Annotated in this window: 52 protein-coding genes (1 of these 52 cut by a window edge); 29 read left to right on the top strand and 23 right to left on the bottom strand. The window is 59.1% G+C overall.

All coding sequences use genetic code 11. From position 1 onward, the window contains the following. The 3 genes from AC2VNM_RS09280 to AC2VNM_RS09290 all read left to right on the top strand — a co-directional run. A protein-coding gene (locus AC2VNM_RS09280; RefSeq protein WP_483164839.1) for a glycine zipper domain-containing protein crosses the window boundary here: on the top strand, positions 1–362 show its 3' portion. Its footprint begins 19 nt before the window's first position; the window shows 362 of its 381 coding nt (coding positions 20–381); the start codon falls outside the window, past its left edge; it ends in the stop codon at positions 360–362. A 14-nt stretch (positions 363–376) separates the two neighbouring features. After that, positions 377–898, top strand: coding sequence for a hypothetical protein (locus AC2VNM_RS09285; RefSeq protein WP_486913201.1), 522 nt, complete (start codon positions 377–379; stop codon positions 896–898). Between the two features lie 149 nt (positions 899–1047). After that, complete coding sequence (locus AC2VNM_RS09290; RefSeq protein ID WP_483164837.1) at positions 1048–2067, top strand: septal ring lytic transglycosylase RlpA family protein; 1020 nt, start codon at positions 1048–1050, stop codon at positions 2065–2067. Here AC2VNM_RS09290 and kch read toward each other — a convergent pair whose 3' ends face one another. Further along, positions 2068–3306 (bottom strand): voltage-gated potassium channel protein, encoded by a 1239-nt coding sequence (gene kch, locus AC2VNM_RS09295; RefSeq protein WP_483164836.1) that lies wholly within the window; start codon positions 3304–3306, stop codon positions 2068–2070. It lies immediately after the preceding gene. A gap of 211 nt (positions 3307–3517) precedes the next feature. Further along, positions 3518–5365, bottom strand: coding sequence for a penicillin-binding protein 2 (mrdA, locus tag AC2VNM_RS09300; protein WP_486913202.1), 1848 nt, complete (start codon positions 5363–5365; stop codon positions 3518–3520). A 140-nt stretch (positions 5366–5505) separates the two neighbouring features. Here mrdA and AC2VNM_RS09305 point away from each other — a divergent pair, with 140 nt between their 5' ends. Further along, positions 5506–6978, top strand: coding sequence for a Do family serine endopeptidase (locus tag AC2VNM_RS09305; RefSeq protein WP_483164834.1), 1473 nt, complete (start codon positions 5506–5508; stop codon positions 6976–6978). Between the two features lie 12 nt (positions 6979–6990). Then, positions 6991–8145 carry a D-alanyl-D-alanine carboxypeptidase family protein gene (locus tag AC2VNM_RS09310; protein WP_483164833.1) on the top strand — a complete coding sequence of 385 codons (1155 nt, stop codon included), beginning with the start codon at positions 6991–6993 and terminating at the stop codon, positions 8143–8145. Between the two features lie 45 nt (positions 8146–8190). Here the strand turns inward: AC2VNM_RS09310 and AC2VNM_RS09315 are convergent, their stop codons facing one another. The 3 genes from AC2VNM_RS09315 to AC2VNM_RS09325 form a co-directional block, all read right to left on the bottom strand. Further along, positions 8191–8766 (bottom strand): APC family permease, encoded by a 576-nt coding sequence (locus tag AC2VNM_RS09315; protein ID WP_486913204.1) that lies wholly within the window; start codon positions 8764–8766, stop codon positions 8191–8193. Next, positions 8766–9602, bottom strand: coding sequence for an APC family permease (locus tag AC2VNM_RS09320; RefSeq protein ID WP_486913205.1), 837 nt, complete (start codon positions 9600–9602; stop codon positions 8766–8768). Before AC2VNM_RS09320 ends, AC2VNM_RS09315 begins: the two co-directional genes overlap by 1 nt. A 149-nt stretch (positions 9603–9751) precedes the next feature. Next, positions 9752–9898, bottom strand: a complete 147-nt coding sequence (locus AC2VNM_RS09325; protein ID WP_483167552.1) for a helix-turn-helix domain-containing protein — start codon at positions 9896–9898, stop codon at positions 9752–9754. A 271-nt stretch (positions 9899–10169) separates the two neighbouring features. Here AC2VNM_RS09325 and rplU point away from each other — a divergent pair, with 271 nt between their 5' ends. From rplU to proB, 4 genes are read left to right on the top strand one after another with little or no spacing between them, the layout of a single operon-like run. Then, positions 10170–10481: a 50S ribosomal protein L21 gene (gene rplU, locus AC2VNM_RS09330; protein WP_483164814.1), complete on the top strand. Its 312-nt coding sequence runs from the start codon at positions 10170–10172 to the stop codon at positions 10479–10481. An 18-nt stretch (positions 10482–10499) separates the two neighbouring features. Next, the gene (gene rpmA, locus AC2VNM_RS09335) at positions 10500–10757 is read left to right on the top strand and encodes a 50S ribosomal protein L27 (RefSeq protein WP_215872921.1); all 258 of its coding nucleotides are present in this window, start codon (positions 10500–10502) and stop codon (positions 10755–10757) included. A gap of 51 nt (positions 10758–10808) precedes the next feature. Next, on the top strand, positions 10809–11939 hold the full coding sequence (gene cgtA / locus AC2VNM_RS09340; protein WP_483164813.1) for an Obg family GTPase CgtA: 1131 nt from the start codon (positions 10809–10811) through the stop codon (positions 11937–11939). Continuing rightward, positions 11936–13060 (top strand): glutamate 5-kinase, encoded by a 1125-nt coding sequence (gene proB / locus AC2VNM_RS09345; RefSeq protein WP_483164812.1) that lies wholly within the window; start codon positions 11936–11938, stop codon positions 13058–13060. Before cgtA ends, proB begins: the two co-directional genes overlap by 4 nt. A 10-nt stretch (positions 13061–13070) precedes the next feature. Here the strand turns inward: proB and AC2VNM_RS09350 are convergent, their stop codons facing one another. Then, positions 13071–14027, bottom strand: a complete 957-nt coding sequence (locus tag AC2VNM_RS09350) for a cation diffusion facilitator family transporter (protein WP_483164811.1) — start codon at positions 14025–14027, stop codon at positions 13071–13073. A gap of 112 nt (positions 14028–14139) precedes the next feature. Here AC2VNM_RS09350 and htpX point away from each other — a divergent pair, with 112 nt between their 5' ends. Further along, the gene (gene htpX / locus AC2VNM_RS09355) at positions 14140–15018 is read left to right on the top strand and encodes a protease HtpX (protein WP_483164810.1); all 879 of its coding nucleotides are present in this window, start codon (positions 14140–14142) and stop codon (positions 15016–15018) included. Positions 15019–15047: 29 nt separating this feature from the next. Here htpX and fur read toward each other — a convergent pair whose 3' ends face one another. Then, entirely contained in the window at positions 15048–15491 is a 444-nt protein-coding gene (fur, locus tag AC2VNM_RS09360) for a ferric iron uptake transcriptional regulator (RefSeq protein ID WP_483164809.1), read from the bottom strand. Between the two features lie 67 nt (positions 15492–15558). On the opposite strand from fur, the gene AC2VNM_RS09365 reads away from it, so the two are divergent. Continuing rightward, on the top strand, positions 15559–15888 hold the full coding sequence (locus tag AC2VNM_RS09365; RefSeq protein WP_483164808.1) for an outer membrane protein assembly factor BamE: 330 nt from the start codon (positions 15559–15561) through the stop codon (positions 15886–15888). Between the two features lie 12 nt (positions 15889–15900). Here the strand turns inward: AC2VNM_RS09365 and AC2VNM_RS09370 are convergent, their stop codons facing one another. Beyond that, the gene (locus AC2VNM_RS09370; RefSeq protein WP_483164807.1) at positions 15901–16356 is read right to left on the bottom strand and encodes a type II toxin-antitoxin system RatA family toxin; all 456 of its coding nucleotides are present in this window, start codon (positions 16354–16356) and stop codon (positions 15901–15903) included. 13 nt (positions 16357–16369) lie between these two features. Beyond that, positions 16370–17512: a phospholipase D-like domain-containing protein gene (locus tag AC2VNM_RS09375; protein WP_483164806.1), complete on the bottom strand. Its 1143-nt coding sequence runs from the start codon at positions 17510–17512 to the stop codon at positions 16370–16372. A 160-nt stretch (positions 17513–17672) separates the two neighbouring features. Between AC2VNM_RS09375 and smpB the strand changes: the two genes are divergently transcribed. From smpB to AC2VNM_RS09395, 4 genes are read left to right on the top strand one after another with little or no spacing between them, the layout of a single operon-like run. Continuing rightward, the gene (smpB, locus tag AC2VNM_RS09380) at positions 17673–18137 is read left to right on the top strand and encodes an SsrA-binding protein SmpB (RefSeq protein ID WP_483164805.1); all 465 of its coding nucleotides are present in this window, start codon (positions 17673–17675) and stop codon (positions 18135–18137) included. Beyond that, entirely contained in the window at positions 18130–19785 is a 1656-nt protein-coding gene (locus AC2VNM_RS09385) for an ArnT family glycosyltransferase (RefSeq protein ID WP_486913208.1), read from the top strand. The genes smpB and AC2VNM_RS09385 overlap by 8 nt, the downstream gene beginning before the upstream one ends. Beyond that, complete coding sequence (locus AC2VNM_RS09390) at positions 19775–20398, top strand: thiol:disulfide interchange protein (protein ID WP_486913209.1); 624 nt, start codon at positions 19775–19777, stop codon at positions 20396–20398. Before AC2VNM_RS09385 ends, AC2VNM_RS09390 begins: the two co-directional genes overlap by 11 nt. Further along, positions 20395–20880: a disulfide bond formation protein B gene (locus tag AC2VNM_RS09395; protein WP_483164802.1), complete on the top strand. Its 486-nt coding sequence runs from the start codon at positions 20395–20397 to the stop codon at positions 20878–20880. Before AC2VNM_RS09390 ends, AC2VNM_RS09395 begins: the two co-directional genes overlap by 4 nt. Here AC2VNM_RS09395 and AC2VNM_RS09400 read toward each other — a convergent pair. The 3 genes from AC2VNM_RS09400 to purE are packed head-to-tail and all read right to left on the bottom strand — an operon-like array spanning position 20861 to position 23360. Continuing rightward, positions 20861–21733 (bottom strand): fructosamine kinase family protein, encoded by an 873-nt coding sequence (locus tag AC2VNM_RS09400; protein WP_486913210.1) that lies wholly within the window; start codon positions 21731–21733, stop codon positions 20861–20863. The two genes, AC2VNM_RS09395 and AC2VNM_RS09400, sit on opposite strands and share 20 nt — an antisense overlap. Positions 21734–21735: 2 nt before the next feature. Continuing rightward, on the bottom strand, positions 21736–22863 hold the full coding sequence (locus tag AC2VNM_RS09405) for a 5-(carboxyamino)imidazole ribonucleotide synthase (protein ID WP_483164800.1): 1128 nt from the start codon (positions 22861–22863) through the stop codon (positions 21736–21738). Beyond that, a complete protein-coding gene (purE, locus tag AC2VNM_RS09410; protein ID WP_486913212.1) occupies positions 22860–23360 on the bottom strand; it encodes a 5-(carboxyamino)imidazole ribonucleotide mutase in 501 nt (166 codons plus the stop codon). Before purE ends, AC2VNM_RS09405 begins: the two co-directional genes overlap by 4 nt. A 38-nt stretch (positions 23361–23398) precedes the next feature. Between purE and trmB the strand changes: the two genes are divergently transcribed. The 4 genes from trmB (at position 23399) to AC2VNM_RS09430 (ending at position 26611) form a co-directional block, all read left to right on the top strand. After that, positions 23399–24094, top strand: coding sequence for a tRNA (guanosine(46)-N7)-methyltransferase TrmB (gene trmB / locus AC2VNM_RS09415; protein WP_486913213.1), 696 nt, complete (start codon positions 23399–23401; stop codon positions 24092–24094). Continuing rightward, a complete protein-coding gene (locus AC2VNM_RS09420; protein WP_486913214.1) occupies positions 24091–24789 on the top strand; it encodes a Crp/Fnr family transcriptional regulator in 699 nt (232 codons plus the stop codon). The genes trmB and AC2VNM_RS09420 overlap by 4 nt, the downstream gene beginning before the upstream one ends. Before the next feature lie 138 nt (positions 24790–24927). Continuing rightward, entirely contained in the window at positions 24928–25425 is a 498-nt protein-coding gene (locus AC2VNM_RS09425; protein WP_486913215.1) for a hypothetical protein, read from the top strand. Between the two features lie 43 nt (positions 25426–25468). Continuing rightward, complete coding sequence (locus AC2VNM_RS09430) at positions 25469–26611, top strand: NAD(P)/FAD-dependent oxidoreductase (protein WP_483164795.1); 1143 nt, start codon at positions 25469–25471, stop codon at positions 26609–26611. Here the strand turns inward: AC2VNM_RS09430 and AC2VNM_RS09435 are convergent. From AC2VNM_RS09435 to AC2VNM_RS09445, 3 genes are read right to left on the bottom strand one after another with little or no spacing between them, the layout of a single operon-like run. Next, positions 26587–27759 carry a glycosyltransferase gene (locus tag AC2VNM_RS09435; RefSeq protein WP_483164794.1) on the bottom strand — a complete coding sequence of 391 codons (1173 nt, stop codon included), beginning with the start codon at positions 27757–27759 and terminating at the stop codon, positions 26587–26589. The two genes, AC2VNM_RS09430 and AC2VNM_RS09435, sit on opposite strands and share 25 nt — an antisense overlap. Next, positions 27735–28871 carry a PilT/PilU family type 4a pilus ATPase gene (locus AC2VNM_RS09440; RefSeq protein ID WP_483164793.1) on the bottom strand — a complete coding sequence of 379 codons (1137 nt, stop codon included), beginning with the start codon at positions 28869–28871 and terminating at the stop codon, positions 27735–27737. Before AC2VNM_RS09440 ends, AC2VNM_RS09435 begins: the two co-directional genes overlap by 25 nt. A gap of 12 nt (positions 28872–28883) precedes the next feature. Further along, complete coding sequence (locus AC2VNM_RS09445) at positions 28884–29942, bottom strand: type IV pilus twitching motility protein PilT (RefSeq protein ID WP_483164792.1); 1059 nt, start codon at positions 29940–29942, stop codon at positions 28884–28886. A 79-nt stretch (positions 29943–30021) separates the two neighbouring features. Between AC2VNM_RS09445 and AC2VNM_RS09450 the strand changes: the two genes are divergently transcribed. From AC2VNM_RS09450 to bioB, 4 genes are read left to right on the top strand one after another with little or no spacing between them, the layout of a single operon-like run. Then, the gene (locus AC2VNM_RS09450; RefSeq protein ID WP_486913216.1) at positions 30022–30684 is read left to right on the top strand and encodes a YggS family pyridoxal phosphate-dependent enzyme; all 663 of its coding nucleotides are present in this window, start codon (positions 30022–30024) and stop codon (positions 30682–30684) included. Continuing rightward, the gene (gene proC, locus AC2VNM_RS09455; RefSeq protein WP_486913217.1) at positions 30685–31509 is read left to right on the top strand and encodes a pyrroline-5-carboxylate reductase; all 825 of its coding nucleotides are present in this window, start codon (positions 30685–30687) and stop codon (positions 31507–31509) included. Between the two features lie 2 nt (positions 31510–31511). Further along, a complete protein-coding gene (locus AC2VNM_RS09460; protein WP_483164789.1) occupies positions 31512–31781 on the top strand; it encodes a YggT family protein in 270 nt (89 codons plus the stop codon). Positions 31782–31818: 37 nt separating this feature from the next. Continuing rightward, entirely contained in the window at positions 31819–32754 is a 936-nt protein-coding gene (gene bioB / locus AC2VNM_RS09465) for a biotin synthase BioB (RefSeq protein ID WP_483164788.1), read from the top strand. A 16-nt stretch (positions 32755–32770) separates the two neighbouring features. Here the strand turns inward: bioB and AC2VNM_RS09470 are convergent, their stop codons facing one another. Beyond that, positions 32771–33319 carry an acyloxyacyl hydrolase gene (locus AC2VNM_RS09470; protein ID WP_483164787.1) on the bottom strand — a complete coding sequence of 183 codons (549 nt, stop codon included), beginning with the start codon at positions 33317–33319 and terminating at the stop codon, positions 32771–32773. 180 nt (positions 33320–33499) lie between these two features. Here AC2VNM_RS09470 and AC2VNM_RS09475 point away from each other — a divergent pair, with 180 nt between their 5' ends. Further along, complete coding sequence (locus AC2VNM_RS09475) at positions 33500–34513, top strand: HlyD family secretion protein (protein WP_483164786.1); 1014 nt, start codon at positions 33500–33502, stop codon at positions 34511–34513. Here the strand turns inward: AC2VNM_RS09475 and AC2VNM_RS09480 are convergent. Genes AC2VNM_RS09480 through AC2VNM_RS09490 form a run of 3 tightly spaced genes read right to left on the bottom strand, consistent with a single transcriptional unit; the run spans position 34496 to position 36737 of the window. Beyond that, positions 34496–35230, bottom strand: a complete 735-nt coding sequence (locus AC2VNM_RS09480) for a pyrimidine 5'-nucleotidase (protein ID WP_483164785.1) — start codon at positions 35228–35230, stop codon at positions 34496–34498. The two genes, AC2VNM_RS09475 and AC2VNM_RS09480, sit on opposite strands and share 18 nt — an antisense overlap. Next, positions 35227–36090: an acetylglutamate kinase gene (argB, locus tag AC2VNM_RS09485; RefSeq protein ID WP_483164784.1), complete on the bottom strand. Its 864-nt coding sequence runs from the start codon at positions 36088–36090 to the stop codon at positions 35227–35229. Before argB ends, AC2VNM_RS09480 begins: the two co-directional genes overlap by 4 nt. Positions 36091–36101: 11 nt before the next feature. After that, positions 36102–36737, bottom strand: a complete 636-nt coding sequence (locus AC2VNM_RS09490; protein ID WP_483164783.1) for a TetR/AcrR family transcriptional regulator — start codon at positions 36735–36737, stop codon at positions 36102–36104. Between the two features lie 131 nt (positions 36738–36868). Between AC2VNM_RS09490 and AC2VNM_RS09495 the strand changes: the two genes are divergently transcribed. Both AC2VNM_RS09495 and AC2VNM_RS09500 read left to right on the top strand, forming a co-directional pair. Next, positions 36869–37795 carry a hypothetical protein gene (locus AC2VNM_RS09495; protein ID WP_483164782.1) on the top strand — a complete coding sequence of 309 codons (927 nt, stop codon included), beginning with the start codon at positions 36869–36871 and terminating at the stop codon, positions 37793–37795. An 11-nt stretch (positions 37796–37806) separates the two neighbouring features. Continuing rightward, complete coding sequence (locus AC2VNM_RS09500; RefSeq protein WP_215872892.1) at positions 37807–38094, top strand: zinc ribbon domain-containing protein; 288 nt, start codon at positions 37807–37809, stop codon at positions 38092–38094. Between the two features lie 59 nt (positions 38095–38153). Here AC2VNM_RS09500 and AC2VNM_RS09505 read toward each other — a convergent pair whose 3' ends face one another. From AC2VNM_RS09505 to AC2VNM_RS09520, 4 genes are read right to left on the bottom strand one after another with little or no spacing between them, the layout of a single operon-like run. Then, entirely contained in the window at positions 38154–38516 is a 363-nt protein-coding gene (locus AC2VNM_RS09505; protein WP_483164781.1) for a hypothetical protein, read from the bottom strand. Positions 38517–38575: 59 nt separating this feature from the next. Beyond that, a complete protein-coding gene (locus tag AC2VNM_RS09510; protein WP_486913218.1) occupies positions 38576–39595 on the bottom strand; it encodes a CDP-6-deoxy-delta-3,4-glucoseen reductase in 1020 nt (339 codons plus the stop codon). After that, positions 39592–40251, bottom strand: coding sequence for a ribonuclease T (rnt, locus tag AC2VNM_RS09515; protein WP_483164779.1), 660 nt, complete (start codon positions 40249–40251; stop codon positions 39592–39594). Before rnt ends, AC2VNM_RS09510 begins: the two co-directional genes overlap by 4 nt. Then, complete coding sequence (locus AC2VNM_RS09520; protein WP_483164778.1) at positions 40248–41030, bottom strand: ABC transporter permease; 783 nt, start codon at positions 41028–41030, stop codon at positions 40248–40250. Before AC2VNM_RS09520 ends, rnt begins: the two co-directional genes overlap by 4 nt. Before the next feature lie 149 nt (positions 41031–41179). Here AC2VNM_RS09520 and AC2VNM_RS09525 point away from each other — a divergent pair, with 149 nt between their 5' ends. From AC2VNM_RS09525 to AC2VNM_RS09535, 3 genes are read left to right on the top strand one after another with little or no spacing between them, the layout of a single operon-like run. Then, positions 41180–41374 carry a type II toxin-antitoxin system VapB family antitoxin gene (locus AC2VNM_RS09525; RefSeq protein WP_486913219.1) on the top strand — a complete coding sequence of 65 codons (195 nt, stop codon included), beginning with the start codon at positions 41180–41182 and terminating at the stop codon, positions 41372–41374. Further along, on the top strand, positions 41371–41550 hold the full coding sequence (locus tag AC2VNM_RS09530) for a PIN domain-containing protein (protein ID WP_486913220.1): 180 nt from the start codon (positions 41371–41373) through the stop codon (positions 41548–41550). The genes AC2VNM_RS09525 and AC2VNM_RS09530 overlap by 4 nt, the downstream gene beginning before the upstream one ends. Beyond that, a complete protein-coding gene (locus tag AC2VNM_RS09535; RefSeq protein ID WP_486913221.1) occupies positions 41547–41771 on the top strand; it encodes a PIN domain-containing protein in 225 nt (74 codons plus the stop codon). The genes AC2VNM_RS09530 and AC2VNM_RS09535 overlap by 4 nt, the downstream gene beginning before the upstream one ends. Positions 41772–41889: the final 118 nt, after the last annotated feature.

Below are 41889 nucleotides of genomic sequence, written 5' to 3' on the forward strand. Positions count from 1 at the left end.
TAGTCATCGCAATGGTTCCTGCCATCCTGGCAGGCTGTGCCAATAATCCCTACGCCAGTAACGCGACCACGGCCAATACCACCGGCGGGGCACTTCTGGGCTCCATTGCCGGCGCGGTCATTGGCAATCAGACCGGTTCGCCATTGGCGGGCGCCGCAATCGGCGCGGGGCTGGGCGGCCTAGCCGGCTACGGCATCTCCAAGTCGCAGGAACAGCAGGCTCCCCAACCAGCGCAGCCAGGTTATTACGCCCCCCCTGCCAACAATGTGCAGTGCCCGCCAGGATATACCTGCACACCGACCGCGCCACAGTATCAGACGCCACCCAGCTGCCCCGCAGGCTATACCTGCACCCCCAATTGAGGGCAGGCGACGCTTTGGTAAAGGACGACGCGCTACCTGAGCAGCAAACATGGCAGCGAGCCGTCCTTACTTGGCAGAAAACCGTTCCGTTCTGGCAACGACAGGGGATCGTCATTGCCGGTTCTGGGCCGCTTCGCTGGGCGCGCCTTGAGCTCAATGGGCGACAGATGGCCATGCAAATACCCTCGGCGGGACAGAAAACCGCTCAGGAGCATTGTGAAATCCTGCTGCATAGCAACGAAGTCGTTGCGCTGAAAAACACCGATGGTGAGGTGCATCCCCTGTGCCTCGATCGCTTTGGGGCAAGTATCGAATTACTGCGACGCGAATGGATGCTGAGCCTGTTTCTCTTTGGACCGATATTGGGGGTTTTTCTGGTAAACCTCATCTTTGGCATGCCCACATTTTTGTGGTGGACGGCGCTCGGCGTGCTCGGCTTTTCGCTGGCAATCATGGCCAGCCTGCTGCGGCGGGATCTGCGTAACATGCAAGGCTGGTTGCAGAGCCGACAAAAATACCTGACTATCGGCCGGTAACCCGCTCATATTCGTGCCGGTGCTTGCAAGCACCTTGGCAACTCTGTTTTTTTCTTCTATCTTTCATTTTACTAAGATCAAAGTCTCGCGTATTACCATAGGTATCGCGGCGCGCCAGTTCGCCATGAAAAATGGGGGTGAAAAGAGGAATGCAGGAATGGACACCCAACCGTCTGCTGCGCTGGTCTTGCGTTGCCGCCGGGCTCGCGACCCTGGCCGGCTGTGCCAGCGTATCCACACCATCGCCATCATCGTCCATAGCGCGCAGTTCGAGTTCCGGACTGGCCTATTCCACCGGCACCACCTGCTACGCACCTTCTCCCAATCTGCAGGCGGCCTACAATCAGCCTTACGAGATTAATGGGCACTGGTACCACCCGCTGCAAAGTGCCCAGGGGTATAACCAGACGGGCACCGCCTCATGGTATGACATCGCCTCCTCCAGTCACGTCACGGCTATGGGCACCGCCTTTCACGACAACCGCCTGACTGCTGCAAGCCGGGTGCTGCCCCTACCCTCCTGCGTACGCGTCACCAATCTGCAAAATGGTCGCAGCATTCTCGTCCTGGTCAATGATCGCGGCCCATTCGTTGCTGGGCGAATCATGGATTTATCGATTGGCAGTGCGCGTGCCTTGGGCATCGTCAACCAGGGAACGGCGCAGGTGAACATCCAAGCCGTGCAAAGTAGCGTTCCCGCACCAGCGCCCTATCGTCCGCAGGTAATGCAGCAACTGGTTCCGGTACAAAACATTCGACCGGTCATACCCAGTGTGTCCCCCACCCCGCAGTCGCCTGGTTCTGGCGTACAGCATCCCCAGGCCAAACTGCGCTCGGTGGTCGCCAGCGCTTTTGCTAGTCCCAAGCAACCGCTGTCCGCTCCAGCAACGCCAGTCACGACGGCTGCGCGGCCGGTGCTTTCCGCCCCCCAACTCGAAGATGTCATTTACCTGGTCAGTACCCAACCCATGGAATTGCAGCAAGCCCGTGCGGAACGGCAAAAATTACAGGCTTTCGGAATTACGACGGCGCATCTGGTCCCCGCCGCCCAGGGCTATGTCGTCAAGATCGGTCCGCTGGCAAGCACCGACGATACTGTGGACTACGTGCACAGCCTGCGCCGCCTGCAGTTGGGCGATTTTCAGCTCAGTCAAAAGGGAGTTGACTGATCAGGCCTTGGCGCCAGTACTGAAAATGGTATCGAGTACCGCGTCGCCGTGAAACTCCTCCCCCATGAGGCTTTCTACGAGTAGCTGTCCGCCCAGGACCTCCGGGGCAATGATCAGGTCTACGCCCGTCTGACGCAGACGTTGCAAGTGCCGTTGGTTTCCCACCAGGGCCACGGTTTTGCCGGGAACTGCCATCTCCTTGGCGGTGAGAACGATGAAGGCATTTTCACTGTCATCGTTGCGCAGCGCCAGGACTCCCAAGGCCCGCATCGCACCAGCGCGGCGAAGAATCTCAGGATCGGTAGGGTCACCCACGAAAAGGTCTTCTTCTGGTAGCCACAGTGGTTCCGGTCGCACCGGCGCTACCACCAGCACGCGCAGGTGGCGGCGGCGCAGGGCCCGATAGGTATTCTGCGCGAAGAGATTGTCACCGATGAGGACATAATGGTCACTCCAGTCTGATTTTTTCTCGCCCAGCAGCAGGCGCTGCATTCGCCCATTGATCAGCGGTACGACCACGGCGGAGATCGATGTGGCGAAAACGGTGATCCCGAGGATGATGATGGAGATGACGAAGTAGCGTGCTTCCGGACTTTTAGGGACGATATCGCCGTAGCCGACGGTAGACATGGTCACCACAGCAAAATACAGAGCCGACTCTAACGATTTGATTTGCGGGCTGAAACCCGCTCCCAGGACATAGGAGCCGAAGACGGCGTAGCTCAGCAGCAGCACGATGGAGAGAAAAGCGAAGAGCGTACCAGCGGCGACACTCGACCGAGAGAAATGCCGTCGAAAGATCAACAAGCCAAGCAGAATAAAACCATTGAATGCCAGCATAGCGACACTGAGATGCTGGTACCGGTGCAGAAGGAGGGCCAGACTGATGGCCGAAATCATCAGCGTCAGAGCCCAGGACAGGCGGGAACGGAAGATCAGACCAAGGGCCATGATCAGGAGCACCGCACCCACGACCAGCGCTGGAACAGCGCCAAGCTCGGACATGATCGGCAGATCTGTGAGATTGCTGCTGGGGGTGATCACCGATAATTGCGGGATCAACGACTTCAAGGCTGGCAGGGCATGTAGCAAAGAGAGTGCGCCCAGCGCCGCCACCGCCAAAGCCAAAGGAATTTGGGGGAACCAGCGATCGAGACGCAAAACGGCACGCATGCGCGTACCCCAACGGCGCAAGCGCTGCCAGGGAGAAAAGTGAAACAGCTCGGTAGCGCGCATCATGAACCAAAATACCCGCTACCAAATGCCCCTTTAGGAGTGCTCGCTACCATCATCGCTGGTGAAGGTACTCTTCATCCCCATGACCATGGCGATGACCCAGAGCAGGCTAAGAACGATGAAAAACGCATAAAACATGGCCACTCTCCTACATTCTTACGATTGACTAGAGGCTACATTAGAACACAAGCGTAGACCCAAGTTCCAATCGATCTCAACCGAAGGCCTGGGCCGGATTAACGACGATATTGGTAAACGTATGCAATTTCAGCTTGGGACGCAAATAGGAGAGGATCGCGGCCTTCGCCAGTGGCAGGGCCTGCCACGCATTGCCGCCGCCGTCCTCCACCACCGCCGCCACCGCAATTTTCGGGTGGTGATAAGGCGCCCAACCGATAAAGAGGGAATCATCGTTATAGATCGTGCGTCCGTCTCTGTAGCCCACCGGTACTTCGGCGGTGCCAGTCTTGCCCGCCACACTCAGGCCCGGATAGGCGACGGTCTTGCAGGTGCCCGAGGTAACACAGGCGCGCATCCCCGCGCGCACGGCACGCAGGGCAAATCCGGGAAGGTGTAACTCGCGTGCTGCCGGAAAATCTGGCTTGATGATCTGACCCGTTTGCGGGTTTTTCACATCCCTGAGTAGATGTAGATAGGGCAAACTACCCCCATTGGCAATGGCGGCGACCCCGCGCACCAGTTGGGTTGGGGTGGCCAACAAATACCCCTGACCAATCCCCAGAATCACCGTATCACCAGTATACCAAGGCGCATGGAGTTGGCGGACCTTCCAGGCAGGTGTAGGGACGAATCCTGCAGCACTGCCGGCGAGGTCGATGGGTGCCGGTTTGCCAAAACCAAAGCGCCACAGGGTCTGGTCCTGCAGCTGAATCCCCATCTTCAACGCCAGTTTATAAAAGAAGACATCGACCGACCAGGCCAGCGCCTTGCGCAGTCCGGTCTCGCCAAAACCCGAGCGATACCAGTCCCAAAAGACATGCCCTCCTACCTTGATGTAGCCCGGACAGTAGGTATGGAAGTTGGGAACAATCACACCTTTCTGTAGAGCTTCCAGGGAATAAAAGGGCTTGATGGTGGAGCCAGGAGGGTACAATCCAGCAAGGGTTCGGTTGAGTAACGGGTGGTCGGGATCATGTAGCAGTGCCTGCCAATGCTTGCTGCTGATGCCTCCGACAAACCAGTTGGGATTGAAACTGGGATTACTGACGCTGGCGAGGATCGCCCCGGTATTGGGGTTGATGGCGATCAGAGCACCTCGATAGTGCTCCTTTTTCATGACGTGGGCAATGGCCTTTTGCACCCGCAGACGCAGAGTGGTGCGCACCACGTCGCCCGGCTTGGGCGGCACCCGGCGCAGAGGGGCCACCGGGTCCCCCAAGGCATTCACGCTGCGGATGTCATAGCCAAAATGTCCGCGCAATTGCCGTTCCAGGGTGTACTCCAGGCCACTGACGCCAATCGTGTGCCGATACAGATACTGCTGCGGATCAAATCCTTGTAGATCTCTAGGAGTAACCGGCCCGACATAACCAATGGTATTCGCAAAGAGGCTGCCATAAGGGTAGTAACGGTGCCAGCGCACGGCAAGACGAATTCCTGGATATGCTTCCTCACGCACGGCAAAACGCGCCAGCAGTTCCGGCGAGAGCTTGGTGAGCAGGACGCGCGGCAGATAGGCCGGCTTGTCATCGATGGTATGTAACAAGTGCTGTACCGTCTTTTGCGAGATCGGGAAGTCCCGCCGCAGCCGGTGTAAGGTCGCATGCAGGTGATGAACTTCATCCGGGAACAGCTCAAGGACATAGCGCGCCCGATTGGTCGCCAAGACCTGCCCATGATCCGCCAGAATCAGGCCGCGCGGCGGTGCCAGAGGAACGATGGCCGTGTGATTGGCACGTGCCAGCTGACGAAAGCGCCGGTAGTGGAAGACCTGCAGATCGATCACCCGGGCGACGAGCACCAGCAGCAGCAGCAATAAAATCAGCGCCGCCCATCCCAGGCGCCGGCGAAATTGGCGCGATTCGTCCCGATGCGTATCCATGTGCTAGGGATAGAGGATAGAAAGGGCAAAGAGTTCCCAAAGTCTACCGGGATATTCATCGATGTTCACAAGGTGTTCGGGAACTTCCCCCGTAGCCTGCCCGTCATAGCTTTCGGTAAACAGAAAGGGAACAGCCGATTATGACCGCAACATCCACAAAATCTCGCAAAATGCTCCTCGCTGTCAGCAGCGCCGTATTTGCCTTGGGTCTAGGGGCCGCTGGTATCTCCTTTGCCGCCAATGAGGAGATGCCCATCCCCAAGCCGGTTCTGCACGCGCCTGGTCCAAAGATGGTGGCGATACCGGATTTCAGCCCGATCGTCGAGAAATATGGCAATGCCATTGTCAAAATCGATGATTCCGATACCAAGGTAGTTGGTGGTAATCAGGGACAAAATCCGTTCCCGAAGAATTCCCCTTTCTATCAATTTTTCCATAACTTTCCCGGTGCGCAGCCACCACAGAAAGAGAAGGAAGAGGCCCTCGGTTCGGGCTTTATCATTTCCCCCAACGGCTACATTGTCACCGCCGGTCACGTGGTGCGGGGGATGCATCACATCATTGTCACGCTCACCAATCATCATGCGTACCCCGCCAAGGTCGTCGGTCTTTCGGTGCGTTATGACACGGCCCTGCTCAAAATCGACGCCCATGACTTGCCCACGGTAGAGCTGGGCAATTCAAAAGATCTCAAGGTCGGTCAATGGCTACTGGCCATTGGCATGCCCTTCGGTTTTTATAACACCGTCACGCAGGGAGTAGTGAGTGCCCTGGATCGTTCTTTGCCGCATGATGACGAATATATCCCCTTCATCCAGAGTGACGTGCCGATCAATCCAGGCAACTCCGGTGGCCCTATCTTCAATATGTCCGGCCAAGTGGTCGGTATCAACGATCAGATCTACACCAACGATGGTGGCTACATGGGGCTTTCCTTCAGCATCCCCATCAACACCGCCATGCGTGCAGTGGATGCCTTCCTCGCGCACAAGAAACTGGAATTCGGCTGGCTCGGCGTCGATGTGCAAGAGGTTACGCCGCAAATGGCGCAGGCTCTGCACCTGAAAGAGCCGGTAGGGGCGCTGGTGGCCAACGTAGAACCCCATGAGGCCGCCGCAAAAGCGGGCCTCAAGACTGGCGATGTCATTGTCACCTATGATCACAAGCCGGTGTACAGCGTCGGCTCCCTGCCGCCGCTGGTAGGCGACACGCCACCAGGGACAACGGTTCCCATCGGCATCCTGCGCGATGGCAAACCCGAAACCATCAATGTCGTCATTGGCACCATGCCCCAGAAAATGCGCCATGCCGAAATGGAGAAGGTAGTGGATATTCATCGCCTGGGCTTACGCGTGAGTAGCCTGGATGCGGCCGAGAAAAAGGCCCTCGGGATCCGCCACGGGGTTTATATAGAAAGCGTCTATCCGGGACCCGCGGCAGAAATCGGCCTGCATGAGGGTATGGCGATTCAGGAGATCGATCAGCAACCCGTCGACAGTCCGGAACAGCTGGAAAGCATCGTCAAGAATCTTCCGGCGCATCAACCCATTTCCGTTCTGATTCGTCAGGGACATAACAGTCTCTTTGTAGTCATCCATCTGCCCAAAAACTAAGGAAACCGACAGATGAATCCATCCCTGCGGCGCCTGCGGGCGCCTCTGTTGGCGTTGTGCCTTTCTCCTCTGGGCGTTTCTCTTGTGCAAGCGGCGGACCTGCAGCCCCCGCCACCGCCCATTCCCGACTGTAAAAGCTACGTGCTGATGGACTCTCGTACCGGCGCCATCATTGCCGAAAAAGATCCGGACCTGCAGTTGCCCCCCGCCAGTCTTACCAAGTTGATGACTGCCTATTTGACCTATGGCGCCCTCGCTGACGGACGTCTGCATTGGAACCAGCAGATCCCGGTCAGTAACGTAGCATGGCACACTGGCGGTTCGAGCATGTTCATCCAGCCCAACCTGCCGGTTACCGTCAGCCAGCTCATGCACGGGCTGATCATCGACTCCGGCAATGACGCCGCCGTGGCGCTAGCCCAGGCCGTCGCCGGCAGTCGCGCCGCTTTTGTCGAGGAGATGAATGCCGAGGCCGAGAAAATGGGCCTCAAGGGGGCGCATTATACCGATGTCGATGGTCTACCCGATCCCGGCCTGCATCTTTCGGCCATGAACATTGCAATCATTTCTCGCAACCTGATCCAAAAGTATCCGCAGGTGATCGATATTTCCAAGATCAAATATTATCGCTACAACCACATCACCCAGCGCAGCTGGAATCCCGCCCTCTTTGGCCATCCGAGTATTGACGGACTGAAAACCGGTCATACCAATGCCGCTGGTCACTGCATGGACACCACCGCCATTCGTAATGGACGGCGCTTGATCGCTGTCGTCATGGGGGCGCCGAGTTGGCCCGCCGGCGTGAATGATGTCGTTGCCCTGCTCGACTATGGCTACGCCTTTACCCACGACCTAGAAGCAGTGAAGGCAGGGACGGTGCTGGGCAAATACAGCGATCCACAACTGGATCCAGAGAACTTCGCAGTCAAGGCGGCGAAGGATGTCTGGGTGACGGTACCAGAGGGAGAGCAAAAGGATCTGCAGCGCAGCGTCAGCTATGACAAGCTTGGCGGGCATGGGGTAGCCGCTGGTGCCATCGTGGGCCACCTGCAGATCACTCTGCACGGCAAAGTGCTTGGTGAAACCCCGCTAGTGGCGGCCCAGGCTGCCAAACCTGCGGGCACGATCGGTACTCTCTGGCATCAAGCTGAGAACGCGCTGTAGTCTGGGAATCCCCGCCTTGCCGATCAGGCGAAGGGCAAGCCATTCTCAGGGGGCTGTCGTCCCCAAGCGGTGCGCCTCTTCCGGAGACAGACGGCGCGCCCGCCACTTGGCAAAGAGTAGCGCGGGCACGATGGCTACCGCCCAAAGGGCCAAGGACCAGCCGAGCGGATAAGCGAGAGGAAAGAGCGATTCCCAAAGCACCCACCAGAAGAGCAGTGTTGCCACGATCGGCAAGAGAATATGGAAGAAGATGCGACTGCCATGGGAGCCGCCACCCGCCGGCAGACGCATCAGGGCAAGATTCATCAGGGTATGGGCGGTTACCAGGCCAATCAGGACGGCAGTCGTCATGACATTGAAGCCATTACTGGGTCCGAAAACCAGGCCGAACAGAATTGCGAAACCCAGTGCCAAAGCGGCAAGAAAGTTGATGGCCCCCTGGGGCGCACGTTGCCCATTCACCAGAGCGAAACGGGTATGCAGCAAGCGATCACGGGCGATGGCGAAGAGCACCCGTGCCGAACCATTCAACAGGGCCAGGCCGTCGGCCATGGCACTGTTGATGGCCAGGATCACCAAGGCCGTCGCGCCCCAGAATCCAAGATATTTCTCGAAAACCACTACCCCTGGAGCGCCGTTGCGGCAAAGCTGCGCATATCGTGCACCCCCCAGCCCACGGTCAGGGCGTAGGCCGACAGGATCAGCGCAGCACCAACCAGGCTCAGGGAGACTAGCGCCGCCTTGCCAATCACGCGCCCGTTCTGGGTGCGTACCCCCCGCGCCTCCTCGGCCAGGGGTGTGTGGCTACCAATGCCGATAAAACTGGTAATGGCAAAGATCATTCCCATCGCTACGCCCTTGAAACCAACGTCTGCCGTGCTGAAGGGCGCCCACGGATGGGCAGGCAGGGCGCGGCTGATAATGAATAGCGAACTGCCCACCAAAAACAGGATCTCCATCAGGCTGGTGATCGCCACTGTGCGAATGCTTGGGCGAATGCCGGCCACACTGAGCAGCCAGGGGACACCCACAAAAAACAGAATACTGGCAATCCAAAACCAGGAAGGTAGCGCGATGCCCAGGCTGCGCGCGAGGCCCGGCAGAAAGACACCGCCCACATAGACCGGGATCGCTCCGACGCTCAGGGTTTGGTAGAAGATGACCATAAAACCTGTCACCAGCGCCGCCGGTGCTCCCAGCCCTGCCGAGACAAAACTATAATAGCCACCGGCTGAGGCCCGATGCTTGGTCAGGTGGTAGATGGTGTTCACTTCGATGAACATCAGGATGAACGCTGCCAGATAAGAGAGTGGCATGGCTACCAAGGCAAAAGCGGCACCGGCAGTCATGAAAGCGACCACGTCGCAGGTCGGCGCCATGCCGGATATGCTCTGGCCCACCAGGCCCCAAAAGCTCACCACGTCCTGTTGTAAGGTTCCGGATTCCGACTCAGACATGCTTTGGGGCCTGTTTTGCAACACTGTTGCATGCGATGGTAGCGATCCACGCGCAATTGTCAACAACACTACCGGCTTGAATGATGCTGATGGTAGCTCTGTACTTTGGGTGAGTGGTTTTCCGAGACCTATCCACTCGTTGGAGGGGTTCAGCGCCTTGCGATACAGATCACGGCCTTAGCAGCACCCGACGGAGACCTTCGCCCTTGCTCCCACTCCTGCAGTGTGCGCTTGGAAATACCCAAGGCCTCCGCGAATTCTGCTTGCGACAAGCCTGCGCTCTGCTGCGCTTGCATAATTTCATTGGGAATGCGCTTCGACTCTGGACAAGGCCAGGCAATGAATGAAATAACGGCTTACGGTACGGCAGTGATCCTGGAGTAACCGGATCTGATGTAGCCGTCGATTGCCGCTGCGCTCTTGCGGCTCTACCGGCCCATCTTATGTTCCTCTATATCCAGAGTGGCACGCATGGGCTGCTCGGCGCTTGACGGAGGGAAGCTTTCTCCATACTATTCTGACCCTTTCCGGCGCCTCTCGCCGGCGGTCCCATTTGTGGAGGTTCTGATGTACGCGGTAGTCGAGAATGGCGGTAAACAGTATCGAGTGGCAGTGGGTGACAAGCTGCGCCTGGAGAAGATGGAAGCCGAGGCTGGTAGCGAGCTGGTTCTCGACCGTGTATTGCTGCTCGGCGAAGGCGAAGAAGTACAGGTGGGACAGCCGCTCGTCCCGGGTGCCAGCGTCAAGGTTACGGTGCTGAGCCAGGGTCGCGCTGACAAGATCCACATTTTCAAGATGCGTCGTCGTAAGCATTTCCGGAAGCGGCAGGGCCATCGCCAGTACTACACCGAAGTCCGCATCACCAGCATCGACGCGTAAATCCAGGAGCAAACGAATATGGCACACAAGAAAGCAGGCGGTTCTTCGCGTAACGGACGCGACTCCGAGTCCAAGCGTCTGGGCGTCAAGCGCTACGGCGGTCAGGCGGTCATCGCCGGCAACATCATCATCCGCCAGCGGGGTACCCAGTATCACCCCGGCGCCAACGTCGGCATTGGCAAGGATCATACCCTCTTCGCCCTGAGCGATGGTGTGGTACAGTTTGAGCGCAAGGGTCCACGTCAGGTACGTACTGTCAGCGTCATCAACGGCTAAAAACAGCCATCGGGAAAGCCCCGCCCCGGTTTAGCGGGGTGGGGTTTTTTCATGCAATTTCTCGACGAAGTCCGCATCGTGGTTGGCGCCGGCAATGGTGGCCACGGCTCTGTCAGCTTTCGTCGGGAGAAATTCATCCCCTTCGGCGGACCGGATGGCGGCGATGGTGGGCGGGGTGGTGACGTCTACCTCGTGGCCCAGGAGAACCTCAATACCCTCATCGATTTCCGTTACCAGCGGCGCTATCGTGCCGAAAACGGTCATGGTGGTGCCGGTCGACAGATGACGGGGCGGGCTGGGAAGGATCTGGAAATTGCCGTCCCCGTCGGCACGCTGGTTTATGACGAAGACACCCGTGAACTGCTTGGCGATCTGCGCGAAAACCAGCAGCGCCTCTTGGTTGCCAAGGGCGGACGCGGTGGGCATGGCAATCTCTGGTACAAGACCAGTGTCAACCGCGCACCCCGCCAGTTTGAAAAGGGTGGCATTGGGGAGGAGCGTAACCTGCGCCTGGAACTGCGCCTGCTTGCCGACGTCGGCCTGCTGGGCCTACCCAATGCCGGCAAGAGCACCTTCATCCGCGCCGTCAGTGCTGCCAAACCCAAGGTTGCCAGTTACCCCTTCACCACCCTGCACCCGCAGCTTGGCGTGGTGCGCGTGGGTGAACACGAATCCTTTGTCCTCGCCGATATCCCCGGCTTGATTCCCGGTGCTGCCGAGGGTGCGGGCCTTGGCACCCGCTTTCTGCGCCATTTGCGCCGTACCCGGCTGCTGCTGCACTTGGTCGACATCGCCCCCCTGGAAGAGAGTAATCCGGCACAAGGCGTCGCAGCCCTGGCGGCCGAGCTCGAGGCGTACAGCAGCGAACTAGCCAGCCGCCCGCGCTGGCTGATCGGCAATAAGGCCGATCTCCTGCCCCTCCCGGAGGCCGAACAACGTTTTCAGACCATTTGTAAAGAGCTCGCTTGGGAAGGACCAGCCTTTCTCGTCTCGGCGGCGACGGGCGCCGGCTGTAAGGAATTGACACAAGCCATCTGGCGTGCTTTACCAGAACTTCCTCCGGCCCCTGAACCCAGCGGCGATATCGACTGGTACGACGAGGAAGAGACCGCCGAAGAGGGTGATTGGGACGAAGAAGAGGATTGGGGCGACGCCGATTGGGAGGATGAGGAAGAGGAATGAGTCGCAGCGAACTCGCCGAAACCCGTCGTTGGGTTGTCAAGATTGGCAGCAGTCTGCTCACCAATGACGGCAAGGGGCTTAACCACCCCGCAATTGCTGCTTGGGTTGCGCAGCTCAGCGAGTTGCACCGCCAGGGACTGGAGCTGATCCTGGTCAGTTCCGGCGCCGTGGCAGCAGGCATGGAACGCCTCGGCTGGCAAACCCGCCCACGCGCTTTGGCCGAACTGCAGGCCGCCGCCAGCATTGGGCAGGCCGCCCTGGTCCAGGTCTATCAGGGATATCTGCAGACGGGCGGCATGATTGGTGCGCAAGTTCTCCTCACCCATGAAGATCTGCGCGACCGCCAGCGCTACCTCAGTGCCCGCGCCACCCTGCGCACCCTGCTGGAAATGGGAACTCTACCCATCATCAACGAAAATGACGCGGTCGCCAGCGCGGAACTGCGTTTTGGTGACAACGACACCCTCGCTGCCATGGTGAGCAATCTGCTGGACGCCGACCTGCTGATCATCCTCACCGACCAGGCGGGCCTATACGAGGCCGATCCGCGCCAACACCCGGAGGCCCAACTTCTTCACGAAGTCCGCGCTGGCGACCCGCAGTTGCTAGCCATGGCTGGCGGCGCTGGTAGCAAGGTCGGAACCGGCGGCATGCGCAGCAAGGTAATGGCCGCAAGCCGGGCGGCACGCTCGGGCACAGCGACGATCGTTGCCAGCGGCCACGAACCAGACGTGCTGCTGCGCCTGTACCGAGGGGCGATACTGGGCACCCGTTTTCAACCGCAAGTCCCCCGCCTTGCTGCGCGCAAGCGCTGGTTTGTGGGGCAGTTACGGCCCATGGGCAAACTCAGGCTCGATGCTGGGGCGGCACGCGTCCTACGCGAGAAAGGCTCCAGCCTGCTGCCGGTAGGGGTGACGGCTGTCGAGGGAGAATTTCAGTGTGGCGACCTGGTCTCCTGCCTGGATCCCGAAGGACAGGAGATTGCCCAGGGACTGATCAATTTCGCCAGCGCCGAAGTGGCGGCCCGCCTGGGAAAAAACAGCGCCGAGATTACCGAGCTGTTTGGCGAGCAGGAGGCGGTGGAACTCATCCACCGCGACAACCTCGCCCTACTCCCCTGACGACGATGTTCTAGATGTGCCCTTCGGGGGCAAGCACACAGGAATGCGCGCTATCGCCGGTTTCCACCTGCAAGGTGGGATGATGGATCTGAAAGTGCTCTGCTAGCTCTTCGGCAAGCTCGTGCAAAAAATCGTCGCCGCGCGGCCCTTCTGGCATCAACAAATGGGCTGTCAGGGCATTTTCACTGGTGCTCATGGCCCAGATGTGCAGATCGTGCACCTCCTGTACCCCCGGCTGGGCTAGGAGAAAATGCCGCACGGCAAGAGGATCGATTCCTCTGGGCACGGCATTGAGGGCAAGACCGACCGACTCCTGCAGCACGCCCCAGGTAAACCAGACAATAAAGGCACTGACCAGAATACTGGTGGCGGCATCGAGCCAGAGCCAGCCGGTAAACAGAATAGTGATGCCCGTGAATACGACCCCTAGCGACAGCGCGGCATCCCCCGCCATGTGCAGAAAGGCGGCGCGCAGATTGAGATCCTCTTTTTGCCCGGCGACGAAGAGGAGAGCCGTCGCGGTGTTGATGACCACACCGACGGCCGCCACGACGATGATATCCCAGGCGGCGACTGACGCCGGGTGCATTAGGCGTAGGATGGCTTCCCAGACAATACCGCCGGTAATCAGGAGCAGAAACACCGAGTTGCCCAAGGCCGATAGGATCGAGGCACCGCGCAGGCCGTAGGTAAAGCGCAGGGAAGGAGAACGCTGCGCCAGCTTGCTTCCCACCCAAGCCAGGAGCAGGCCAAAAACGTCCGCAAAGTTGTGTCCCGCGTCTGCCAACAAGGCGAGGGAGTCTCCCAAAATGCCAAACGCAATCTCTACCAAAACGAAGGCAACGTTCAGAGCGATGCCGATGGCGAAGGCGCGACCAAAATTTGCTGGCGCATGATGATGGTGGGCATGGTGACCATGCCCATGCGAATGGTGTTGGTGCTCCAAGCCCCCTGCCGTGTGCTGCATTTCCCCTCCCAGAGATGGCATGTGTCGTAGTGTACGCATCGCTGCAGACGCTTGCACTCTCGGCGTAGAGCTGCGTTAATACTTCCAGAGCGTCTGCGCACGGAGTCAAACCATGAAGCGCGTCTTATTGTTTCTGGCAACCAACCTTGCCATCCTGCTGATCCTCAGCGTTTCCTGGACTATTCTTTCGCATCTCTTTGGCTTTGATCAGGCCAGCGCGGGAATCCACCTGCCGACCCTGCTGATCTTTTCCTTGGTTTTTGGCTTTGGCGGTGCGTTCATTTCCCTGCTGATGTCGAAGTGGATGGCCAAGCGCAGCGTCGGTGCCGAAGTCATCCAGCAGCCACGTAATCCCACCGAACAATGGCTGGTGCAAACTGTGCAGCGCCACGCGACTGCCGCCGGCATTGGCATGCCCGAAGTCGCGATCTATCCCTCGCCCGAGATCAACGCCTTTGCCACCGGTGCCAGTCGGAATCACGCCCTGGTTGCCGTCAGTACTGGCCTGTTGCAGCAGATGAATGCCGATGAGGCAGAGGCCGTGCTCGGACATGAAATTGGTCACGTCGCCAACGGCGACATGGTCACCCTTACCTTGATTCAGGGTGTGGTCAATACCTTCGTCATCTTCTTCGCCCGCATCATTGGCAACCTGGTAGACCGCGTGGTGTTTCGCAATGAAGAGGGCAATGGCATCGCCTACTGGATTACCACCATCGTGGCCGAGATGGTCCTTGGCGTGCTGGCCAGCATCATTGTCTTGTGGTTTTCCCGCCAGCGGGAATTTCGCGCCGATGCTGCCGGCGCCCGATTTGCCGGGCGCAACAAGATGATCGCCGCCTTGGAACACCTGCGCGCGTCCCACGAAGAAAGCCATCTACCCAAGGCCATGACGGCCTTCGGCATTCTGGGACATCGCGGCCTTTCCCGCCTGTTCATGAGTCATCCGCCCCTGGAGGAGCGCATTGCGGCTCTGCGCCAGCAGAGCTAGAGACGAGCCGTTAATCAGAAGCAGGTGGTTCAGCTATCCTGCCCTTCCAGGGAGCAGACGCCCTTCTCTTGCATTCCTTTGCAGGTACCGTAGAGATAAAGGCTGTGGTCGGTGATGTGGAAGCCACGCCCGGCAGCGATCTGCAACTGGCGGTTTTCCAGGGTTTGATCAAAAAACTCGAGGACTTTGCCACAGGCGGTACAGACCATGTGGTCATGGTGACCACTTTCATTGAGTTCAAAGACCGCGCGATCGCCTTCAAAATGGTGGCGACGCACCAGACCCGCCATCTCGAACTGGGTCATGACGCGGTAGACGGTGGCCAGGCCCACCTCTTCTCCGGCATCGAGCAGCTGCCGGTAGACCTCTTCCGCCGTCAGATGGCGCGTATCGCTGGCCTCGAGAATCTGCAGGATCCGCAGGCGCGGCAAGGTAGCCTTCAGACCAGCACGTTTCAGTTCTTCACTATTCATCCGTTCCAATGGCAAGTAGCGCGTTCTTTTAGTAGCATAGTGGCACCGTACGCCCAAGACAAGGATCATGCGCACATTCTCTTTTCTCGCGAGCACCCTCCTTCTCTGCACCATCCTGAGCGCCTGCAGTATTTATCGCGTCAATGTGCAGCAAGGTAACGTCGTCAGTCAGAAAGAACTGGCGCAAATCCACAAAGGCATGGACAAGGCCGAGGTCAGCGCGGTGTTGGGCGCGCCGTTGTTGCAGAACCCATGGAACTCCAATGAATGGGTATACAGCTACAGTGACAAGCCTGCTTACGGCAGTACCACAGTGCGCAACATCATTCTGCATTTCAGCCAGGACGGCAGCTTGCAAAGTATCAGCGGCGATGTGACGGCACTGACAAACAAGTAAAGCGCAGATCGCTCAGCCGGAATTTTTTGCCAGACGCGGACTGCCATATACCTGCCGTGCGCGCTGACTAAAGCGCTGCACCATGGTTTCGGCGGCCTGTTTAAAAATCGGCTCCAGGAATGCGCCGATGAGACGACTGGCGAATTCAAAGCGCATGTCCAGGGTCACGCGTGTGCCACCCTCCACCGGCTCGAGTTGCCAAAGCCCTTCCAAAAAACGAAAGGGACCGTCGACCAGTCGCACCTCGGCCAGCTTGGGACGCTGGTAGCGGTTGCGCGTGGAAAAGGCTTTACCGAAAGAGTTGTGGGCGATGCGGATCTCGGCCACCACTTCATCGCCACGATCCTGCAGGATACGGCTGGCGCCACACCAGGGCAGGAATTGCGGATAACTGCGAATGTCTTCGACCAGGGCAAAGATCTCTTCGGCGCTGTAGGGCAACACCGCCGTCTTGCGGATATGGTGCATCAAGCTCCTCGACTCAGTAGCGGCGCGAGCCCAGCGCCCGCGCCTGAATGCGACGATCGACTTGGGCCAGCAACCATTCCAGCGGACGTCGCCACCAGGACCGGCGTTGCCAGTGCTCCGCCGAAATTTCCCGAGAGCGGGCAAACTCGCGCAGAAACAGGGTGCGCAGCGAGGCCAGGGGAAGCAGACCTTTTACTTCGAGATTAAGCTCGCGGTTGAACCAAAGGCTCAGAAAATCGAGATTAGCCGAACCGACCGCTCCCCACTGACCATCCACCAGAATGTACTTGGCGTGCAGAAAGCTTTCCTGATATTCGTACACCCGCACGCGATGTCGCAACAGTTTTTGATAATACGCCTGAATGCCGAGGCGCAAAAGGGGATGATCGGTCACCCGGCCCGCCAGCAGTACGCGCACATCCACACCGCGGCGCACGGCACCATACAGGGCTGAGAGAACGATGGGATCGGGGTTGAAGTAGGGGGTAGCGATCCACAGACTCCCCCGTGCCGAGCGGAAGGCGGCGAGATAGCGCCGGCGAATCGTAAAGCGATCCGGTGGCGAACCCGCCAGCAAGCGCACTATGGCGTCTGCACGACGATCTGCAGCGTCGCTGGAAGCGGCGCGCAACTCCTTGTGCGATAGTGGACGATTTTTCAGAAACAGGCGACGGACCAGAGGCACGATCGGCCCGCGACAGGCAAAAAGCATATCGCGGTAGGGAAGCTGCCCCGGATCGCCGCGCAGCCAGGCATCGGCAAGGGCAAAACCGCCCACCGCCAACCATTGTTGGTCGATGAGCACAATGCGCCGGTGACTGCGGCGCAGGCTCTTTTCCCAACCGCGCCAGCCAAGGCGGTGATACCATTCGAAAGTACCACCGGCGGCACGCAATTTCTGAATCCAGCGCTCGGGAAATCCGCGACTACCCACCGCATCGAGACGCAGGTGCACGAGCACACCATCGCGCGCCTTCGCGCAGAGGATGTCGAAAACTTCTTCCGGCCAATTGCCCGCCTGGAAGATATAGTTCTCGAAGAGAATTTCCTGCTTCGCAGCACGCAGCCTTTCCAGTAAAAACCGCGCGATGACTGGCATCTCCGTCAGCAGGGTCCAGTCCTCCGCCGGCAGCCAAGCCGGGTTACGCCGCGTCATCTTTCCCTTCCACAATGTTCGGCATTGCTCAACCTTCGCCGGGTCTTCCTCCTGGCAGTCTAACCCCAGGCACCCCGCAGGGGCTATGGCGCCCTGCGCCTTGTGCGCTGCGCAGCGCTTTGCGCTAAGATCGCTCCTCTGATCCAAAGCTTGGGATGTCATGAGCAGCAGCACCATTGCCCTCAATCGTGAGGCGAGACATGAATACTTTATCGAGGAGCGCTTTGAGGCCGGCATCGCCCTTGAAGGGTGGGAAGTGAAGTCCCTGCGCGCCGGACGCCTGCAGCTCAAGGACAGCTATGTGGTGATCAAAAACGGAGAGCTTTGGCTCCTTGGCGCACATATCAGCCCGCTACCCACTGCCAGCACCCACATCCAAGCGGATCCGACCCGTACCCGCAAGTTGCTGATGCACCGTCTGGAAATCAATCGCCTGATTGGTGCCGTCGAGCGCAAAGGCTTTACCATCGTCCCCCTGGCGATGTACTGGAAGCAGGGGCGCGCCAAGACCGAGATCGCCCTGGTCAAGGGCAAACAGGCACACGACAAGCGCGCCACTCTAAAAGAACGCGAATGGCAGCGGGACAAGGCGCGCATTCTGAAAGGTGGCGCACGCGATGGCTAAGACGCAGGAGAACGGCGAGCACCATCTTCTCCATGCCCTGCTGCTCTTCGTCTTTGCCTTCTGGCTTTTCGCTTTCCATACCGGCGACGCGAGTCTTTGGGACATAGACGAGCCGAACAACGCCCAGTGTCTGAAGGAGATGATCGCCCACAACAACTACGTGGTGCCGACCTTCAATGGCCAGTTGCGACCGGACAAGCCCATTCTCAATTACTGGTTGATGGACCTGGGGGTACGTGCCCTGGGCATGAACAGCTGGGGCCTGCGCATCGGTTCGGTGCTCATCGGGGCACTCCTCGTATTGTATTTGACGCTGACCCTGCGGCGTCTGCTTGGAGCACGCGCGGCCCTGCTCACTGGCCTGTTTACCGCCACTGCACTGCACAGTCAGATCATCTTTCGCGCCGCCGTCCCCGACCCCCTGGTCATCCTCTTTACCACCGTCGCTTTGCTGGCCCATCTGCGCGGCTACCTCTACCCGGAGGAACGGCGTTGGCAGTATCTCCTGTCCTATGCCGCCATGGCCCTGGGCACCCTCACGGAAGGACCGATCTTTTTCCTGCTGCCCGGCCTGATCATCGTCGTCTTTCTGCTGCTGCGCCGCGATTTGCCGCATCTATGGCGGCAGGGGCAACTGCGCTGGGGCCTGCCGATCTTTTTGCTGCTCACCCTGCCCTGGTACATTGCCGTGGGAATCGAGACCCACTGGCGCTGGGATCTGCTCTTCATTGCCCAGCAAAATGTGGCCCGCTACACCGGCGCCATGCAGGGACATCAAGGGCCCATCGTCTATTATCTGTTTACGACCTTCCTCGGCCTGCTACCCTGGTCGGTATTTTTTCCCCAGATGTTCGCCACCTTGTGGCTGCAGCGGAAAGAATATTTCCGCTCGCGCCCGGATCTGCTCTTCTTTGGGCTCTGGGCGGGGATCTGGATTGTTTTTTTCAGTCTGGGCGCGACCAAGTTGCCCAATTATGTCTGGGAGGCCTATCCGCCTCTACTCGCCCTCCTCGCCTGGCGCATGGACCTTGCCTTGAGTGGTGTCCACGCCTATTGCGGGCGTGGCATCATCGCTTCATTGCTCGGGCTGGCGGCAATCGGCGGCATCCTGCTCGGGCTGGGCACCACGCTGGTACCCCAAAGCCTGCCACCGCTGGGTTCGGTCGCCTATCTGGGCTTGCCCTATCTACTTGCCGCCGTAGTCGGCCTGTATTTTGTCTATCGGCAGCAATTCCTGGGCGTGATCGGCAGCCTGGGGGTGGGGGCCGTTGCCTTGGCCTTCTGTATGATTCTGCTGCTCATGCCCGCCCTCGATCACCTCAAGCCCTCGGTGACCATGGGAGAGATGGTGCGCAGCCTGGAGGGACAGCGGCCCTACGCCATCGCCACCTGGCAATGGTGGGAGCCGAGTTTCCTGTTTTACGCCGGCCGCGGAGCGATGACTGCAACACAGATCCAGCAGCCCAAACAACAAATCCCGGCGATTCTGGCAGCCAGCCACGGACCTTTGTTTCTGGCCCTGCCGCAAAAAGATATCGTTGCGCTGCGCCAGGAATTGGCTGCAGGGGAGTCGGCAAAAATCCTCTATACTGGCTATGAGATGTACAGTCGTCAGAATATTTCTTTGCTGCGTATCGATGCGAAATAGATTCCTGCTTGCCTTCCTGCTGCTCCTCGGCAGTTTATTGGTTTTCCCATTGCAGCCAGTGCTGGCGCAAGACGCCGCACCCCATGCCGCAGACCACGATCTGCAATTCTGGGATGCCCTCAGCCACTCCTATTACGTACAGGAGGGCTCACGAGGATCATTGATCTACTTATTCCTGGAGCCTGACTGTCCTTACTGTCATGTGCTCTATAACTGGCTGCAAAACCCCGTCAGCACGGGCAAGCTCCGCCTGCGCGTCGTCATCATCGGTTTCCCGAACTCCCCCACCAGCATGGGCAAAGCCGCGGCAATTCTCGGCGCCAAAGACCCCGTACAGGCGCTGAAAGAAAACGAGAAGGGCTTTGCCATCCGCAATGGTGCGCCAGAGGGCGGCATTGCTCCTGCAAGCGCTACGCTGACCCAGAAGCAGCTCGGCAAACTGCAGCGCAACTTCAACTTCTTGGCGGGTAAGGAGTCCCTACTCGATCCACAGAGCGTCCAGCAGTCGGGGGTAAGCACGCCGATGCTGGTCTATCGCAGTGGCAAGCAGGTGCAATACATCCTCGGTCTTCCTGACCATCAGCAATGGCAGCAGATCGTCGACGGTTCGTGAGCCCGGCGCTAGCGATCCTGGCGCTACTGCTTGGCCTGGCTGCCCTTGGCACGGTGCTGTACCTGCAATTTGCTGGCGATATCCAGCCCTGCAGCCTCTGCATTTATCAGCGCGTGGCGGACCTAGCTATGCTGTTGGCGATCAGCATCGGCTTTTTTGCCGGACGGCGCTGGCTCTGGTCTTTGGCTGCTTTGGCGGCACTCGGCGGGGCGGCACTGGCAGGATGGCAGTGGCATCTGGCAAATAGCGCGACGCGCAAGGTTCAGGCCTGCGCCGCCATTCAATTACTGCCGCAAGAAAACTTTTCGTCCGGGAGCTTTGCTGGAACGTTGGCCGGCGCCCTGGCCGGGCAAGGGTCCTGCGCAATTGCCGGGCAACAGCGCTTCTGGAACCTGCCGATCAGCCATTGGAGCGTTGCCGTGTTTCTGCTCTGTGCGCTATGCCTGCTACTGGCGATTTTCTTCAGCGTCCGGCAGCGTTGAGGGCAGCCCGGGCTGCCGCCTGGGCCTGCCCCGCGTAGGAACGACCAAAGAGCAGCCAGTGATTGAGCAGATGGTAGAGTTGGTAGAGAGGACGCCGAACGGCATAGCCAGCGGGATCAAAAGCCGGTATGGCCAGGCCTTGATAACGTTGCCAGAACGATGCCGGTGGCTGGGCGAAGAGTTCCAGCATGGCAAGATCCATCTCCCGATCACAGACCGCTACGGCGGGATCGAAAAGCCAGACATCTCCATCGACCCCCGCGCCCCAATTACCTGACCACAGGTCGCCGTGGGTGAGGGAACCTTGCGGGGCATGATTCTGCAGGATCTCGGGCAGAGCCGCCAAAAGATCCGCGAACAGCATCGCCTCCTCGCGCTGCAGATCCATCTGCGCAATGAGAATCTCCAAACGCTGCTCGCGCAAAAACTTCAGCCAATCCGCAGCGCTGGTCCCGCCCGTTTGGCGATTCTGCTGCCGGGTAGCGCCGAGAAAATTGTCGCGCGACCAACCGAATTGCGGCCAGGCCGGGCCATGCAGAGCGGCCAGGACACCGCCCAGTGCGGCCCAGGCAACATCGTCCTTATGCGCGAAGGTCAGTAACTGCAGGGCCAGTATGGTATCGCCGGACTCCTCCCAGACGCCATAGACGTGGGGAACCGGCACGCCCGCTGCCTGCAGGGCGCGTAGGCCGTCGGCTTCGGCTTCCGCCTGGGCGCGCCCCTTCCCGATCTTAAGAAATAGCGATTGACCCGCACTATGCGCGCGATACAGGCGAAAAAAATCGCTCGCCCCACTGGCCTCTACCCGCCAGTCGCCACCCAGCTCTTGCTGCAAGCGACGCTCTACAGACATGGTCAGTCGCCGCTATCAGCGCCGCGCAGCTCCGCCACCGTGCGCAGGGCAGCCGCCCGGCTGTCGGCCAGAATATTGAGGTGACCCATCTTGCGCCCCGGCCGCGCCTCACTCTTTCCATAAAGATAGGGCTTTACTTGTGGATGGCAAAGCCAAGCGTTCCAGTCTGGCCCCGCCCCCTGCCACCATTCGCCGAGCAGGTTCAGCATTGCCACCGGCGAGAGCAGGCGGGTATCGCCCAAAGGCAAGCCAGTCAGGGCTCGTACCTGCTGGTCGAACTGGCTGTGCACGCAGGCGTCGAGGGTATAATGGCCACTATTATGCGGGCGTGGCGCCATCTCGTTGACAAGCAACTCGCCATCCGCGCTGAGGAAAAATTCCACAGCGAGGACACCGACATACTCCAGCGCCTCGGCAATGCGCAGGGCCGCGCGCCGTGCCTGTTCCTGATGCGCTTCGGAAAGCTCGCACGGCACGATGCTGAGGTCCAGAATGCCGTGCCGGTGCCGGTTCTCGGCGATTGGGTAAAAGACCGCCAGGCCATCGCTGCTGCGCGCAAGAATCACCGAAAACTCCTGACGCAGCGCCACCCGCACTTCCAGCAACGCTGGACGCTGTCCCAGTTCCTGCCACGCCATTGCCAAGTCGGCGGCACACGCTACCGCCACCTGTCCCTTGCCATCGTAGCCATCCTGCGCGGTCTTGAGAATTGCCGGGAAGGCAAGCTGCGCGGCAGCCGGCAGATCGGCGGCCTGCTCGAGGAGGGCAAAGGGTGCCGTTACCAGTCCCAGATCCCGAAAAAACGCTTTCTCCAAACGCCGATCTTGGGCGATGCGCAGGGCTTCTAGACCTGGCCGCAGGGAAAGCCTCTCGGCACAGTAGGTGAGGGTGGAGAGCGGGATCTGCTCGCGCTCGACGGTGACGGCTGCCACCCCGGCGCAAAAGTCCGCCAACACCGCCTCCTCGGTGAAAGGGGCGCAGAAATGTCGGGCCGCAACCTCCGCCGCCGGGGCGTTGGGATCCGGATCAAATACCCAGACATCGTAGTCGAGTCGCCGGGCGGCCAGGGCAAACATCAGCCCCAATTGGCCACCACCCAGAACGCCAAGGGTACTGCCGGGTGCGATCATGATGCCGGTGGCGGCACTTGGCTGTGCAAGGCCTGCTCCGTTTGCGCTGCCCGGAAGCGCTGCAGACGCGCATGCAAGTCCTGGTCGTGCAGGGCCAGTTGTGCTGCGGCAAAGAGCGCCGCGTTGGCTGCCCCCGCCGCGCCAATGGCAAAGGTGGCGACCGGCACTCCCTTGGGCATTTGCACAATGGACAGTAAGGAGTCCTGTCCCTGCAGGTGCCGCGAAGGCACCGGCACCCCCAGCACCGGCACCAGGGTCTTGGCGGCTAGCATTCCCGGTAGGTGGGCGGCACCGCCGGCGCCCGCAATGATGGCCTGCAATCCGCGTGCGCTGGCCTCCTCTGCATAGGCAAAGAGGAGATCGGGGGTGCGGTGAGCGGAGACGACCAGAGTCTCATGCGGTATCTGCAAATCGGCCAGGATCTGGGCAGCCGACTGCATCACCTCCCAATCGCTCACACTGCCCATGACCACGCCGACAATCGGCCCCTGCTGCATCGCTCTCTCCTTCGGCGTCGCACTGGAAACCGGTTATAATGCCGGGCATGAATGCGACTCTCAAGCCCGAATTTCGTCCCATCCGCAGTTTTGTCCTGCGTCAGGGCCGTCTCACCAACGCGCAAGAACGCATTTTGCGAGAGCGCGGCAGCTTTTACATTCTCGATGCACAGGCACCCTGGCACTCACCCTGGGCCTGCCCCCAACCCCTGATGCTCGAAATCGGCTTTGGCAATGGGGAACATCTGGCGCGTTTTGCCGAGAAGCACCAGGACTGGGGCTGCATCGGTGCCGAGGTCCACTCCCCCGGCGTCGGCTCCCTACTCTTGCGTGCCGAAGCGGCAGAACTCCAGAATCTGCGGGTAGTGCATGAGGATGTCGCGCCGTGGTTGCGTAGCTTGCCAGACAGTGTCTTTTCGCTGGTCGTCGTCCAGTTTCCCGATCCCTGGCCAAAGAAACGGCACCATAAGCGGCGCATCATTCAGCCCGATTTTCTGGAGCTGCTGCATCGGGTCATGCAACCCGGTGGCGAATTGCAGCTGGCGACAGACTGGCAGCCCTATGCCGAGCAGATGCTGACCTTGCTGGAAAGCGCGCCCGGCTGGGAGAATCTCGCGGGCCTGGGGAACTATGCCGAGGCTCCGGAGAACCGTATCCAAACCCGCTTCGAGCGCCGCGGGACGGCCTTGGGCCATGCAGTTTTCGACCTGCGCTTTGCTTGTCACAAAAAATGAGCGCGCCGCGCCTCTCCGATTGCCTGCACTGCCGGATGCGCGGGGAAAGCATCTTTGCCGGCCTCGATCCGGCGGAACTCTGCACCCTGGGCATGGAAGTGCAAGACATCGATTGCGCCGCCGGGGAAGTCTTCTATCGCTCGGGAGATCCGGCCCGCTTCGCCTACACCCTGCGGGAAGGAGCGGTGAAGTTGGTAAAGACCTTGAGCACTGGCCAGCAGGTCATCCTGCGCCTGCTGCATCACGGTGATCTCTTTGGCTTTGAGGGGTTGCTGGAGAAGGAGCATCGGCACGATGCCATCAGCATCGCGCCGGGCAAGCTCTGTCGCCTGGATCTGGTCGAGCTGCAACGCCTCTCCGAGCGCCAGCCCAAAGTCCGCGAGGCCATTTTTCAGCGCTGGCAGGACGCCCTGCGCGCCAGCGAGGAGCGGGTGGTGGAGCTCGGTGCCAAGAAGGCCGAGGCACGCCTCGCTACTTTTCTGTTGCAATGGGCACAGCGCTATCCACAGCTGCGCGTCCTGCCCTTCCCGCTGACCCGTCAGGATCTCGCCGATTTTCTTGGGCTCTCGGTGGAGCATGTCAGCCGCCTCATGGCGGAATTCAAGCGTCAGAAACTGCTGCAAGAAGCTCGCGACCGACTAGAAATCCTCTCCCCGCAAAGACTGCAGGAAATCGCTGCGGCCAAATCCGACTGATTCACTCGAGATTGATCTTTATCAATGCGCGATTGCCTTGCCTCGGGCAAGATACCTTCATTGGCGAGATGCTGCCCTGTTTCGTCGCGAAAGCAGCACTCTTTACGGCACAAAAAATTGAGACAAGGAGATTCCATCATGTACCAGAACGATTCTGCAATGTTCCGCGTTCGCGGCCAGGGTGGCGGGCGCGCCAGTGGCGATCCTGCCCGAGCCGCCCGGCACCAGCACGATCAGGCGGTGTTTCATCGTCTGCTGGCCCTGCACGAGCAGATCGAGCGCGACCTGGAGTTGTTGCCCAATGGCGTGCGTGCCCGCACCCGTTCCGACAATCCCGAAATCGTCGCGCTGTTGCACGACCACGTCCCCTCGATGAAGCAGCGGCTGGAAGAAAATTTTGGCCTGCGCTTCTGGGATCCGGCCTTCGCCGAACTCTTTGCCCAGCACGACAAGATCCACATGGAGCTCACCCTGCTGCCGGATGGCGTACTGATCGAAGAAACCAGCGAAGATCCAAATGTGGGCGAGCTGATCAAAGCCCACGGTCAGGTCATCAATCTCTTCGTTGCCAAAGGCTCGGCCCAGGCACAGCAAGAGAGCCCGCTGCCGGCTACCTATCGGCGCGTGCTGGCCTGAGCTATCCTGACTAGAAGCATCGATAGAATCACAGGAGGATTGTATGGCCCAATTTATCATCATTGGTAGTGGCTTTGGCGGCCTGACGGCCGTGCGCGAGCTGCGCCGCCGCGCCCCCGACGCAGAGATCCGTCTCGTCGCTCCCAAGCCGGAGTTCATTTACTACCCCAGTCTCATCTGGGTTCCGACCGGTCTGCGCCAGGGCGAGGAACTGCGCATCGACCTGCGTGACTTCTTCCAGCGCCAACGGGTGGAGTTCGTTGCCGACACGGTGCAATCCATTGATGCCCAAGGACACGTACAACTGGAATCCGGTACCAGTCTGGAACAGGATGCCCTGATCATTGCCGCCGGCGGACGTGGTCTGCGCAAGCTACCGGGGATCGAACACAGTCTCGCCATCTGTGATGGCATCGAGACCGCGCAACAGATTCGCGAGCGCCTGCAGAGCATGGCGGGTGGCAACATTGCCTTCGGCTTTGCCGGTAATCCCCAGGAACCGAGTGCCGTACGTGGCGGCCCCATCTTCGAGCTGCTCTTCGGGATCGACACCTACCTACGCCGCCAGGGTACCCGCGAAAAATTCACCCTGACCTTCTTCAATCCCATGCGCGAGCCGGGCAACCGTCTCGGTGCCGATGCTGTCGCGGGATTATTGGCGGAGATGGAAAGACGTCAGATTCGCACCCACCTCGGCCATAAGATTACCGGCTTCGATGCCCAACAGGTACACACCGAGGGGGGCGACATCGATGCCGATCTGATCCTCTTCATGCCCGGCATGACCGGCCCAGCCTTTGCGGCCAATAGTGCCCTGCCGCTGTCACCGGGCGGTTTCTTGCAGGCCGACAATCACTGTCAGGTTCCTGGCCTGCCCGGGGTCTATGCGGTGGGGGATGCGGCATCCTACGGCGACAGTCCGAACTGGCTGCCCAAACAGGGGCACAGCGCCGACCTGCAGGCCAAGACTGCGGTGCACAATGCCCTTCGCCATGTGCAAGGACAAGCGGCCGACCAGACATTCCGCCAGGAACTCATCTGCATCGTCGACAGTCTCGACGGCGGCAACCTCGTATATCGCAGCCCCAATACGGCCCGCGTCGTCCCCGGCTCCTGGTGGCATCTGGCCAAGCGCGTCTTCGAATGGCGCTATCTGGCCTCCTATCGCCCCCGTTCTACCGGGTAAACCCGCCCCTTCCAGGCGCCACCTCGCCCGCCGTAGTGACGGCGGGCAGAGTCCAAAGTCATCAGGGTATACAGCCAGGCAGCTGGTTGTAACGTCAGAACCCAAAGCGGAGAAAGCCGATAATCGCGCAGGGTCGGCCAGAACATCCGCCAGGAGAGTAACAGGCTGGCCAGGGATAGCCCCCAGACCCAGACTTGATCGCAGGCAAGCCCGACGAGCAATAGCATCCAAGGCAACAGATACAGAAAGAGCATACTCAACGTGGCAATGAGTAGGCGCGAAGGGCGAAAATCGAGTTGCACATAGGCGGAGCGCGTCACCATCGCCCAGATTTCCTGCAGACGGGTATAGCGTCGCAGGCTGACACTATGATCTGCAAGTCCCAGCCAGATAGGCCCCTGTGCCTTGAGTTGCGCGGCTAGGGTGCAGTCGTCGATGAGCGCGTCACGCATCGCCTGCAGCCCGCCGCTTGCCACCAGCGCTGCGCCTGCCACCAGCATACACCCCCCCGCCGCGCCGGCGAGCTTACGTCGCGGATCATTGATCCAGGTGAAGGGATACAGCTTCTGAAAAAAGAACAGAAAAGGCGGAATGAGCCAGCGCTCCCACAAGGTCTGACAGGAAAGACGCACCATGAGTGAGACCAGGACACGATTTTCTATTACCGCTTTGGCGACGAGGGCGCGCAAGACCAGCGGCGCATGCACGATATCGCCATCGGTAAACCAGAGGTAGGGCACGGCGCCAGCCGCCTCCACCCCTTGGGACATCGCCCAGACCTTACCCGCCCAGCCTGGCGGGAGGTCTTTTCCGCGCAGGACCGTCAGCCGAGATGCAGCATCCAGTTCTGCCGCAGCAGACTGCGCCAGATCCGCGGTGCCGTCGACACTTTGGTCATCAATGACGATCAGTCGCAGTTCGCCAGGATAGTCCTGGCCGAGAATCCCGCGCACACAAGCAGCAATCCCGACGGCCTCGTTCCGTGCGGGGACCACGGCAGTGACTGCCGGCCACTCCGCAATTTCCGCGGCGCTAAGGCGTTGGTCCGCGCGCCAGAATCCTCCCCGCGCCAGATACAGGACAACCCAGGCCAGAAAAACCGCGATCGCAAAGCCCAGCAGCATCAGGCATTGCCACCAATGCGCCATTGGCTCGCCGCCTCGGCTTTGGAACCCGGATCCTCCAGACCACGCTTCATGCACTCCATTTTGATGGCCAAGCGCAAATCATTCTGGGAATCGGCGCCGCGGATGGCGTCCTCGTATTCAATCATGCCGTCCATATACAGCTTCACCAGCGACTGATCGAAAGTCTGCATGCCGACATCGTTGGGCCGCGCCATGGCGTCTTTCAACAGGCCGACTTCCCCACGATAGATGAGATCGGCAATTGTCGGCGTATTGATCAGCACTTCCATTGCCGCAATTCGTCCTGGCCGGCCCTTGAGGGGAAGAAGACGCTGCGATACTACCGCCTTGAGGTTTAGGGAAAGATCCATGAGCAACTGCCGTTTACGCTCCTCCGGGAAGAAATTGATGATGCGCTCCACCGCCTGATTGGCATTGTTGGCATGCAGGGTGGACATACACAGGTGGCCGGTTTCGGCGTAGGCCACCGCATGCTCCATGGTAGCGCGGCTGCGCACTTCGCCGATCAGGATGACGTCGGGGGCCTCACGCAGGGCATTTTCCAGGGCGTTCTCGTAACTCAGGGTATCAATACCGACTTCGCGCTGATTGACGATCGACTTGATATTTTTGTGGAGGTATTCAATGGGGTCTTCAATGGTGAGAATGTGTCCTGCCGAACTGGCATTGCGATGTTGCAGCATGGACGCCAGGGAGGTGCTTTTTCCGGAGCCGGTAGAACCCACAAAAAGTACCAAGCCGCGGGAGGTCATCGCCAATTCCTTCAGAATCGGCGGCATGTGCAGCTGATCCAGGGTCGGGATCTGCGTCTTGATGGCACGGATAACGAAGGAAATTTCATTTCTCTGAAAAAATCCGTTGACCCGAAATCTACCCACCCCCGGGACCGACAAGGCGAGATTGGCCTCCTTTTCGTGCTGAAAATCCTGCAGTCGTTCCAGCCCCAGAATCTCCTTCGCGAGGGCCAGGGTTTGGCCGGGTTTCAGGAGCTCATCGCCGACGGGAACGGCGCGCCCATCGATCTTCATCACCGGTGGCGAGCCAACCGTAAAATACAGATCGGAACCGTTTTTCTCCATCATCAACCGTAACAGGTCATCAAGCACTGGCATGGTCTTCTCCCATCAAGCGACGTTGGCGAGGCTTTCTTTGTTCTGTGCCCGGCGCAGCGCATCGTCACGGCTGATCTTGTGCGCGCGGACCAGGGCGAGCAAACACTGATCAAGGGTCTGCATCCCCTGATTCTGGCCCGTCTGGATGACGGAATACATCTGCGCCACTTTGTTTTCCCGAATCAGATTGCGGATCGCCGGGTTGGCAATCATGATCTCATGCGCCGCTACCCGCCCGCGGTGATCGGCGGTCGGGATGAGGGTTTGCGCGATCACCGCGCGCAGGGACTCGGAGAGCATGGCTCGCACCATATCCTTCTCCCCGCCAGGGAAGGAATCGATGATACGGTCGATGGTCTTCGGAGCAGAGCTGGTGTGCAAGGTACCAAATACGACATGCCCGGTCTCCGCCGCAGTCAGAGCCAGACGCATGGTTTCAAGATCACGCAACTCACCCACCAGAATCACATCTGGATCCTCACGCAGGGCGGAGCGCAAGGCATTTTCAAAAGATTTTGTATTCGCCCCGACCTCACGCTGGTTGATCAGACACTTGTTGGGGGTATGCAGAAACTCGATCGGATCCTCGATGGTAATGATATGATCCTGACGATGGTTGTTGATGTGGTTCACCATGGCCGCTAGGGTAGTCGACTTACCCGATCCCGTTGGGCCGGTCACCAGCACCAGTCCCCGCGGCACGTCGATAATCTCTTTGAATACCACCGGCGCATTCAGCTCTTCCAGACTGAGGACCTTGGCGGGAATGGTACGAAACGCCGCGGCGGGTCCGCGATCCTGCTGAAAGGCGTTGATACGAAAGCGTGCCACCTGCGGGACGTCGATGGCGAAGTCGATCTCCAGATTCTCCTCATACCATTTCCGCTGGGCGTCGTTCATGATGTCGTAGATCATGGCATGCACGATTTCTTTGCTGAGAGGCGGCACATTGACTGGTTTGATCTCGCCATTGATGCGCAGCATGGGGGGCAGACCAGCGGAAACGTGGATATCGGACGCATTGTTTTTTACCGCAAAACCGAGCAGATCGGTGACATCCATTTGACTCATCTGCGACTTCCTTGTTTGGGCAACCAGCGATAGGCCATTACTATAGGCGATCTTCCAGATTCCACCCAAAGAGAGTTGAATGGACCTTTCGCAACGCCTGCAGCAGATACAAGAAGAACTTCGAAGCCATGTGCCCTGCCGTCTCCTGGCGGTCAGCAAAACGGTGCCTGCTGAGCGTATGCGCGCCGCCTACGCACTGGGCCTGCGCCATTTTGGGGAGAATTATCTGCAAGAGGCCATGGGCAAGATGGCGACCCTATCGGATCTGGAAATCTGCTGGCACTTCATTGGCCGCATCCAGCGCAACAAAACCGGCGAGATCGCTCGCCACTTTGACTGGGTGGAGAGCGTCGATCGCAGCCTTCTCGTCGAGCGTCTAGATCGCGAACGGGCCGGACTCCCACCCCTGCAGGTCTTGATCGAGGTTGCCATCAGCGGCGAGGAAAGTAAAGGCGGTTGTGCGATAGAAGACATTTTTTCCTTGGCGGAACAGATTGTCGCCAGCGCCAATCTGCGGCTCCGCGGCCTGATGGCGCTGGTACATCCCGACCCTCATGTGGCTGACCAGAATTTTGCGCAGCTACGCAAACTCTATGAACAATTGCAAAGACAGTTCACCGACCAGCAGATCGACACCCTTTCCATGGGCACCTCAGGCGACTATCCTGAGGCTTTGGCCCACGGGGCCACGGAAATTCGACTGGGGACCGTGCTGTTTGGCAGTCGTCCCAAGGAGCAATGATTGCAGCAGCAACAGATCATCTTTCTCGGAGCGGGCAACATGGCCCGCGCCCTCATCGCTGGCCTCTGCAACAATGGTTTTCCCGCGCAGCAGGTCCAGGTACACGCCCCCCATCCGCAGCGCCGCGACGCCTTGGCTACGGAGTTCGGGGTACAGAGCTTGCCTGCCGAGCCATGCCCCCTGCCGCCAGAAGCCGTGGTCGTATATGCCGCCAAGCCCAAACAGATGCGGGCAATACTCACTGCCTGGGCGCACGAGCTGCGCGCTGCCAGAGCCTTGTTGATCTCAGTTGCTGCCGGCGTTCGCCTCAGCTCGATACAGGCGCTGGTACCCAAAGTCGACGTCGTCCGGGTCATGCCCAATACCCCCACGCAGATCGGCGCTGGCGCAAGCACTCTCTATGCGCCAGCAGAGCTCGGCGCCGCGCGTCGCCAACAGGCGGAAAAATTAGTGCAGAGCACCGGATTGGCAGAGTGGCTGCCAGATGAAGAGAGCATGGACATGGCCACCGCCCTCGCCGGGAGTGGTCCCGCCTATGTGTTTCTCTTTCTGGAAGCGCTGGAAGATGCCGCCGTGGCTGGCGGACTGTATCGTGATCAGGCCCGCCGCCTGGCCATTGCCACTCTACGCGGGGCGGCGGAACTCGCGCAGCAGAGCAAGCTAGCACCGGCCTTGCTCCGCCATCAGGTCACCAGTCCCGGCGGGACGACGGCGGCGGGGCTCGGCGTCTGGGAGGAGGGCCTGCGACCTCTCGCCAAACGTGCCCTGGATGCTGCCAGCCAGCGCAGTCAGGAGCTCGCCGCACTCCTGGCAGAAGAGCTCTAAAGATGCTGCTCTTCGATCTCTATCGCCTGTTGGAGTTTGCCCTGACTTTGTTGTTCTGGGCCATTTTCCTCCGCGCCATCCTCTCCTGGGTGCAACCCAACCCTTACAATCCAGTCGTACGTTTTCTCGACCGCGTGACCGATCCCATCCTGCGCCCACTGCAGCAGCATCTACCGCCTCTGGGCGGCATCGATCTCAGCCCGCTGGTGGCCATGCTGCTCATCGAAGCGGCAAAAATACTTCTGCAACGCCTGTTTTTTGGTGGTTTCTAGTATCCTCTTTCCGGTTTGACCTTTTTGGACCAAGATCATGACACACCCTTCCCTAGAAGAAATTCTCGAAATCTTCTCCCTCCCCTTCAACGATCTCCTATTTCGCGCCCAGCAGGTGCATCGAGAGCACTTTGCGCCGAATACCGTGCAATGTTCCACGCTTCTGTCGATCAAGACCGGCGCCTGCCCGGAGGACTGCGGCTACTGCGCGCAAAGCGTGCATCATGAGGCCAAACTACCGGTTACCCCGCTGCTGCCTCTGGCGGAAGTGCTCGAAGCCGCGCAAGCCGCCAAGGACGCGGGGGCGCAGCGTTTCTGCATGGGTGCGGCCTGGCGCAGCCCGCACGAACGAGATCTGGAGAAAGTGGCAGAGATGGTGCAGGCAGTAAAGGAACTCGGCCTCGAAACCTGTGTCACCCTGGGGATGCTCAAGCCCGGCCAGGCGGAGCGCCTGCAGGCGGCCGGTCTGGACTACTACAACCATAATCTCGATACCTCGCCGGAGTTCTATGGCGAGGTGATTCACACCCGCAGTTACGACGAGCGGCTGGAGACCCTGGCGGCGGTGCGCAACGCCGGGATCAAGGTCTGCAGTGGCGGAATCCTGGGTATGGGAGAAAGTCGGCGTGACCGTGCCCGTCTGCTGCAAAGCCTGGCCGCCCTGGAGCCAGCACCGGAAAGTATCCCCATCAACGCCCTGGTGCCTATTGCCGGTACCCCCCTCGCCGACGCGGAACCCATCGACGAGATCGAATTCGTACGCACCATTGCCGTGGCGCGCATTCTATTTCCCAATAGTTACGTGCGCTTGGCCGCCGGTCGGGAAAAGATGAGCGACAGCCTGCAGGCGCTAGCCTTCCTGGCCGGCGCCAACAGCATTTTCCTGGGAGATCGTCTGCTGACTACCAACAACGCCAGTAGCGATCACGACGCCGGTCTCTTCGCCAAACTAGGACTATGCGCCGCCGGTTAAGCAGCGGCGTCCTGTCTCAGTCGTGGTCGCCAAAGGATAGTGGGAAGGAATAAGTGATCAGCGCTTCATCCTCGCCAGGATCCTGATTGACGATGTAGGCATTGGAAACGTGCGCGATCTTCACCCCAAGGCGCCCGCCATTGGCAAACTGATAGGCGAGACCCAATTCCAGGCGAAACTCAAAGGTGCTGCCCAAATCTTTACCGTTTTTTCCAGCATCATAGCCACCAAAGCCGAGAACGGGGGTCAAGACCCAACGATCCCAGGCGATGTCGGAATAAAAACCGGTATAGCCCATGAAGCCACCCCGGGTATTGGCCATCAGCCCCCATGCCGCACCGATACCGAATAGCTTGGATGCCGACTGGTACTCTACGTTGATCTCCGGCACGCGCGGATTCGGCCCGGAAATGGGGTGAATCCCGACCCCGTTGAACACCCCCACACCGGCGCTGAGGTAAGCCGGCCCGCCCTGGATCACATGCAACCCCTCGGCGCTGGCAAAAGGTGCAAAAGCCAGCATAGCGGCACCTGCAAATAACATCTTTGGGGAAAAAATCCGCATTCTCTACTCCTTTAGCCTCTGTTCAAAAATCACTTGCCCGCAGGCGCGCCATGCGCTACCTTATCGACCGAACGGTCAGTATGTCTTGTGTTACGAATTCCGTCAAAGATTCTTACGCTAGACAGGCACCAAGGCGGACAGACGTGCCCTACGTATTGCTGCGGGAGAAGGGAAATCGCCATGCGATGGATCAAACGGTTTGCGGTACTCATCATTGTGGTGCTGGTTGCCTTTGGCGCCTACGCCTATTTTCAGATCTCCGACTACTATCCAAGTACCGATGATGCCTACGTGCACGCCCATGTCGTCAACATCGCTCCGCGGGTAACTGGTCATGTCGTAGCCCTCTACGTGCGCGACAACCAGACTGTCCAACGGGGGCAGCCGCTCCTCAAAATCGATCCGCGGAGATACGAGTATAAATTAGAACAGGCCGAAGCTGAACTCGCCCAGGCAAAGCGGCAGCGCGCCAGCATTGCTGCCAAAATCGATTCGGCACAGGCGCAAATCCAGGCCAATCAGGTCAACTATGCCAACGCCGCACGCAATGCTGATCGCGCCAAAGCGCTGGCCGCCAAACAGTATCTGTCTGTGCAAGCAGCAGACGACGCGCAGACCAAAGCGGCTGAGTTGCAAGCGCAGTTGCAGGCCAATCACGCATCCCTTGCTGGAGCCGTGTCGGAAAAATCGCTGAACAAAGCGCGGATCGCGGCGGCCGAAGCCGCCGTGCGCATGGCCAAGCTGGATCTCTCCGAGACCACGATTTACGCACCAATTACCGGCGTGGTAAGCAAGGTAGACAAGATTCATATAGGAGATGTCGTATCCGTCAACCAGGATCTCTTTCCTCTGATTGGCGACCAAGCCTACTGGATCGAGGCAAATTACAAAGAGACCGATCTCGACCGCATCCATCCGGGACTCGCAGCGACCATCAATATCGACATGTACCCCAACCACACCTTCAAAGGAAAGGTAGTGAGCATCAGTGGTGGTGCCGGCAATGCCTTCTCCCTGCTGCCTCCGGAAAATGCGACCGGTAACTGGGTGAAGGTCACGCAACGCGTGCCGGTACGCATTGACGTGCTCAACCCCGATCCTAAGCTGCCCCTGCACATCGGTACGAGCGCAACCGTCACCGTAACTACCAAACATGCCCCCGGCTGGGTTACCTTTCTACAACCATACTTCTGATTTTGTTTTAGGCAGGCCCGATGGCTTGCGGCAAGCAGGTGGCAACTTGACCAGTTGCCCGGGCTGGCGGCGACGCGGGTGAATCCAGGTGGTGCGCATACCCAGAAGGCGCGCAGTGCGCAGATTGGCGCGGCTATCATCAAAAAAATGACAGCGCGGGGCAGCGACCCGGTAGCGTCGTAGCAAGCTGCGGTAGGCGTAGAGATCGGGTTTGCCACGCAAGGCTGCTGCCGAGAGGTCGAAAATTCCCAAAAAATGTCGCGTCACCTGCAAGCGTGCCAGGACCCGCTCGGCATGCGCCGCAACACTATTGGTGAAGATATACGCAGGTCCGTCGAGGCTGGCCAGCCAGCAGTCGAGAAGCGGATTGGCGGGTACCGTGGCCGCCAAGGCTGGCGGATGAATGGCCTGCAAAAATTCGTGTGGATCGGTGTCGTGATGCCGCATCAATCCCGCCAGCGTGGTCCCGTAGCGGCGCCAGTATTGCTGGCGCAGAGCCTCGGCCGCGGCGCGCTCGAGGCCGAGCTTCTCTTGCAGATAGGCATGCATGTAGCGATGCATCTGCGGAAAGCAGTGCACATTGGCATCGTAGAGGGTATTGTCGAGATCGAAGAGGTAGACCGGCCAGGGACGTCGGCGCAGGCCCAAAAAACGCGGCAGGATACAATCGGCACGTGGCGCCCCACGCCGCTGTCCACGTTTCCATTTTCGCTTCAATCGAGATCCGAAATCAACGTGCCGACACCCAGGCGGGTGAACACCTCGAGCAGCAAGGCGTGCGGTACTCGACCATCAATGATGTGGGCAGCGCGCACGCCCCCGGCCAGAGCATCCAGACAACAACGCAACTTGGGGATCATACCGCCGGTGATCACGCCATTGCTCATCAGCTGCTGCACCTCGGCGATGCGCAGCCGCTCGTAGAGTTGATTCGCCGGGTCCAGGACACCGGCAACATTGGTCATCAGCACAAACTTTTCGGCATGCAGGGTGCTGGCCAAGGCGCCTGCCACCAGGTCAGCATTGATGTTGTAGGATTCTCCACCCGCCCCAACACCAATCGGCGCAATAACCGGAATCACCCCACCGGCATCGAGAAAGCGGATCAGCTCAGCATTGATCCGCGTCACTTCTCCCACCCACCCCAGATCGACGCCATCATCCCGCTGCAGCTTGGCTGCCTGGATCAGATTACCATCTTTGCCGGTCAGCCCCACCGCTTTCCCACCGGCACGCTGAATTCCCTGGACGATCTGTTTGTTGACCAGGCCACCGAGCACCATCTCCACCACTTCCATCGTTGCGTCATCGGTCACGCGCATGCCATCGAGCATTTTGGAAGACAAATCGAGGCGCTGCAGCAGTGCATTGATCTGCGGACCACCACCATGCACGATGACCGGGTTCATCCCCACCTGTTTGAGCAGGGTGACGTCGTAGGCAAACTGTTCCTGCAAGACGGGTTCGGTCATGGCATTGCCGCCATACTTGATGACCAAGGTGCTGCCCTGGAAGCGTTGCATGTACGGCAAGGCCTCGATGAGGAATTCGGCCTGCTGACGGGGGTCGATGCTCATAAAGAAATACCCTATGGCTCAGAACGGTTACGAATACCGCGTAATAGCACCTCGACCATCGCTCGGTCATACTCTTCGGGGCGATCGACAAAGGTCACGGTGGGATATTGTCGCAGCAAATCCAGCGATTGAAAAAAGATGACATTGGCACCGAGCAACATGGTAGTCACCAGCGCTGGATCGAAATCCTTGCGCAGCTCTCCCCGTTCCTGGCCGAGCTGGAGAATCTGCACCAAACTGGCGAACAGATCCGCCAGCCCGGCATCCGCCAGATCGCGAGCGCGTGGCTCGCCCTTTTCCAGCATCTCCCGCAGAAACAGACGCACCAATCGTGGACGCGCCAGCAGGTGCTGCAGATGATTCACGGCAAAATGGTGCAAGGCCTCGCTGGCTGTGCCGCTCTTGTCCACCGCTGCCTGCAGCAGGGCGCGCAGGCTGGCCGCGGCGCTCTGCAGAACCGCCAGATAAAGAGCGTCTTTATTAGGGAAATAGTGATAGATATTGGCCTTGCTAATACCTGCATCGGTAGCGATGGCATGCATGGACACCGCATCGAAACCGTGATCGGCGAACAGCTTCTCGGCCGCCGCAATGATTTTGCGGTAACCCTCCCCTTCGCTGCTCACGCTGGTCGCGTCATTTTCCATTCTGGTAACCCACACAACCGATACTGACTCGTCGGTCAGTCTAGCACTGGAGCGCCTCGAAACACCATCCACGCGATGCAGCCGGCTTTGCCATTTGCTATTCTTAGCGCCATTCCTCTATATGGTGCCCAATGTTCCACCAACATAACAGCCACAGCGACTTTTCTTTCACCCTGCTTTTGCAGGCATTGCATGGCGTCACCCTCTGGCGCCCCAATGTCGTCTATGGCGGATGTATCCTCGCCGGGGCTATCCTTTGGGAGGGCATAGACAGCTGGGGACAGGACGCAGCGGGCGCAGTGCTGGGCGCGGCTCTCTTCGTCCTGGCTGTATTGATTGGCTACCTGGCCGCCGGACGCCTGCTGGTCTATGACGCCCGCGGCGAGCGCAGCCCAGGTATCTGGCGCAGTATCGCGTTCGCATTGCGAGCCTGGCCGCGCCTTCTCTTACTGGTGGTAATGGAGGGACTGCTGCTGCTGGGGATCGGTGTCGTCGAAATGCTGGCCTTTGGTCTGACGCGCATCCCGGCGTTTGGTCCCTATCTCGTCGTACCGCTGTTTCCTTTGGTGGTCATTTTCAATGCCGCATTGCTCATCCTCGCGATTATCGTCTTCAATCTGTCCGGCCCGGCACTCTGGCATGGCGAGGGAGTAGCAAAAGCCTTGCGACATACCATTACCATCGCTCGGAAACGGCCTGGTTCCGTGTTACTGATGATGCTTTTGCTCGGAGTATTGAGTAGCGCTGTGGCCTTGGTCATCATTCTGCTTCTGTACGGCGGCTATGCCCTGACGCTGGCGGCGGCAACGCCATTTCTGGCGAATGCGCTGTATGGCCATGGTGGCGGCGAGGCGCTCTTGCTCGATTGGCTCCCCAATCTGCATGTCGCGGTGCAGCAGAGTGTCGCCCCCATCGTCCACTGGACCCATAGCGGCCAGCGTCTGTCCTGGTTTGCCGCCGGCATTCTCACCTTTTTGTTGCCCAACGTCGTATTTCTCTTGGGCATGGCTCACCTCTACCTGGAGGCCCTGGAACTGGAAGCTCCAGAAGACCTGTAAGGAAGGATCCTATGAAAAAATTAAAACGGCAGTGGGAATTGGAGAAACAACGTTGCCAGAGCTGCGGTATGCCTCTCTGCTTCGATCCAGAGGGCGGAGGCAGCGAAGCAGACGGCAGCCGCAGCAAGAAGTTCTGTAGCTACTGTTACGCATCTGGGGAATTCAAGGAGCCCGATCTGGAGCTGGAGCAAATGCAGCAGCGCGCCCGCAACCTGCTGCGCAAACGCGGACAGCCCTGGTACATCCGTGCGTACATGGCGCATCGGATTGCCACCCTGTCGCGATGGCGCAAGAAATGAAGTGGATAAAGCAAAAGGGCCTGCATTCAGCAGACCCTTTTTGCTTGGCTAGCGCGTGATCAAATACTGTTGCGCGGGCGACGTCCACGACGAGGCTTCAGTTCCTGCATCAAAGCCTCACCGCGCTGGTGCAGCGCATTCATCTTGGCTTCGTCACCATTCACTTGCTCGTAGACTTCCGCCACTGCCGCGAGGATTTGCGTCGCCTCCCAGCCATTGGCCAAACGAGAAATGCGATCGACCAGCATACGCCGCTGCGCATCTCGCTCACGCTTGAGTTTGGGATTTTCCTGCAAGCGGCGCTTCTGCTCCTCGATCTTGTTCATCTGCTCGCGCATGCGAGCTTCCATCTGCAGTTTTTTGGCTTCCAGATCTGCCAAACGTTCTTCTGCCGTACGCCGACGTCTTTTCTGCTTTTCCATTTTCCGAGCTCCCCATTACCGAAAATTTGGCGTCATCTACGCCAACGTCAGCGATTATGTCAGTTCGTTTTACTTTTCGCAAATACGAAAGCGTCAGAAAATATGTATTGCGGATCGAGACCGGATTGCTCCAGACTTTCGGCCAAGTCGAAGACCATATCCGGATGCCCGCAAAGATAGGCGACAAGGTCTTTTGGCTGGGGAAAATCTGCGCCGATTGTCGTGGTGATATAGCCAGTTCTCCCATTCCAGGAGGCATCTGGACGCGAAACCACGGGATGGAAGTGAAAGTTGGGATGCCTCGCCTGCCATTCCTGTAACAGTTCCTGATAATAAAATTCTTGGGCATAGCGTACACCCCAGTAAAAGTGGATGTCGCGGGTATCGCGATTGGCAAAGAGTTGTTCCAGCATTCCCTTGATCGGCGCAAAGCCAGTTCCCGTTGCTGCCAAGAGTAACGGGCGCTCCGGCCAGTCATCTCGGATGAAGAAAGTACCCAGCGGACCTTCAAAGCGCAGGATGTCTTTTTCCTTCATGGAGGAAAAGACGTGCCCGGTGAATTGGCCACCCAGGACATGCTTGATATGCAACTCCAGCTGCGCGCCAGGTCCTGGCATATTGGCGATGGAGAAGCCTCGTCTACTGCCGTCCTTGAGCAGGATATCGATGTACTGGCCAGGTAAAAAGCGAAATTCCTGGGTGCTGGGCAACTGTAAAAACAGGGCTCGTACCTCAGGCGCGAGGTCAACGATACGCGCTACCCGGGAAGGCAGGGTCTTGATTTCGATCCCGGCGGCAGCACCAACCTCGCGCGCCTCGATCGACAAATCGGTTAATGGTGTCGCCTGACAAAAGAGGGCAAAACCTGCCTCCATCTCTTCATCCGGCAACATCTTTTCATCGACGTCCCCATAATCGACCGATCCCGCCAGAATCTTGCCTTTACAGGTGGCGCAGGTGCCACTGCGACAGCTATAGGGCAAGGCATAGCCATGACGCAGGGCTGCCTCGAGAATCGTTTCGTTGGCCTCGATGTCCATTTCGTGGCCACTGGGTTCGATGCGTAAACGATAAGTCATGTGCTACTCCTGTCGAGAAGAGACGACGACCCGGAAGACAAAGAAAAGGGCGAAATCTCGCTCTGATCAAAACGGTTCCAGATCCAGCAAAACAATGCAGCAGTCCTTTCTGCATCATATAAGGCCGAATGGGCCTGTTTTCCATCCCAATCCAGACCCGCCTTGCGCACCGCTTTGGCGAGGACGGTTTCACCGAGCGCCAAAGCAGACAATGTGACCGTATCCAGGGTACTGAAGGGGTGAAAGGGACTGTTTTTTAGCTGCTCTCGTGCCGCAGCGGCGTGCAGAAAAGACAGATCAAAGTTGGCATTGTGCCCCACCAAAACGGCACGACGACATTTCTGATCACGCACTTGACTGCGCAGCGCCCGAAACAGCTCGCGCAGGGCCTGCGCCTCAGGAATGGCGCCGCGCAGGGGATGCTCAGGATCGATTCCGTTAAATGCCAGGGCCTGTGGATCGAGGATGGCACCGGCAAAAGGTTGTACGTGATAGTGCAGGATTTGCACTGGCTGCAAGTTACCGCTCTCCCCGGCAATCACCACCGCGGCGATCTCCAGCAGCGCATGGCGCTGACAATCGAAACCGGCAGTTTCGACGTCTACTACCACCGGCAGAAAGCCGCGCACGCGCTCAGCAATGGGGGTCATGCTCATACGGCGTCCACTCGCGCAGGAAAGCGCAATGCCCGCGGCCCGGCAAGGACCACAGCGCTGGCGACGCTCAGACTCACCGCAGCGGTGAGCATCAGCATCACCACCAACTGCATCGATACCGCCGCGAGCGGCGCCATGCCCGCCAAAATCATCCCCGCAGTGATGCCCGGTATATGGATCATGCCCACGCTTTTCAGACTGTCCAACGTGGGGATGAGGGAACTGCGCACCACCATCGCGTAGAGCTGGCGCATCGCTTGGCGATCGGTGGCGCCCAAGGCGAGCATGGCAAGGAGGAGATCCTCGCGCTGATCGACCTCACTACGCAAACGATTCAGGGCAAGCGAAACAGCGTTCATTGAGTTGCCGATGATCATCCCCCCGATCGGAACCAGGGACTGCCCCTTCCAGGTGATCAGACCCGACACCAGCATCCACGCCAGGGTGATCGTGGTGGCCAGGAAGATGCTTGCGGTTCCCACCCAATAGGCATGGGGAATCCCCGCCCCGCGCTTGCGGTTGAAGAATCCGGCAGTGAAGATCATCAGGGCAAGAAAGAGAATGAGGAGGGGCGGTGATTCCTGGCGAAACAGCCAGCCCAGGATAAAGCCCATGATGGCAAGCTGGACAGTGGCACGCAACGCCGACCACCAAAGCTCCCGCCCCACGCCCAGCCGCTGCCAGGCAGACAGCGCCCAGGAACTGCCGAGGAGACCAAAGACGCCAGCAATCGCCCACGGCGAAAAATGACTGAATAAACCGGTCGCAGCGTACTGCATACCTTTCTCGAAGCGGAAAATAAGCAGTGACTATAGCAGGCTTGCCATGCCGTTTCACCGCAACGAATACCCATACGCGAGCACAGCGTAGCACGCCAAGCCTCTAGTGTGTATAGTATTAACTCTTGATACACATTGAGGAGACAACTATGCGGACCAACATCGTGATAGACGATAACCTCATGGATGAGGCTCTGAAAGCCACCGGCCTCAAAACCAAGAAGGAAGCCGTGGAGCTTGGTCTGAAGACGTTAATTACGCTAAAGAAACAGGCGGCCATCAAAGAGTATAGAGGCAAACTGACCTGGGAGGGCGATCTGACAGAAGTACGAACTGCCCGATGATAGTGGTCGATTCCAGCGTCTGGATCGATTACTTCAACGGCGTTGCCAGCCGCGAAACCGACATGCTCGACGCCCTGCTGGGGGTTGAAGCTCTGGCCGTGGGCGACGTGATCCTTGCCGAAGTGCTTCAGGGCTTTCGGAGCGATGCGGACTACAAGATCGCCAAAAGCCCATGAGTTCTCTGATCGTTGTAGAGATGCTTGGTGAAGCGAACGCCATCAAGTGCGCCGAGAACTACAGAGCGCTACGCAAACGTGGCGTCACAATACGAAAGACGATCGACGTTTTCATTGCCACCTACAGCATCGAGAATCAGTGCCTACTGCTGTTTCAGGATCAGGACTTCCTGCCCTTCGTAGAGCATATGGGCCTCTTGCCCGCTATCAGGAGCGCATAATCGATGAACATCACATGGTGTACTATTAACCAGGCCCTTAAATATACGATATCATTATGGTATACTCAGGGTCATGGAACGGATAGATGTGCGTAAATTGACGGTAGAAGGGCGCAAC

It is taken from the genome of Acidithiobacillus sp. TH-A67, from assembly GCF_057473545.1.

Excerpts from the sequence above, each read along its gene's own strand:
- AC2VNM_RS09290 (WP_483164837.1), top strand. The coding sequence starts at position 1,048 with ATGCAGGAATGGACACCCAACCGTCTGCTGCGCTGGTCTTGCGTTGCC.
- kch (WP_483164836.1), bottom strand. The coding sequence starts at position 3,306 with ATGATGCGCGCTACCGAGCTGTTTCACTTTTCTCCCTGGCAGCGCTTG.
- mrdA (WP_486913202.1), bottom strand. The coding sequence starts at position 5,365 with ATGGATACGCATCGGGACGAATCGCGCCAATTTCGCCGGCGCCTGGGA.
- AC2VNM_RS09305 (WP_483164834.1), top strand. The coding sequence starts at position 5,506 with ATGACCGCAACATCCACAAAATCTCGCAAAATGCTCCTCGCTGTCAGC.
- AC2VNM_RS09310 (WP_483164833.1), top strand. The coding sequence starts at position 6,991 with ATGAATCCATCCCTGCGGCGCCTGCGGGCGCCTCTGTTGGCGTTGTGC.
- AC2VNM_RS09320 (WP_486913205.1), bottom strand. The coding sequence starts at position 9,602 with ATGTCTGAGTCGGAATCCGGAACCTTACAACAGGACGTGGTGAGCTTT.
- AC2VNM_RS09325 (WP_483167552.1), bottom strand. The coding sequence starts at position 9,898 with ATGCAAGCGCAGCAGAGCGCAGGCTTGTCGCAAGCAGAATTCGCGGAG.
- rplU (WP_483164814.1), top strand. The coding sequence starts at position 10,170 with ATGTACGCGGTAGTCGAGAATGGCGGTAAACAGTATCGAGTGGCAGTG.
- rpmA (WP_215872921.1), top strand. The coding sequence starts at position 10,500 with ATGGCACACAAGAAAGCAGGCGGTTCTTCGCGTAACGGACGCGACTCC.
- cgtA (WP_483164813.1), top strand. The coding sequence starts at position 10,809 with ATGCAATTTCTCGACGAAGTCCGCATCGTGGTTGGCGCCGGCAATGGT.
- proB (WP_483164812.1), top strand. The coding sequence starts at position 11,936 with ATGAGTCGCAGCGAACTCGCCGAAACCCGTCGTTGGGTTGTCAAGATT.
- AC2VNM_RS09350 (WP_483164811.1), bottom strand. The coding sequence starts at position 14,027 with ATGCAGCACACGGCAGGGGGCTTGGAGCACCAACACCATTCGCATGGG.
- htpX (WP_483164810.1), top strand. The coding sequence starts at position 14,140 with ATGAAGCGCGTCTTATTGTTTCTGGCAACCAACCTTGCCATCCTGCTG.
- fur (WP_483164809.1), bottom strand. The coding sequence starts at position 15,491 with ATGAATAGTGAAGAACTGAAACGTGCTGGTCTGAAGGCTACCTTGCCG.
- AC2VNM_RS09365 (WP_483164808.1), top strand. The coding sequence starts at position 15,559 with ATGCGCACATTCTCTTTTCTCGCGAGCACCCTCCTTCTCTGCACCATC.
- AC2VNM_RS09370 (WP_483164807.1), bottom strand. The coding sequence starts at position 16,356 with ATGCACCATATCCGCAAGACGGCGGTGTTGCCCTACAGCGCCGAAGAG.
- AC2VNM_RS09375 (WP_483164806.1), bottom strand. The coding sequence starts at position 17,512 with ATGACGCGGCGTAACCCGGCTTGGCTGCCGGCGGAGGACTGGACCCTG.
- smpB (WP_483164805.1), top strand. The coding sequence starts at position 17,673 with ATGAGCAGCAGCACCATTGCCCTCAATCGTGAGGCGAGACATGAATAC.
- AC2VNM_RS09385 (WP_486913208.1), top strand. The coding sequence starts at position 18,130 with ATGGCTAAGACGCAGGAGAACGGCGAGCACCATCTTCTCCATGCCCTG.
- AC2VNM_RS09390 (WP_486913209.1), top strand. The coding sequence starts at position 19,775 with ATGCGAAATAGATTCCTGCTTGCCTTCCTGCTGCTCCTCGGCAGTTTA.
- AC2VNM_RS09400 (WP_486913210.1), bottom strand. The coding sequence starts at position 21,733 with ATGTCTGTAGAGCGTCGCTTGCAGCAAGAGCTGGGTGGCGACTGGCGG.
- AC2VNM_RS09405 (WP_483164800.1), bottom strand. The coding sequence starts at position 22,863 with ATGATCGCACCCGGCAGTACCCTTGGCGTTCTGGGTGGTGGCCAATTG.
- purE (WP_486913212.1), bottom strand. The coding sequence starts at position 23,360 with ATGCAGCAGGGGCCGATTGTCGGCGTGGTCATGGGCAGTGTGAGCGAT.
- trmB (WP_486913213.1), top strand. The coding sequence starts at position 23,399 with ATGCCGGGCATGAATGCGACTCTCAAGCCCGAATTTCGTCCCATCCGC.
- AC2VNM_RS09420 (WP_486913214.1), top strand. The coding sequence starts at position 24,091 with ATGAGCGCGCCGCGCCTCTCCGATTGCCTGCACTGCCGGATGCGCGGG.
- AC2VNM_RS09425 (WP_486913215.1), top strand. The coding sequence starts at position 24,928 with ATGTACCAGAACGATTCTGCAATGTTCCGCGTTCGCGGCCAGGGTGGC.
- AC2VNM_RS09430 (WP_483164795.1), top strand. The coding sequence starts at position 25,469 with ATGGCCCAATTTATCATCATTGGTAGTGGCTTTGGCGGCCTGACGGCC.
- AC2VNM_RS09435 (WP_483164794.1), bottom strand. The coding sequence starts at position 27,759 with ATGGCGCATTGGTGGCAATGCCTGATGCTGCTGGGCTTTGCGATCGCG.
- AC2VNM_RS09440 (WP_483164793.1), bottom strand. The coding sequence starts at position 28,871 with ATGCCAGTGCTTGATGACCTGTTACGGTTGATGATGGAGAAAAACGGT.
- AC2VNM_RS09445 (WP_483164792.1), bottom strand. The coding sequence starts at position 29,942 with ATGAGTCAAATGGATGTCACCGATCTGCTCGGTTTTGCGGTAAAAAAC.
- AC2VNM_RS09450 (WP_486913216.1), top strand. The coding sequence starts at position 30,022 with ATGGACCTTTCGCAACGCCTGCAGCAGATACAAGAAGAACTTCGAAGC.
- AC2VNM_RS09460 (WP_483164789.1), top strand. The coding sequence starts at position 31,512 with ATGCTGCTCTTCGATCTCTATCGCCTGTTGGAGTTTGCCCTGACTTTG.
- bioB (WP_483164788.1), top strand. The coding sequence starts at position 31,819 with ATGACACACCCTTCCCTAGAAGAAATTCTCGAAATCTTCTCCCTCCCC.
- AC2VNM_RS09470 (WP_483164787.1), bottom strand. The coding sequence starts at position 33,319 with ATGCGGATTTTTTCCCCAAAGATGTTATTTGCAGGTGCCGCTATGCTG.
- AC2VNM_RS09475 (WP_483164786.1), top strand. The coding sequence starts at position 33,500 with ATGCGATGGATCAAACGGTTTGCGGTACTCATCATTGTGGTGCTGGTT.
- argB (WP_483164784.1), bottom strand. The coding sequence starts at position 36,090 with ATGAGCATCGACCCCCGTCAGCAGGCCGAATTCCTCATCGAGGCCTTG.
- AC2VNM_RS09490 (WP_483164783.1), bottom strand. The coding sequence starts at position 36,737 with ATGGAAAATGACGCGACCAGCGTGAGCAGCGAAGGGGAGGGTTACCGC.
- AC2VNM_RS09495 (WP_483164782.1), top strand. The coding sequence starts at position 36,869 with ATGTTCCACCAACATAACAGCCACAGCGACTTTTCTTTCACCCTGCTT.
- AC2VNM_RS09500 (WP_215872892.1), top strand. The coding sequence starts at position 37,807 with ATGAAAAAATTAAAACGGCAGTGGGAATTGGAGAAACAACGTTGCCAG.
- AC2VNM_RS09505 (WP_483164781.1), bottom strand. The coding sequence starts at position 38,516 with ATGGAAAAGCAGAAAAGACGTCGGCGTACGGCAGAAGAACGTTTGGCA.
- AC2VNM_RS09510 (WP_486913218.1), bottom strand. The coding sequence starts at position 39,595 with ATGACTTATCGTTTACGCATCGAACCCAGTGGCCACGAAATGGACATC.
- rnt (WP_483164779.1), bottom strand. The coding sequence starts at position 40,251 with ATGAGCATGACCCCCATTGCTGAGCGCGTGCGCGGCTTTCTGCCGGTG.
- AC2VNM_RS09520 (WP_483164778.1), bottom strand. The coding sequence starts at position 41,030 with ATGCAGTACGCTGCGACCGGTTTATTCAGTCATTTTTCGCCGTGGGCG.
- AC2VNM_RS09525 (WP_486913219.1), top strand. The coding sequence starts at position 41,180 with ATGCGGACCAACATCGTGATAGACGATAACCTCATGGATGAGGCTCTG.
- AC2VNM_RS09530 (WP_486913220.1), top strand. The coding sequence starts at position 41,371 with ATGATAGTGGTCGATTCCAGCGTCTGGATCGATTACTTCAACGGCGTT.
- AC2VNM_RS09535 (WP_486913221.1), top strand. The coding sequence starts at position 41,547 with ATGAGTTCTCTGATCGTTGTAGAGATGCTTGGTGAAGCGAACGCCATC.